49 protein-coding genes, 2 tRNA genes and 2 pseudogenes (1 of these 53 running past the window's edge) are annotated in these 57671 nt (G+C 67.1%); 34 read left to right on the forward strand and 19 right to left on the reverse strand.

Going from position 1 to position 57671, the window contains the following annotated elements; all coding sequences use genetic code 11:
* A pseudogene (locus tag AC1DZV_RS15325) lies at positions 1–1758 on the forward strand (hypothetical protein); the annotation flags it as partial.
* Between the two features lie 204 nt (positions 1759–1962).
* Here AC1DZV_RS15325 and AC1DZV_RS15330 read toward each other — a convergent pair.
* From AC1DZV_RS15330 to AC1DZV_RS15340, 3 genes are all read right to left on the reverse strand, one after another.
* Entirely contained in the window at positions 1963–6528 is a 4566-nt protein-coding gene (locus tag AC1DZV_RS15330) for an ExeM/NucH family extracellular endonuclease (RefSeq protein ID WP_476949808.1), read from the reverse strand.
* A 374-nt stretch (positions 6529–6902) separates the two neighbouring features.
* Positions 6903–7706, reverse strand: coding sequence for a VOC family protein (locus tag AC1DZV_RS15335; RefSeq protein WP_230009777.1), 804 nt, complete (start codon positions 7704–7706; stop codon positions 6903–6905).
* Positions 7707–7831: 125 nt separating this feature from the next.
* Complete coding sequence (locus tag AC1DZV_RS15340) at positions 7832–9091, reverse strand: MFS transporter (RefSeq protein ID WP_476949807.1); 1260 nt, start codon at positions 9089–9091, stop codon at positions 7832–7834.
* 231 nt (positions 9092–9322) lie between these two features.
* Here AC1DZV_RS15340 and AC1DZV_RS15345 point away from each other — a divergent pair, with 231 nt between their 5' ends.
* Positions 9323–10210, forward strand: coding sequence for a helix-turn-helix transcriptional regulator (locus AC1DZV_RS15345; protein WP_476949806.1), 888 nt, complete (start codon positions 9323–9325; stop codon positions 10208–10210).
* A gap of 232 nt (positions 10211–10442) precedes the next feature.
* On the opposite strand, the gene AC1DZV_RS15350 is transcribed toward AC1DZV_RS15345, so the two are convergent.
* A tRNA-Ser gene (locus tag AC1DZV_RS15350) sits at positions 10443–10530 on the reverse strand.
* 163 nt (positions 10531–10693) lie between these two features.
* Here AC1DZV_RS15350 and AC1DZV_RS15355 point away from each other — a divergent pair.
* From AC1DZV_RS15355 to AC1DZV_RS15385, 7 genes are all read left to right on the forward strand, one after another.
* Positions 10694–11677, forward strand: a complete 984-nt coding sequence (locus AC1DZV_RS15355; RefSeq protein WP_476954040.1) for an NAD(P)H-quinone oxidoreductase — start codon at positions 10694–10696, stop codon at positions 11675–11677.
* A gap of 178 nt (positions 11678–11855) precedes the next feature.
* Entirely contained in the window at positions 11856–12392 is a 537-nt protein-coding gene (locus tag AC1DZV_RS15360; RefSeq protein WP_476949804.1) for a PadR family transcriptional regulator, read from the forward strand.
* 134 nt (positions 12393–12526) lie between these two features.
* Positions 12527–14866 carry a carbon starvation CstA family protein gene (locus tag AC1DZV_RS15365; protein WP_476949803.1) on the forward strand — a complete coding sequence of 780 codons (2340 nt, stop codon included), beginning with the start codon at positions 12527–12529 and terminating at the stop codon, positions 14864–14866.
* 13 nt (positions 14867–14879) lie between these two features.
* Entirely contained in the window at positions 14880–15071 is a 192-nt protein-coding gene (locus AC1DZV_RS15370; protein ID WP_476949802.1) for a YbdD/YjiX family protein, read from the forward strand.
* 160 nt (positions 15072–15231) lie between these two features.
* Positions 15232–15909 (forward strand): bacterial proteasome activator family protein, encoded by a 678-nt coding sequence (locus tag AC1DZV_RS15375; RefSeq protein WP_476949801.1) that lies wholly within the window; start codon positions 15232–15234, stop codon positions 15907–15909.
* A 7-nt stretch (positions 15910–15916) separates the two neighbouring features.
* Positions 15917–16384: a hypothetical protein gene (locus AC1DZV_RS15380; protein WP_476949989.1), complete on the forward strand. Its 468-nt coding sequence runs from the start codon at positions 15917–15919 to the stop codon at positions 16382–16384.
* 153 nt (positions 16385–16537) lie between these two features.
* Positions 16538–17383 (forward strand): aldo/keto reductase, encoded by an 846-nt coding sequence (locus AC1DZV_RS15385; RefSeq protein ID WP_476949800.1) that lies wholly within the window; start codon positions 16538–16540, stop codon positions 17381–17383.
* A 219-nt stretch (positions 17384–17602) separates the two neighbouring features.
* Here AC1DZV_RS15385 and AC1DZV_RS15390 read toward each other — a convergent pair whose 3' ends face one another.
* Positions 17603–17860 (reverse strand): hypothetical protein, encoded by a 258-nt coding sequence (locus AC1DZV_RS15390; protein ID WP_279294440.1) that lies wholly within the window; start codon positions 17858–17860, stop codon positions 17603–17605.
* 36 nt (positions 17861–17896) lie between these two features.
* Positions 17897–18934 carry a hypothetical protein gene (locus AC1DZV_RS15395; protein ID WP_476949799.1) on the reverse strand — a complete coding sequence of 346 codons (1038 nt, stop codon included), beginning with the start codon at positions 18932–18934 and terminating at the stop codon, positions 17897–17899.
* 86 nt (positions 18935–19020) lie between these two features.
* On the opposite strand from AC1DZV_RS15395, the gene AC1DZV_RS15400 reads away from it, so the two are divergent.
* Entirely contained in the window at positions 19021–19494 is a 474-nt protein-coding gene (locus AC1DZV_RS15400; protein ID WP_243181844.1) for a DUF2231 domain-containing protein, read from the forward strand.
* Here AC1DZV_RS15400 and AC1DZV_RS15405 read toward each other — a convergent pair.
* Positions 19491–20807 (reverse strand): MFS transporter, encoded by a 1317-nt coding sequence (locus AC1DZV_RS15405; RefSeq protein ID WP_476949798.1) that lies wholly within the window; start codon positions 20805–20807, stop codon positions 19491–19493. The two genes, AC1DZV_RS15400 and AC1DZV_RS15405, sit on opposite strands and share 4 nt — an antisense overlap.
* 214 nt (positions 20808–21021) lie before the next feature.
* Here AC1DZV_RS15405 and AC1DZV_RS15410 point away from each other — a divergent pair, with 214 nt between their 5' ends.
* The 7 genes from AC1DZV_RS15410 to AC1DZV_RS15440 all read left to right on the forward strand — a co-directional run bounded on the left by AC1DZV_RS15410 (position 21022) and on the right by AC1DZV_RS15440 (position 25274).
* Positions 21022–21468: a cellulase family glycosylhydrolase gene (locus tag AC1DZV_RS15410; RefSeq protein ID WP_476949797.1), complete on the forward strand. Its 447-nt coding sequence runs from the start codon at positions 21022–21024 to the stop codon at positions 21466–21468.
* Positions 21434–22321, forward strand: coding sequence for a cellulase family glycosylhydrolase (locus tag AC1DZV_RS15415; protein WP_476954041.1), 888 nt, complete (start codon positions 21434–21436; stop codon positions 22319–22321). The genes AC1DZV_RS15410 and AC1DZV_RS15415 overlap by 35 nt, the downstream gene beginning before the upstream one ends.
* Positions 22322–22567: 246 nt before the next feature.
* Entirely contained in the window at positions 22568–22936 is a 369-nt protein-coding gene (locus AC1DZV_RS15420; RefSeq protein WP_476949795.1) for a hypothetical protein, read from the forward strand.
* A 285-nt stretch (positions 22937–23221) separates the two neighbouring features.
* On the forward strand, positions 23222–23962 hold the full coding sequence (locus AC1DZV_RS15425; protein ID WP_476931289.1) for an HNH endonuclease family protein: 741 nt from the start codon (positions 23222–23224) through the stop codon (positions 23960–23962).
* A 232-nt stretch (positions 23963–24194) separates the two neighbouring features.
* Positions 24195–24371: a hypothetical protein gene (locus AC1DZV_RS15430; RefSeq protein ID WP_476954042.1), complete on the forward strand. Its 177-nt coding sequence runs from the start codon at positions 24195–24197 to the stop codon at positions 24369–24371.
* A 41-nt stretch (positions 24372–24412) separates the two neighbouring features.
* On the forward strand, positions 24413–24976 hold the full coding sequence (locus AC1DZV_RS15435) for a DUF805 domain-containing protein (RefSeq protein WP_476949793.1): 564 nt from the start codon (positions 24413–24415) through the stop codon (positions 24974–24976).
* A gap of 130 nt (positions 24977–25106) precedes the next feature.
* Positions 25107–25274 (forward strand): hypothetical protein, encoded by a 168-nt coding sequence (locus AC1DZV_RS15440; RefSeq protein WP_476949792.1) that lies wholly within the window; start codon positions 25107–25109, stop codon positions 25272–25274.
* Between the two features lie 87 nt (positions 25275–25361).
* Here AC1DZV_RS15440 and AC1DZV_RS15445 read toward each other — a convergent pair whose 3' ends face one another.
* Both AC1DZV_RS15445 and AC1DZV_RS15450 read right to left on the reverse strand, forming a co-directional pair.
* A complete protein-coding gene (locus tag AC1DZV_RS15445) occupies positions 25362–27713 on the reverse strand; it encodes a PxKF domain-containing protein (protein ID WP_476954043.1) in 2352 nt (783 codons plus the stop codon).
* A gap of 169 nt (positions 27714–27882) precedes the next feature.
* A complete protein-coding gene (locus tag AC1DZV_RS15450; protein ID WP_476949790.1) occupies positions 27883–28335 on the reverse strand; it encodes a hypothetical protein in 453 nt (150 codons plus the stop codon).
* A 489-nt stretch (positions 28336–28824) separates the two neighbouring features.
* Here AC1DZV_RS15450 and AC1DZV_RS15455 point away from each other — a divergent pair, with 489 nt between their 5' ends.
* A complete protein-coding gene (locus AC1DZV_RS15455; protein WP_476949789.1) occupies positions 28825–28977 on the forward strand; it encodes a hypothetical protein in 153 nt (50 codons plus the stop codon).
* A 96-nt stretch (positions 28978–29073) separates the two neighbouring features.
* Here AC1DZV_RS15455 and AC1DZV_RS15460 read toward each other — a convergent pair whose 3' ends face one another.
* The 5 genes from AC1DZV_RS15460 to tmk all read right to left on the reverse strand — a co-directional run bounded on the left by AC1DZV_RS15460 (position 29074) and on the right by tmk (position 33669).
* Complete coding sequence (locus AC1DZV_RS15460; RefSeq protein ID WP_476949788.1) at positions 29074–29967, reverse strand: helix-turn-helix transcriptional regulator; 894 nt, start codon at positions 29965–29967, stop codon at positions 29074–29076.
* 75 nt (positions 29968–30042) lie between these two features.
* Positions 30043–30115 (reverse strand) — tRNA-Thr (locus AC1DZV_RS15465).
* 114 nt (positions 30116–30229) lie between these two features.
* The gene (locus AC1DZV_RS15470) at positions 30230–31813 is read right to left on the reverse strand and encodes an alpha/beta hydrolase (RefSeq protein ID WP_476949787.1); all 1584 of its coding nucleotides are present in this window, start codon (positions 31811–31813) and stop codon (positions 30230–30232) included.
* Between the two features lie 60 nt (positions 31814–31873).
* The gene (locus tag AC1DZV_RS15475) at positions 31874–33016 is read right to left on the reverse strand and encodes a DNA polymerase III subunit delta' (RefSeq protein WP_476954044.1); all 1143 of its coding nucleotides are present in this window, start codon (positions 33014–33016) and stop codon (positions 31874–31876) included.
* On the reverse strand, positions 33013–33669 hold the full coding sequence (tmk, locus tag AC1DZV_RS15480; RefSeq protein ID WP_028276354.1) for a dTMP kinase: 657 nt from the start codon (positions 33667–33669) through the stop codon (positions 33013–33015). Before tmk ends, AC1DZV_RS15475 begins: the two co-directional genes overlap by 4 nt.
* A 134-nt stretch (positions 33670–33803) precedes the next feature.
* On the opposite strand from tmk, the gene AC1DZV_RS15485 reads away from it, so the two are divergent.
* Both AC1DZV_RS15485 and AC1DZV_RS15490 read left to right on the forward strand, forming a co-directional pair.
* Complete coding sequence (locus tag AC1DZV_RS15485) at positions 33804–35000, forward strand: trans-sulfuration enzyme family protein (RefSeq protein ID WP_476949786.1); 1197 nt, start codon at positions 33804–33806, stop codon at positions 34998–35000.
* 9 nt (positions 35001–35009) lie between these two features.
* Entirely contained in the window at positions 35010–35369 is a 360-nt protein-coding gene (locus tag AC1DZV_RS15490; RefSeq protein ID WP_028276353.1) for a DUF2516 family protein, read from the forward strand.
* 13 nt (positions 35370–35382) lie between these two features.
* On the opposite strand, the gene AC1DZV_RS15495 is transcribed toward AC1DZV_RS15490, so the two are convergent.
* Positions 35383–36231 carry a class I SAM-dependent methyltransferase gene (locus tag AC1DZV_RS15495; RefSeq protein ID WP_476949785.1) on the reverse strand — a complete coding sequence of 283 codons (849 nt, stop codon included), beginning with the start codon at positions 36229–36231 and terminating at the stop codon, positions 35383–35385.
* Positions 36232–36409: 178 nt separating this feature from the next.
* On the opposite strand from AC1DZV_RS15495, the gene AC1DZV_RS15500 reads away from it, so the two are divergent.
* Positions 36410–37156, forward strand: coding sequence for a phosphoglyceromutase (locus tag AC1DZV_RS15500; RefSeq protein ID WP_476949784.1), 747 nt, complete (start codon positions 36410–36412; stop codon positions 37154–37156).
* A 166-nt stretch (positions 37157–37322) separates the two neighbouring features.
* Here AC1DZV_RS15500 and phoU read toward each other — a convergent pair whose 3' ends face one another.
* Positions 37323–37985 carry a phosphate signaling complex protein PhoU gene (gene phoU / locus AC1DZV_RS15505; RefSeq protein ID WP_079552056.1) on the reverse strand — a complete coding sequence of 221 codons (663 nt, stop codon included), beginning with the start codon at positions 37983–37985 and terminating at the stop codon, positions 37323–37325.
* A 207-nt stretch (positions 37986–38192) separates the two neighbouring features.
* Between phoU and AC1DZV_RS15510 the strand changes: the two genes are divergently transcribed.
* Both AC1DZV_RS15510 and AC1DZV_RS15515 read left to right on the forward strand, forming a co-directional pair.
* On the forward strand, positions 38193–39425 hold the full coding sequence (locus tag AC1DZV_RS15510) for a sensor histidine kinase (protein WP_223915308.1): 1233 nt from the start codon (positions 38193–38195) through the stop codon (positions 39423–39425).
* Complete coding sequence (locus tag AC1DZV_RS15515) at positions 39422–40102, forward strand: response regulator transcription factor (RefSeq protein WP_028276348.1); 681 nt, start codon at positions 39422–39424, stop codon at positions 40100–40102. The genes AC1DZV_RS15510 and AC1DZV_RS15515 overlap by 4 nt, the downstream gene beginning before the upstream one ends.
* Before the next feature lie 150 nt (positions 40103–40252).
* Here AC1DZV_RS15515 and AC1DZV_RS15520 read toward each other — a convergent pair whose 3' ends face one another.
* Positions 40253–40822 carry a hypothetical protein gene (locus tag AC1DZV_RS15520; RefSeq protein ID WP_459385949.1) on the reverse strand — a complete coding sequence of 190 codons (570 nt, stop codon included), beginning with the start codon at positions 40820–40822 and terminating at the stop codon, positions 40253–40255.
* Between the two features lie 326 nt (positions 40823–41148).
* Between AC1DZV_RS15520 and AC1DZV_RS15525 the strand changes: the two genes are divergently transcribed.
* From AC1DZV_RS15525 to rlmB, 6 genes are all read left to right on the forward strand, one after another.
* Entirely contained in the window at positions 41149–41631 is a 483-nt protein-coding gene (locus AC1DZV_RS15525; RefSeq protein WP_026266570.1) for a CarD family transcriptional regulator, read from the forward strand.
* Positions 41632–41827: 196 nt separating this feature from the next.
* Positions 41828–42694: an IspD/TarI family cytidylyltransferase gene (locus AC1DZV_RS15530; RefSeq protein ID WP_476949783.1), complete on the forward strand. Its 867-nt coding sequence runs from the start codon at positions 41828–41830 to the stop codon at positions 42692–42694.
* Positions 42691–43209: a 2-C-methyl-D-erythritol 2,4-cyclodiphosphate synthase gene (ispF, locus tag AC1DZV_RS15535; RefSeq protein WP_476949782.1), complete on the forward strand. Its 519-nt coding sequence runs from the start codon at positions 42691–42693 to the stop codon at positions 43207–43209. Before AC1DZV_RS15530 ends, ispF begins: the two co-directional genes overlap by 4 nt.
* Before the next feature lie 148 nt (positions 43210–43357).
* Positions 43358–43717, forward strand: a complete 360-nt coding sequence (locus AC1DZV_RS15540; RefSeq protein ID WP_079552067.1) for a hypothetical protein — start codon at positions 43358–43360, stop codon at positions 43715–43717.
* A 116-nt stretch (positions 43718–43833) separates the two neighbouring features.
* Positions 43834–45282, forward strand: a complete 1449-nt coding sequence (cysS, locus tag AC1DZV_RS15545) for a cysteine--tRNA ligase (protein ID WP_476949781.1) — start codon at positions 43834–43836, stop codon at positions 45280–45282.
* A 134-nt stretch (positions 45283–45416) separates the two neighbouring features.
* Positions 45417–46418, forward strand: coding sequence for a 23S rRNA (guanosine(2251)-2'-O)-methyltransferase RlmB (gene rlmB, locus AC1DZV_RS15550; RefSeq protein WP_476949780.1), 1002 nt, complete (start codon positions 45417–45419; stop codon positions 46416–46418).
* Between the two features lie 321 nt (positions 46419–46739).
* Here the strand turns inward: rlmB and AC1DZV_RS15555 are convergent, their stop codons facing one another.
* The gene (locus AC1DZV_RS15555; protein ID WP_476949779.1) at positions 46740–47543 is read right to left on the reverse strand and encodes a carbon-nitrogen hydrolase family protein; all 804 of its coding nucleotides are present in this window, start codon (positions 47541–47543) and stop codon (positions 46740–46742) included.
* A 115-nt stretch (positions 47544–47658) separates the two neighbouring features.
* On the opposite strand from AC1DZV_RS15555, the gene glgX reads away from it, so the two are divergent.
* Positions 47659–49773, forward strand: coding sequence for a glycogen debranching protein GlgX (gene glgX / locus AC1DZV_RS15560; RefSeq protein WP_476949778.1), 2115 nt, complete (start codon positions 47659–47661; stop codon positions 49771–49773).
* A 22-nt stretch (positions 49774–49795) separates the two neighbouring features.
* Positions 49796–50152, forward strand: coding sequence for a barstar family protein (locus tag AC1DZV_RS15565; protein ID WP_079552073.1), 357 nt, complete (start codon positions 49796–49798; stop codon positions 50150–50152).
* 44 nt (positions 50153–50196) lie between these two features.
* Here the strand turns inward: AC1DZV_RS15565 and glgP are convergent, their stop codons facing one another.
* The gene (glgP, locus tag AC1DZV_RS15570) at positions 50197–52815 is read right to left on the reverse strand and encodes an alpha-glucan family phosphorylase (RefSeq protein ID WP_476949777.1); all 2619 of its coding nucleotides are present in this window, start codon (positions 52813–52815) and stop codon (positions 50197–50199) included.
* 151 nt (positions 52816–52966) lie between these two features.
* Here glgP and AC1DZV_RS15575 point away from each other — a divergent pair, with 151 nt between their 5' ends.
* The 3 genes and pseudogenes from AC1DZV_RS15575 to AC1DZV_RS15585 all read left to right on the forward strand — a co-directional run.
* Entirely contained in the window at positions 52967–55039 is a 2073-nt protein-coding gene (locus AC1DZV_RS15575) for an alpha-1,4-glucan--maltose-1-phosphate maltosyltransferase (protein ID WP_476949776.1), read from the forward strand.
* Between the two features lie 5 nt (positions 55040–55044).
* Positions 55045–56841, forward strand: a complete 1797-nt coding sequence (gene treS / locus AC1DZV_RS15580) for a maltose alpha-D-glucosyltransferase (RefSeq protein ID WP_476949775.1) — start codon at positions 55045–55047, stop codon at positions 56839–56841.
* A 1-nt stretch (position 56842) separates the two neighbouring features.
* A pseudogene (locus AC1DZV_RS15585) lies at positions 56843–57671 on the forward strand (1,4-alpha-glucan branching enzyme); it runs 2884 nt beyond the window's last position.

The raw sequence follows: 57671 nt of genomic DNA on the forward strand, positions 1-57671 counted from the left end.
GGGCCGGCCGGCCCGGAGGACGCTGCGGTGCGGTTCGACGTCGTGCTCGACGACGGCACCATACTTACCGTCGACTCCGTGGTGCTGGCCGTGGGCCACCTCGACGCGCGGTTGAACCCTGAACAGCGGGAGCTGCTTTCCGCGGCGGAGGAACTTGGTCTCCTGTACGTGCCGCCGGCGGCGCCCGCCGACGTCGACTGGTCCCGGGTGCCGGGAGGCAAACCTGTCCTGGTGCGCGGCATGGGCCTGAACTTCTTTGACGTGATGGGACAGCTGACGGAAGGGCGCGGCGGCCGGTTCGTTGCCGGGGAGGGCACCGCTGAACTGAGGTATCTGCCGTCCGGCCGCGAACCGCTCATCATCGCCGCCTCACGCCGCGGCACCCCCTACCGGGCGAAGGCGACACTCGCCGGCTACTACCCCGGAACGGTCCGGCTGCGCTACTGCACTGAGGGCGCGATCGCGAAGTTCGCCGACTCCGGAATCCGGCCCTCCTTTGACTACGACCTCTGGCCGCTCCTGCACCGGGACGCGGTCTGGGCCTACTACTCCACGCTCGCGCGCTCGCAGCCCGATGCCATCCTGACCGGCCCGGCCGAGTTCCTGCGCGCCCTGGACGAGTCTTTGCGGCCGCACGCCCACTCGACCGCCAAGTGGGAGCACACCGCGGAATCGGTGATTGCCGTCCATGTCCGGGCATCCCACCGCCTGGACCTGCTCGGCCTCGCGGCGCCCCTGGCCGGGCGCTCGTTTGACTCCAGAGCCGAACTGGACGCCGCCGTCGTCGACTACCTGCTCGACGACGCCCGGCGCTCGGCCCTTGGCGAGGACGATCCGGTGAAGATGGCGATCGGCGCGCTGCACCACGGCCGGGCGGTGCTCAAGACCGCTGTGGCCGACAGCGGCATCACGGACGAATCCTGGGTCGCGGGCCTCCGGGGCTGGTTCGAATCATTCGTGGAAGGCCTGGCGAGCGGCCCGCCGGCGCTGCGCTCCGCGCAGCTCGCGGCGCTGGCCCGGGCGGGAATCGTGCGTTTCGTGGGCCCTGACCCCAAGTTCGGCGTGGACCGTCGGGCCCGGATGTTCACCGCGGCGTCGCCGTGGGTGGGCGGCGGACTGGATGAAAGCGCCGACGGCGCGGCGGAAGGTGCCGCGATGGAGCCTGCCGGCGTCGGTGGTGCTGCCGCGGGCGGTGCTGGGGTCCGCGGTTTTGTGGGCAGTGCCGGCGTGATCGGTGCTGCTGCCGCGGGCGGTGCTGGGGTCCGCGGTTTTGTGGGCAGTGCCGGCGTGATCGGTGCTGCTTCTGGGACGGCGCAGCCCGGTGCGGTAAGGGACAGGACGGAGAACGCTGTGTCCGGTTCCGGGGCGGCCGCCGTGTCCGGTTCAGGGGCGGGGGCCGTGTCCGCGGTGGCGATGATCGAGGCGCTGGCCCCGGCCAACCGGGTGGCTGTTAACTCTTCGCCCTTGTTGGAGCAGTTGCTCGCCGAGGGGCTGGTGCGGCCGCGCCTCATGATGAGCGTGGAGGGGATCCCGGTGCAGACTTCCGGGTTGGACGTCGTCCCGCATCCGTACCGGCCGCTGGGTGCCAACGGGTCCGTGACGCCGGGGCTTTACGTGCTCGGGCTTCAGCTCTCCGCCACGCAATGGGGCACGGCCATCGCCGCCGAGGCCCGGCCGAAGTCGGGACCGGTCTACCGCAGCGGCCAGCGCACCCTGCGCGACGCCGACGAGATCGCCCGCGACATCCTGGCCCCCTAGCCACTAGCCACTAGCCCCTTGCACGCACCCGCCCGCCGCTCAGGAGCCGCTCAAAAGTGGGCATGTCCCCCGGCGCGCCTGCCTCCAAGAATGGGCATGCCCTCCCCTGGGGCCGGGCAGTGGACAGTTGGTGCTTATGTCCAGTGCTGCGGGCCAGGGGAGGGCATGTGCCGTGGTGGGGGACCTGAAATCCGGGCTAAGGCATCAGCCCTTGAGGCACTTCCGGTAGGCGGCCATGGCTGTCCCGTAGTTCACCTGGCCCACGAGATCCCCGGGCCTGGCCGGCTTGGCCGGCGGCGTGCACTTCGGCGGGACGGGGACGCTGGCCGCGACCTTCACCGCCGTTTTCACCACAGTGCCGGATTCGACGGCGGTAAGCACCAGGGTGCCCGTGCCGGCGGCGGCTCCGGCCGGAACCTTCACGTCCACCTGAGCGGCGCCGGCGGTCACCGGTACCGTGCCCAGGGCCGTCACGGTGCCGGCAGCGTCCGTGAACTCGGCGCGCAGCGAGGCATTCACCGGGCTGCCCAGCGAGGTGAGGTCCAGCTTCGAAACCGCCAGTGTGATGGATTCGCCGTCCTTGACCTCGGCCGCCGTCGTGTTCACGACCGCCACGGAGCGGCGGGCGAAGTCCGGCGAGACCGGGTTGTGGGCCTGCAGGTACTTGATCCAGGCATCGCGGTCCACGAGCCCGGAGTCCTTGGTGCCCGCGCCTTCCTTGAAGATGCGGAAGTTGTCGCCGCCGGTGGCCAGGAAGTTGAACGTCCCGATCCGGTAGGACTTCGCCGGGTCGATCAGTGCACCGTTGACCCGGATCGAGGTGATCCGGTCACCGGCGGCGCGGGCGGCGTCGTAGGTGTAGTTCACGTTTTTGGACAGGCCCAGCTGCTGGTAGGCGCGGCTGGGAACCGTGCCGTCAGGGTTGGTCTGCCACTGCTGCTCCAGCAGGGTCTTGAACTGCGCACCGGTCAGGGACGTGGTCCACAGATTGTTCACGAACGGCAGCACCGCGTTGGCCTCGGCGTACGTGATGGTGCCGTCGGGCGCGTAGTACAGCTCGTTGCGCAGGCCGCCAGGGTTGACGACGCCGATTTCGGCGGCGCCCAGTTCCGGCGCCTTCAGCGCATCGACAAGGGAGTCCGCCACCAGGTTGCCGAGGGTGGACTCGCTGGCACGGTCATCGCGGACAGCCGGGGAACCGGCGAACGCCGTCGTGATATCCGCCGTGACCTTGCCGACAGGCTGGTTGCCGACCACCGCGGCTTCGGCCAGGGCCTTGTCCACGATGGCCTTGACGGCCGCGACGCGCGGGTACTGCGCCACAAGATCGGCTGCCGGCTGCGCGGCGCTGGTGGTGCGCTGGACGTTGCCGGCCTTGTACCCGGTCACCGACATGGTCTTGGTGTCGATGGTCAGCTGGATCTGGCCGATGAACTCGCCGTAGTTTCCGGTCTGGACGATCGGGCGGGTCTTGCCCGTGGGCTGGCCCGCCGCATCCAGGACCGGGGCGTCCCAGGCGTACTGCTTGTGGGTGTGGCCGTTGAAGATCGCCGCCACATCCGGGGTGACCTTCTGGACCATCTTGGCGAAGGGGCCACCGGCGGCGATTTCCTGCTCCAAAGTGGCGCCCTCGGGCGCGCCGGACCCGGCGCCGTCGTGGTTCTCCACGATGATGATGTCTGCGAGCTTGTCCGCCTTGATCTTCGCCGCGACCCGGTTGATCGCGTCGACGGGGTCACCGAATTCAAGGTCCGCGATGCCTGACGGCGTGACCAGGGACGGCACTTCCTGCGTTACCGTGCCGATCACGGCGACCTTCACGCCGTTCATGTCCAGGACCGTGAATTCCGGCAGGACCGGGGTGGTGGTGCCCTTTGCGTAGACGTTGGCGCCCAGGTACGGGAACTTGGCGTTGTTCCCGCCGGCGGTGACGCGGTCGCGCAGGTCAGCCCAGCCGCCGTCGAACTCGTGGTTGCCCACCGCGGAGGTGCGCAGCTCCAGGGCGTTCAGCACGTCGATGGTCGGCTGGTCCTTGGCGATCGCCGAGGCGAACAGCGAGGCGCCGATGTTGTCGCCGGCCGAAATGAACGCCGTGGCGCCCGGGGCGGCGGCGGCGCGCAGCTTCTCGATGGTCCCGGCGAAGAACACGGTGTTGGAATCGATGCGGCCATGGAAGTCGTTGATGCCCAGGAAGTTCAGCTCCACGCTGGCCGGGGTGACGGGCAAGTTCAGGCCCACCACCACGGGATCGTGGTCGCTCGCCCGGAACTGGTCCGGAGCGTAGTAGTCGGTGACGTTGTTGTTGTAGCGGCTGTACTCCAGCGCCACGGATTCCACGGAGTTGATGTTCCAGATGTCCGCGCCGGTGACGGCGGCGTTGGCCGCCGGGGAGGCGAGGATGTGGTCCAGCGAGCCCACGAGGCCGCCGAACAGGTAGGAGTGCTTGGCGGAACCGTCGGCGTTCTTGGCCTTCTCATCCTGGTTGACGTACCCGGCGCCCGTGAGGACGTTGATCGGATCCTCCTTGGCGTAGGAGTTGAAGTCACCGATCAGGAAGACCTTGTCGGTGCCCTTGGACTTCTGCAGTTCGTCGGCGAATGCCAGCAGGGACTTGGCCTGGGCGGTGCGGGCCAGGTTCGAGGCGCCCTGGCCCTTGTCGGTGTCCTCCGGTGTCGCGGCGGAGCCCTTGGACTTGAAGTGGTTGGCGATCGCGATGAACTTCTTGTCATCGGCGGCGCCGACCGGCTTGAAGACCTGGGCCATCGGCTTGCGGGCGCTGGCGAACGCGACCGTGTCGTTGTGGATGTTGGATTCGCCGATCGGTTCGGCGGCGGCCAACTTGTAGATGAACGCGGTGCGGATCATGTCCTCGTCCGCCAGCGGGGGTGCGTTGGCCGGCGTGCGGACATAGTCCCAGATCCCCGGCGTGGCGATGTTCAGCGCATCCACCAGCTTGGCGAGCGCGTCGTCCCGGGTCTTGCCGAACTGGGCCGAGTTCTCGACCTCCATGAGCGTGACGACGTCGGCCCCGGACTTGGAGATCGCCGCTACGATCTTGTCCTGCTGCCGCTTGAAGTTCTCCGCGTTCGCCGCGCCGCGGACGTCGCAGCCGCCCTTGACCGTTATGGGGTTGCCGTCCCGGTCCGGGTAGAACGTACAGCCGGAGATCTGGTCGCCGGTGGTGGGGAAGTAGTTCAGCACGTTGAAGGAGGCAAGCTTGAGATTGCCTCCCACGGCGGCCGGGGTCCCGGCCCGGGTGGCGCCGAAGCTGGCCGGCTGCACGGTGTCCGCGTTGGCGGCCGTCAGCTGGGTCAGGGGCTGGAACTTCCAGGCGCTGTTCGCGTAGCTGAGCACCACGTTGGTTTTGAACGTCACCGGCGCGCCGACCCGGACGGGATCGGCCGTGGTCAGGTACGGGAGCACCTGGGCCTTGGTGGCGGCGTCCTTGAGGAAGTTCGTGGTGGCGCCGTCGTCGAGCTTGATGCCGCGGGCGGCGTTCGCCGCGGCCGTGGCGGTGTACTCCGGAGAACCGAAGGACGCGACGGCGGTGGGCTGCTCCAGCGCGGTGGTGCCGCCGGCCAGGCCGATCTCGCCGTACTGGTTCAGCGAGAAGTTGTCCGCCACGGTGACGGGGCCCTGTGGGGTGAGCAGCATGCCTTCGAGGGATTCACGGAAGGCCTCGTCGGCGGGGAGCGCGAAGCCGGTGGCCTTGACCTCGGGGGCGGCCTCGGTGAGCTTCTTCAGATCGGCCGCCGCGGCGACGTTCAACTGCGTCATGCCGAAGAATTCGCTGACAGCGCCGGTGAGTTCGACGTAGTCGCCGATCCTGACGGAGTCGACCGTGGACGGGGAGTAGACGAACACCGCGTCCGACGCCGCGTGGTTGGCCGGGGTGAGATCGCCGCCCGTGCCGGGGGTCTGGACGTAGTAGCCGGCGGATCCGCCGGTGGGGAACGTCGCGGTGACCCGGCCCCGCGTAGTGACCGAGGATCCTGCCAGCGGGCTTGCGGCGCCGGTGCCCTGGATTTCGGCAATGGTCTTGGCGGCCGGGGGAGTGCCCGGGTCCACGGGCGGATCCACGGGCGGGTCCACGGGGCCGGCAGCGCCACTGGCCGCCGTCGGCGTGATGGCGGCGTTCAGTGCGAAGTCGGCGGCGTTGTTGTTGGTGTCCCCGCCGTTGCTGCGGTTCATGCTCTTGACGTCGGTGTTTCCCGACGGCGCCGTGGCCGCCTGGGCCTCGAAGGTGTTGGAGGTGCCGTAGCCGAGGAGGTCCGCGACGTTGGCCGGTTCGATGACCGAGCCTGTCGGCAGCGGGTTGAGTGCTGTGGCCTGTCTGGCCAGCACGATCGTGCCGCCGCCACCGGCCGGGTTGAAGCCGGTGGCGGTGGCGTCCGCGGCGGGCAGGTCGGCGCCGGCCGTGCCGTTGCTGCCGCCCTTGAGCAGGTAGTAGCCCTTGGCGGGAATGCTGCCAGCCAGGGCTGCCACCGAGCTCGGCGCACCGGTGCCCGGGGCTGAGCGGTACTGGAGGCTCCAGCCCTCCAGTGAGACCGGCGCGTCGGAGCCGTTGTACAGCTCGACAAACTTGTTCTTGAAGGCCGCGCCGGCGCTGCCGCCGCTGAGATAGGCCTCGTTGATGACCACCGGCGAGGTTCCGGTTGCTGCCGGCAAGGGTTCGGTGGCGTTAGCCGGCACGGCCGCCGCCAGTGGAGCTGCAATCAGCGCCGCCGACAGTGCTGAGCCCAGCGCTGTTTTCCAGGGTGTTAGTTTCATCCGCTCTAACTCTCACTAGGGTGCCCCGGGTAAAGGGCAGGGTGCAGTGCGTCCGCAGGGTGCAGCGGACAGTGGCCGGCCAGAACTCCTGGTCAAGTCGTGCCGGGCCCATCCAAACAGGGGTGAATGAACAACGTATGGACTAAACGTGCATTCGGCGGGACGCCCCCCAGCGGGACGCGCCGCAGCCTTCCCGGAGCGGCTCGAAAGCCCCGGGCAATGGTGACTGGTGATACGGGTGAGCGGTGTCCGGGTGCCTCCACCGGACGCTCCACAGCAGAATACCGGCCAGTAGCCCTCGGGGAAGGCTCTGGCCGGTATTTCCTACAACAATTTTTGTAATTAGGTGGGAAAAGCTCTGGCGTCCTGGCCTATTAGGCGTCCGTGGCGGACTGCCCGCCCTGTCCGGTGTCAGCCACGATCTTGAACATCGCGCCCGTGGGGTCGGTCAGTGTGGCGAGCCTGCCGAACGGGGTGTTGTCCGGCCCGTCGATGACCTTGGCGCCGAGGGATACTGCCGTCTCGATGGAGGCGTCGGCGTCTTCCACGGCGAAGTAAACCTGCCAGTTGGACGGGACCTCGGCGGGAAGGTAGGCAGACGCGTCCATGATCCCGGCCTTGGCCGCCGGGCCCGCGCCCAGGGTGGTGTAGCGGAACTCCGGGGTGTCGCTCATGACGTCGGTGTCCCAGCCGAACACGTCCTGGTAGAACTTGACGGCGGCGGCGTAGTCCTTGGCGTGGAGCTCGTGCCACGCCGGGGCACCGGGCTCGGCCGCCAGTTCATAGCCCTTCATCTCAGCCGGCTGCCACACGCCGACCGACGCACCCGTGGCGTCGGCGATCATCGCCATGCTGCCCTGTTCGGGGACGTCCATGGGCGGCATGTAGACCTGGCCGCCGTGTTCCGTTGCAGCCTTGACGGTGGCGGCGGCGTCCTCCGAGCGCAGGTACGTGGACCACATGTCCGGCCAGGCGGCCTGATCCTCCTGCTTCTGCATCAGGCCGGCGACGGACTTGCCGTCCTTCCACGCGGTGATGTAGCCGCCATATTTTGCTTCGTCGCCGGTCTGGTACGTCCAACCGAACAGCGCACCGTAGAACGACTTGGCCTTCTCGGCATCGGATGTCATGAGGTCGATCCAACATGGTGCGCCGTTGGAGTGCTCGGGTGTGGGCATGGAAGCTCCTGCTCTCTGTGGCGGCCGTTGACGTGCGGCCGCCGGACTCTGGTTTGTGTGGAGATGGGGTGGTGGAGACACAGAGAGACTATGACGGGGCACGGACAGTTTCAATGCATAGCCAGTCAGAGCCGGCGCGGGAATGCCGAGCGTCGGCCGTACAGGGTGAGCAGCAGGGCGGTGATGCCGAGGGCGATCATGACGACCGGGAGCGCCAGCCCGTCGAATGGGGTCAGGAGGAGCGCGCCGAGAATGCCCGCGCCGAAGATAGCCAGGTTGAAGGCGACCGGGAGGAATGCATTGGCGACGTCGGCGTTGTCGCCTCCGGCGGTGGTGAGTGGTCCCTGGACTTGGGCTGATGCGCCGCCGAAGGTGAGGCCCCAGAGCGCGGCGGCGATCAGGATGGCGACTACCGATGCATGTCCGATCAGCAGAATGAGTCCGGAAGCGACGAACACGGTGACGCTGAGGTGAAGGAGGGGCCTCGGGTGGCGGTCCAGCAGCGCACCGGTGACGGCGACCCCGACAACGGACGCAATGCCGTAGACCAGCAGGACCAGGCTGGCGGAGAGGCCGGTGCCGGTGGCCCGGAGGTAGGGGGCGATGTAGGTGTAGATGGTGCTGTGGGCGAGCATCCAGGCGACGATGACGGCCAGGATGACTGCGACGCCGGGGATTTTGAACACCCGGCCCAGGGGGAGCCGTGACGCTCGCGGTTGGCCGGCGGCGTCGGGGACGCATCCGAGGATCAGCGCAGCCACGATGACCCCCAGGGCGGACAGGGCACCGAATGACCAGCGCCAATCGAAAGCTGTTCCGATCCAGGCGCCGAGTGGGGTGCCGAACGCGAATCCGAGGGGCGCCCCGGTGGACACGATGGCCAAGGACAACCCTGCGTGCCGGGGCGGGCTGATGCGGCGCCCGTAGGCGGCGAGCATTCCCCAGATGATTCCCGAGAACGCGCCCGCAAAGAATCGTGACACGAGTGACAACGTCACATCGGGGGAGACTGCGGTGACCGTGGTGGCAAGCACGAGGCCGGCGATACCGCCGAGCAGGAGCGGCTTTCGTCGCATGCCACGCGTCAGCATGATCGCGGGGATGGTGACGATGACCGTTCCGAGGGCGTACGCGCTGACCAGCAGACCCACCGTACCTTCGCCGGTGTGGAGGCCGGCGGCAATGACAGGAAGCAGGCCGGCGGGCATCGTCTCGGTGGCGACGAGGATAAATCCCATGGCGGCCAGGACCACCAGTGCGGTCAGGGGCAGTCTTTGCTGTGCGCTGTTTTCTTGTGCGCTGTTTTCTTGTTCGCTGCCCTCTGGTGTGCCGTCGACAAATGCAATAGCTTCCTGTGCCGGTGTCCGGGTGGGGGCGGTCGTCATGCGGTTCCTTCCGTGCGTGGCGGTAATGCCTCAGCGTTGGGGTTGGTCAAGCGTGGCTGCGTAGCCACAGGAAGCGGCGCCTCGCCCGACGTCGTCAACCGTTCCGCAGGCCCGAAGCACCGCTCAACCCTCCGGCCAGTCAATCCCGATTTCCGCGGGCGGGGGAGTCCCCGGTGAGACGTGTACCGGGAGGGAACCCCTTGTTCGGCCGCAGCGATTTACCCTTGATGCATGGATAACCGGGGTGAAGTGCGTGAGTTCCTGATGTCGCGCCGTGCACGACTTACGCCGGAAGAAGCGGGCCTTGCGGCAGGCTCGAACCGACGGGTGGCCGGATTGAGGCGCAGCGAGGTTGCGGTCCTCGCCGACGTCAGCGTGGAGTATTACGCCAAGCTGGAGCGCGGTTCGATCGCCGGTGCGTCCTCGTCCGTGCTCGAATCCATCTCCCGTGCCCTCCGGCTCGATGACACCGAGCGTGCCCACTTGTTCGATCTGGCCCGCGCCGCAGACGGCATCCCGACCTCGGGACGGTCGCGCAAGCGCGCGACCGTCCCGGCCGGGGCGCGTCTGAGCCTGCAGTGGGCGCTGGAAGCGATCACCGAGGGCGTCGCATTCGTTCGCGACCCGTACCAGAACCTGCTCGCGACGAACGCGTTGGGCCGGGCGTTCTACTCTCCGGTGATCGGAGACGGTGGCCGAACCCCGAACTTGGCGCGGTTCCAGTTCCTCGACCCCGCCTCGCGCGACTTCTACCCGGATTGGGACTTGTTCGGTGAAATGTGCGTCGGCATCATGCGCGCTGAAGCCGGCCGCGACCCCCACGACCGGACCATGCAGGACCTGGTCGGCGAACTGTCGACCCGCAGTGAGACGTTTCGGACTCTGTGGGGCGCCCATAACGTGCGGACCCACGGGTCCGGCACGAAACGCTTTCACCACCCCGTGGCCGGCGAACTCACGCTGGCCTACGAGGAACTAGCCATCACCGCGGAGCCAGGCCTGGTCCTCATGGTCTACACCGCCGAGCCGGGCTCGCCCTCAGCGGAACGGCTGCACCTCCTCGCCAGCTGGAGTGCCAGCGAAGACGCCACGATCGAACGGCGCCGGGCAACCAGCTGACGGGCACCCTCAGTATCAGGTACAGGGCCGGAAGTTATTGTCAGGTCTGCAAGACGGTGCAGAACCGTTACCTTGGGCTGCCAGTTGGCCGCCAACACGGCCAACATTCACAGCTGACGTTTCTTGGGCCGGTCGGGAGTTTCACTCCGGGGCGGAGACGAGTAAGGCCGGCCGGAACGATCTTTCGATCGCCCCGAGCCGGCCTTTGAACCGCGCATGATCTGCGCTCCCGCGGAAGGTAAGAGATTCGAACTCTTGGTACGGGGTCACCGCACACTGGTTTTCAAGACCAGCTCCATCGGCCGCTCGGACAACCTTCCCTAACGAGTAGTCTTTCATAGGCAGTCGGCTGCAACAAAAACCAAAAACACGGTGCGCTTGCGGACGCGTGCAGCTCCCCGCCATATTCTGGGGAGTGATGTTGATCGGACCTGGCGATCGCGGCGAACGTGCGCGGAGCCAGTTAGGAATCGGGAGTGCTCCATGAAGGCTGTCTATATCTCAGAGCCCGGCGGACCCGAGGTCCTGGAAGTCCGTGAGGTTCAGGCCCCGGTGGCCGGCCCCGGCGAGGTGCTGATCGACGTCGTGGCCGCGGGCCTTAACCGTGCCGATGTCCAGCAGCGCAAGGGCTTCTACCCGCCGCCCCCGGGCGCCTCCGAGGTCCCCGGGCTGGAGGTCTCCGGCCGGATCGCAGGGTTCGGTCCGGGCGTGACCAAGGCGTTTTCCGTGGGGGACAAAGTGGTGGCGCTGCTCGCCGGCGGCGGCTACGCCCAGCAGGTGGCCGTGCCCGCGGGGCAGGTCCTGAGGGTCCCCGACGGCGTGGATCTGGTCACGGCGGCATCGCTGCCCGAAGTCGCGGCGACGGTCTATTCCAACCTGATCATGACGGCGCAGCTGCAGCCGGGCGAAACTGTCCTCATCCACGGAGCCACAGGCGGTATCGGCACCATGGCCATCCAGCTGGCCAAGGCCGTTGGCGCCCGCGTGGCCACGACGGCCGGGAACGCCGAAAAAGTCGGCACAGCCAAGGCCTTCCTCGGGGCGGACATCGCCATCAACTACGCGGAGGAAAACTTCCCGGCGAGCCTGCGCGCGCAAAACGGCGGCAAAGGCGCGGACGTCATCCTCGACGTCGTCGGGGCCAAATACCTCGAGCAGAACATCGATGCGCTCGCCGACTACGGACGCCTCGTGGTGATCGGGCTGCAGGGCGGCGCGAAGGCGGAACTGAACCTTGGCCAGCTGCTGCAGAAACGGGCCGCCATCATCGCCACCGCGCTGCGTCCCCGCCCGGTGGAGGAAAAGACCGTGATCATGAACGCCGTCCGCGACGCCGTGTGGCCGATGCTGACCGACGGCAGGATCCGGCCGCTCGTGGCCAAGAGCTTCCCGCTGGACCAGGTCGCCGCCGCGCACACCTACTTCGACTCCGGCGACCACGTGGGCAAGGTCCTGCTGGTCATGTAGCGGGGCGCCGGATCCGGCCTGAAACCGCAGGTCCGGGCAGACATATTCCGTGCGGGGCATGCGCTGTTTTGCGGCAAGGACACCAAAGACGATAGCGTGGTTCCATACGCGGTATACACGCGTCTTGGGGCGCGTGTATGCTGTGTGATTTCGTGACTTAGCGATTCCGGGGGGCGCCATGTCGATCCGTCACAGTCTCCTCGCCCTCTTGCAGGACCGCCCGCGCTACGGGTACCAGCTCAGGACCGAATTCGAGGACCGCACCGGGTCCTCCTGGCCGCTGAACATCGGACAGGTCTACACCACCCTGGACCGGCTGGAACGCGACGGGCTGGTCCGCAACGACGGCGGCGACGGCGACGGGCACGTCATTTACAGCATCACCACGGCCGGCCGGACCGAAGTCGGCGCCTGGTTCACGGCCCCGGTATCCCGCGCGAATCCGCCCCGGAATGAACTGGCCATCAAGCTCGCCCTAGGCCTCACGATTCCCGGGACAGACGTCGGCGCCATCATCCAGGCCCAGCGGACGGTCTCCATCCGCGCGCTGCAGGACTACACCAAGTCCCGCCGCGACACGGCCGCGCTTCAGCGACCGGCCGATACCGCCCGGCTCCTGGTGCTGGATTCCCTCATCTTCCAGACCGAAGCCGAGGTGCGCTGGCTGGACCTCTGCGAGGCCCGCCTCATGCAGCTCAGCAACCTCCCGGCGTAGCCGGGCCGACCGCTCGTCGCGCAATCCACACCGCCGGGCGCAGGGCCCCGGCCGGGACCCGCCCGCATTGGTAGGGTGCCGGAGGGCAGTTCTGTACCGGTGGACTGCCCAGCTGGGTTTCTCAAGGAGGAGACATGGGCACAATGCCAGATGGCACACAACGCGAAAGCACAAACAACCTCACGCAGGGCAGCGCGCGTGGCACCGCGCAACTCGACGACGGGGTCGTTCCGGACCCGTCCCTCCCGCCGACGTCGGTGGATGAGTCGGTTCGCGACGCCGCGGACCGCGCCTGGACGCCCGCCAAGATCGCGCTGTGGGCGGCCATTGCGCTGCTGGGCGGGATCGCCTGGTTCATGCTCGCCATCATCCGCGGCGAGACCGTCAATGCCATCTGGTTTGTGTTCGCCTCCGTCTGCACCTACCTGATCGGCTACCGCTTCTACTCCAAGGTCATTGAGCGTTACCTGACCAAGCCCAACGACCGCCGTGCCACCCCGGCCGAATACAAGGCCGACGGCAAGGACTACGTCCGGACGGACCGCAACGTCCTCTTCGGCCACCACTTCGCGGCCATCGCCGGCGCCGGCCCACTGGTGGGCCCGGTCATCGCGGCCCAGATGGGCTACCTGCCCGGCACGATCTGGATCATCATCGGCGTCGTCCTTGCCGGCGCCGTCCAGGACTACCTCGTCCTGTTCTTCTCCATGCGCCGCGGGGGCCGGTCCCTGGGCCAGATGGCCCGCGAGGAACTCGGCGTCATCGGCGGGACGGCCGCCCTCATCGCAACCCTGCTCATCATGGTGATCATCGTCGCCATCCTCGCCCTGGTGGTTGTCAACGCCCTCGGCGAGAGCCCCTGGGGCGTCTTCTCGGTGGGCATGACCATCCCGATCGCCCTCTTCATGGGCGTGTACCTGCGCTTCATCCGGCCGGGCAAGGTCATGGAGGTGTCCCTGATCGGTTTCGTGCTGCTCATGGCCGCCATCATCGGCGGCGGCGCCGTGGCGGGCACCGAATGGGGTGCCGCGTTCTTCCACCTGGACAAGGTCACCATCGCCTGGGGCCTCATCATCTACGGCTTCATCGCAGCCATCCTGCCCGTCTGGCTCCTCCTGGCCCCCCGCGACTACCTCTCCACGTTCATGAAGATCGGCGTGATTGTGATGCTGGCGCTGGCCATCATCGTGGTCCGCCCCGAAATCACCGTGCCGGCCTTCAGCGAATTCGCCGGCCGGGACAACGGTCCGGTGTTCTCCGGCGCCCTCTTCCCGTTCCTGTTCGTCACGATCGCCTGCGGCGCGCTGTCCGGGTTCCACGCGCTGATCGCCTCCGGCACCACACCGAAGCTGATCGAGAAGGAGCGCCAGACGCGCCTGATCGGCTACGGCGGCATGCTCATGGAATCCTTCGTGGCCATCATGGCCCTGGTGGCCGCAATCTCCATTGACCGCGGCATCTACTTCGCCATGAACGCCCCCGCGGCGCTGACCGGCGGGACCGTCGAGACCGCGGCCGCGTGGGTCAACAGCCTGGGCCTGTCCGGCGTCAACATCACGGCCGGTGATCTCGCGCAGACGGCCAAGGACGTGGGGGAGCAAAGCATCGTGTCGCGTTCGGGCGGCGCGCCCACCCTCGCCGTCGGCCTTGCCCACATCATGCAGCAGTTCATCGGCGGCACGGCGATGATGGCGTTCTGGTACCACTTCGCCATCATGTTTGAGGCGCTCTTCATCCTCACGGCCGTCGACGCCGGCACCCGCGTTGCCCGCTTCATGCTCCAGGACTCGATCGGCAACTTCGTCCCGAAGTTCAAGGAACACTCCTGGCGCCCGGGCGCCTGGCTCTGCACCGCCATCATGGTGGCCGCCTGGGGCGCGGTCCTGCTGATGGGCGTCACCGACCCGCTGGGCGGCATCAACACCCTGTTCCCGCTGTTCGGGATCGCCAACCAGCTGCTCGCGGCCATCGCACTCTCGGTCTGCCTGGCCATTACCGCCAAGCGCACCGTCCCGAAGTTCCTGTGGATCGTGGCGGCGCCGCTGGCGTTGGCCGCCGTCGTGACCATCACGGCGAGCTTCTACAAGATCTTCTCGCCCGTTCCGGCAGTGGGCTACTTCGCCAACAACGCAGCCTTCGCCAAGGCTCTGGCGGACGGCAAGACCTCCTTTGGGACCGCAAAGACCCAGGCCGCCATGGAGGCCGTGGTCCGCAACACGATGATCCAGGGATGGCTCTCGATCATCTTCGTGGTGCTGAGCATCGTCGTCATCATCACGGCAGTGATGGCAAGCATCAAGGCCCTGCGGAACACGGCCGCGGGGCTGCCCAACGCCGAGCACGAAGACCCCGCACAGGCTTCCCGAGTCTTCGCCCCGGCAGGGTTTGTCCCCACGGCGGCGGAGCGTGACCTCGTGGCCGAGTGGAACCAGCTCCCGGCCGGGGACCGGCTCGAAAAGTCCGGGCACCACTGATGCGGGGCCGGGCGTGAACGCGGTCCTCGCGGGGTTCCGCGGGTTTGCCGGGTACCTCGGCGGTGTGCTGGGCGCCGATGCCTACAAGAAGTACCTGGAGCACCATGAGGCCTCCGGGCACACCAGCCGTCCCCTCACCGAGCGGGAGTTCTGGCGTGACCGGACCGACCGGCAGGACACCAGTCCGCAGGGGCGGTGCTGCTGAGCGGTGTTGTTGAGCCGGTGTTGCTAAGCGGGTGCTGCTGAAAGGCTGGCCCGGCCGGGCCGGGGGAGGGGCGGCGTGGGGCACAACGGTGTCCGACGCCGCCCCTCCGCTTCCGGCGGACGCCGGGTCCGGGCGGCCCGGCGCGTGAGAGTATGAAGCCATGAGCGATCAGCACGACACTCAGCCCCGTGCCCAAACTGCCGACGACGTGCCCGTCGAAGGCACACCCGTGGATGACGCCCTGCCCGGGACGCCGCTGGCGCCACCGGCTGCAGTGCCGCCTGGCCGCGCCGGTGGATCCGGTGCCGGGCCCAGGCCGCCCCGGGGCAGCGAACTTCAGGACCTCGTGGACCAGCCCGCGAAGGTCATGCGGATCGGCACGATGGTCAAGCAGTTGCTGGACGAGGTGAAGACCGCGCCCCTGGACGACGCGGCCCGCGTCCGGCTGGCTGAAATCCACGACCGTTCGATCAAGGAACTCGAGGACGGACTTGCCCCGGAGCTCGTTGAGGAGCTCGAACGGCTCAACCTTCCCTTTCCAGAGAACGCCACCCCCTCCGACGCGGAACTGAGGATAGCCCAGGCCCAGCTGGTCGGCTGGCTCGAGGGACTCTTCCACGGCATCCAGACGGCCATCGCGGCGCAGCACGCCGCCAGGGAGCACGCCTACGCCCAAATGCAGCTGCGCCAGCTGCCGCCCGGAACCGTGATTGCACCGGGCGTCATCATCGGGGAAAACGGCGAACCGGTCCGCGCCGCCGCGCCGCGTCACGGCGCTGACTCCTCCGAGCCGTCCGAACCCGCGGACCCGGACCATGGCCCGGGCCAGTACCTTTAGCGCGACCTTGGGCTTCTTCAGCGCAGCACGGCAAGGCCGGAGGGACGACGCAGAACTTGGCAAGGGGCTCTGGCGGCGCGCCCACGACCGGTTCAACCGCGGACTTGACCGCTACCACCAGGTCCTTGAGGGGGTCGAAGACGAGGCCCTGTACGGCGAGCTCGTCGAGATCGCCAATCAGCTCTCCGCGCTCGCGCCCCGGGTCCGGCAGGTTTGCGTGGAGGCCCAGCGGCGCTTTCCCAGCAATGGATTGGACATCCCGGGGCCGCTGGCGGGGGTCCACCGCGCCCTGTCGACGGCGGGCAACTCCCTGGCCATGACGGCTGAGGCGGCCGCGATGCTCCGGCTCGCCGTGGGGCCGGTCCCGGCGGGTGCCGCGTCGGTGCGGCGGCGCGCCGATTCCGTGCTGGAACAGGTTCACGACGCCGAGCGGCGGCTTGTGGAAGCCGACGGCGGCGGGCCGACGCCAGCCTGAGCCGCTGCGCGAATTGGTCTTTGCACAGGCCCGCCCCGGCATGGCCGGCGTTCCCGATATTTCCCGGGTATTCCCGGGTATTCCCGGTTACGCGCCTAGCTTAGCGGCGCCCTCTCGCTGGCCGGAGGGCGCCGACGTTGGCAGGATACTTATATGACTTTTTCACCGGAACTGACTTTCAATGACGGCAACACCATCCCCCAACTTGGCTACGGCGTGTGGCAGGTTGAAGATGACGTGGCCGAAAAGGTGGTTGTCCAGGCGTTCGAGGCCGGCTTCCGCCACATCGACACGGCAAAGATCTACGGCAACGAAGCAGGCGTAGGCCGCGCCATCGAGCGTTCCGGCCTCAAGCCCGAGGAAATTTTCATCACCACCAAGCTGTGGAACGCCGACCAGGGCTACGAGTCCACCCTGAAGGCGTTCGAGGAATCCATGGAGCGGCTCGGCCTCGAGACCCTGGACCTGTACCTGATCCACTGGATGCAGCCCAAGCAGAACAAATACGTTGACACCTGGAAGGCCCTCATCGAGCTCCAGAAGCAGGGCAGAGTCAAGACCATCGGCGTCTCCAACTTCACCAAGGAGGGCCTGCAGCGCCTGATCGATGAGACCGGCGTTGTTCCGGCCATCAACCAGGTCGAACTGCACCCGTTCTTCAGCCAGGCCGACCTGCGCGAGTTCAACGCGTCCAAGGGCATCCTCACTCAGGCATGGTCGCCGCTGGGCCAGGGCGGCGAGCTCCTCGAGAGCCCCGTCATTGCCCAGATTGCCGCCAAGCACGGCGCCACCCCGGCCCAGGTTGTCATCGCCTGGCACTTGGCCATCGGCAACGTGGTCATCCCGAAGTCGGTGACCGAGTCCCGGATCCGCGAGAACTACGCGGCCCTGGACGTCAGCCTCGACGAGACCGACATCCAGGCCATCAACGGGCTGGATCGTTCCGCCGAAGATGCCGGCCGGATCGGACCGGATCCGGCCGTCTCCGACTTCGCCTAAGCACCTCCCATGACGCCGGCAGCCAGCCGGCGATCACACAGGGCCTTCACCCGGCACGGGGTGGAGGCCCTTCGGGCGTCCGGCACCTTCCCGCCGTCCGGCCCGTTCCGGCCGTCCGCGACCGGCACCTTCCCGCCGTCCGCGACCGTGACCGGCCAATCCCACGCGCTCGGAGAAAGACGGCCCGGACACAGGCTCCGGTCCCGAAAGTCTCCGGAGTCAGGCGGCGGCCCGGCGCTCTTTCGCCGGGATTGCATCGACCACGGCCCAGCCGTCTTCGCCCGCAACGCAGCGGCTGGCGAAGCGGTCTGCGGAGGCAGCGTCATCGAAGCTCTCGGTGCGGATCCGGCCGCAGTCGGTGTCCAGGTAGGTGACCACGAAATGCAGTGCGCCATCCTGTGCGTCGTTGAAATCCGCCTCAAAATCTGACTCGATATCATGGCGGAAACCCTGCTGGAAATTCTGGTTGTTCTCCATGATTCCAGTGTGCGACTGACCACCGACACTAAGACTTCACTCTTCCGGCGTGTTGCCGAGCCGCAGCACCCGTTCCCGCGCCAGGACTTCCTTGCGACGCTGCCGGTCGGCGGCCCGTGCCGTCTGCTGCGCCAGAGCCGACGCCAGCTCGTGATCCTTCCGGGCCGTTTTGAGCCCGGCTTCTGCCGCGTCCAGACGCCGCCTGAGCTCGCGCACCTCGTCGGCCAGTCGGCTGGTTTCCGCCGTCGCCTCCGCCAGCTCCGCGGCCGCGCGGCCTGCCTCCTCGTCGGCTTCCGCGGCGGCCACTTCGGCCGCCTCCAGGGCGGTCCGCGCCCGTTCCACCGCCGACGGCGTGGGCGTCATCCGTGCCGTCCCGACGGTCCGGAGGCGGGGCTGTTCCGTTGTCGGCTTTCCACCGGCAGTTCCGCCGCGCTGTGCGGTCCGGTCCGCCGGTTCTGTCCCGCCGGCGGCGGTCGCTGGTTCTGACCGGTGGACGCTGGCCGTTCCAGGCGCGGCTCCAGTGCCGGGCACCGACGCCGCATGGCTCCCCTCGACAGCCACTGCGCCGGCGAGGTCGACGACGTCGACCCCGTCCGCCGAGAGCGCCCGGAGGAGACAGCCGCTTTGCACGGCGGCGGCGGCCCCGGGATCGGCGGTGGCGGCCCGCAGGGTCTGTTCCACTTCCGTCGCGACGGCGGCGCTGATGGCCCGTCCGTGCCGGGCCGCCAAGGCCTGCGCCGCCTTCACCGTGCTGGCGAGGAGCTGGCGCCGCTGCTGGGCGAGGCGACGGAGGTCCGCTGCATCCAAGGCATCCTGTGCGGCCTGCATCGACGTCCCCAGTGCAGCCAGCTCCCGCAGGATTTCGGGGCTGTGCGCCGCCAGCATGTTCACCGCCCACGCCGCGACCGACGGCTTGGGCAGGGCACGGACTGCGGCCGCCAGGGCACGCTGCTCGGCGGCGGTGACACCCGCGGAACTGACGTCTTTGGCCGCCGCCGTTCTAGCAGCCACGAACTCCCCGTAGGGCAATGCATAGAGCGGCCCGGCAATGCCCGCTAGTTCCCGCGATCCCATGCAAGAATCATAGGAGTCTGGCCCCGCCGCGAGTTCGCTGCCCCGTCATCAGACCCGGTGCCGTCACGTTCTGGAGGAGATTTCAATTGATCGAAATTGGTGGGCTCCCGGCCCATGTCCTGCTCGTCCACGCCGTAGTGGTATTAGCGCCCATTGCAGGTCTTGGCGCCATCGTTTATGCCGTGGCACGGCGCTGGTGGGGCTACCTGGCGTGGCCCCTGGGCGTGTTGTCACTGGGGCTGGTGCCAGTAACACTCCTGACCGCGCAGGCAGGCGAGCAGCTGGAGAAAGTCCGTCCGGCGTCGGCGGTGGTCCACGAGCACGCCCAGGAAGGTGACGTACTCAAAGTGCTTTCCGTGATCTTTTTCGTCCTGGTCGCGGCAATGTTGATGGTCACCTACGAGCCCTTTGGCCGGCGCCTGGCGTTCCTTGGCGGCCTTCGGAGCAACCGGATTGTCCGGGGAGCCGTCCTGATTGCCGGCGCCCTCGCGGGGGCCTTCTTCATTTACCAGAGCATCATCACGGGACATTCCGGCGCGGCCTCGGTCTGGGCGCGCTAAGTCAGCCCATCCGCGGGCCCTTGGCCAGGTGATGCGTGCCGGGCCCGGTGCAGCGTGACGAGCAGCAGGACAAGGGCCGTTGCCTGCAGTGCGGCCACGGCAGCGATGAGCGCCGGCCGTGCGCCGTAAAGTGACCCGTACAGGGCGCCGCCGGCCAAGGCGCCGGCGCCCTCGAACGCCGCGAACACCCCGTACGCCGTGCCCTGCCGGGGTTGGGGCACCAGATCGGCAACCAGCGCCTTGACCGTGGAGTCCTGGATGCCCGTGGCGGCCCCCCAGACCAGGACGCCGGCGAGCACGAGCCCGGCGCTCGGCGCCAGGGCCAGCACGGGCACCCCCATAATCAGCACGGGCAGCGCCAGAAGTACGGCCGCCCCGGCGCGGTCGTAAAGGACGCCACTGGCGAGGGCCCCGACGGCGGCGGCCCCCATGGCGCCGGCGTACAACAGCGGAACCACCGAAACGGGGACGGCCACGTCGGCCGTCAGGTGATAGGAGATGACGCCGAAGGCGACCAGTCCGGCGCTCCAGAAGAACCCGGCCAACGCGAACAAGATGAAGACGCTGGAGAGCGCCGACGGCGGCCGCCCGGCGGGCTTCCCACGGGGCGGCTCCGGCAAGCCGGAGGGGTCGGCCACGGGCCTGTCCGCGCCGGGATCCCGGACGCGGCGACGCAGCCAAACGAGAATCACCAGCGCCGCCGCCGCCGGAATGATGAGCACCGCAAAGGCTGCCGGCAGTGAGCCGGTGGCAACCAGCACCGCAGAGACGAGCAGCGGGCCCAGGAGCGCCCCGGCCAGATCGAGGGACTTGTGGACGGCGAAGCCGCGGCCCCGGCCAACCGGCCCGGCGACGGCGGCGAGCAGCACGGTCTTCGCCGGGCTGCGGACGGCTTTGCCGACCCTGTCCCCGATGATGAGCGCGGCCGCCAGGGCCATCCCGGCGGTCCCGGCGAACGGCGTCAACGCCAGCAGCGGGACGCACACCGCCGTCAGCACATAGCCGGCCATCGTGAAAGTCCAGTACTTCCCGGTGCGGTCCGCCCAGGGGCCGAACACCAGCCGGAGTCCCTGGGACGCGGCTTCCGCGGCGCCGGTCACGAGGCCGACGAACAGCGCGGACGCACCGAGCTGGGCCAGCAGGGGACCGCCCAGCGGGCGGGCGCCGTCGGACACCATGTCCGCGGCGAGGCTGACCAGGCCGAAGCCGACAACCGGGCCCCACAGCCGGTGCCGCCAATTCCCGGTTTGGCTTCCGGACCGCGACGGCGGGTATTGCCGGCCGGCTGGCATCCTGCGCCCGGGCCGTTCCATTTCCTAAGGCTGACGGACCGCCCGGAAAAAGACAATACGCAGGTCAGGGGCCCGTGGCCGCGTTGAGGTGCAGAAGAAAATATTGGCCAAAGGGGTTCTTTCTGGGCGGCAGCTTGGTACTTTTCGAGAGCCGATCCGTATTGTGCGGGCCGGGGGGACCCAAATGACGGACTGAAAGGCAACACACCCATGAGCTCGGACGGGACCCACCGCTGTGGCTGCCGGGCTGGCCCTCACCGGCGTCGCCGCGGCCTCGCTTACCCTGGCCTCTGCCGCCACAACGCCGCCGCCCACCGGCTGGCTGCACACCTCTGGCGGGAGGATCCTGGACTCGAACAACGCCCCGTATACGATTAAGGCCGCGTCCTGGTTCGGCATGGAAACCACCGACTGCATGCCGCACGGGCTCTGCGGAACCCTGACCACCGACGAGGCCCTGGCCAACATCAAATCGATGGGATTCAACACCGTCCGCCTGCCGTTCTCCAACGAGTGCCTGGCAGCGGCATCCATCAAGGGCAACCTGAACTACTGGGCCAACCGCGCCTACGCGCTGGAGGGCAAGACGCCCCTGGTCCTGATGGACACGGTGATCGCCCGCGCGAAGGCCAACGGCCAACGCCGTCTTGGCCTCCAACCCCAACCTGCTGATCATCGTTGAGGGCATCGAGAACCAGGGCAACGGCACTTCCACTTGGTGGGGCGGGGGCCTGGCCGACGTCAAGAACAGGCCGGTGACCCTGGCCACGCCCAACCGCGTGGTCTATTCCCCGCACGACTACCCGGCGTCGCTGTTTGCGCGGAAGTGGTTTAGCGACCCCAGCTACCCCAACAACCTGCCGGCCGTGTGGGATGCCAACTGGGGTTACATCCAGAAGCAGGGCATCGCCCCGGTTCTGCTCGGGGAGTTCGGGACCGCGCTGCAAACCATGTCGGACAAGCAGTGGATGGAGAAGATCGTCTCCTACCTCGGGACCAATTCCATGAGCTTCGCGTATGGGGCGTTCAACCCGAACAGCGGCATCACCGGAGGCCTTGTCCAGGCGGACTGGCGCACCCCGGAGGCCGCCAAACTGGCCGCGCTCGCGCCCATCCTGAACGGCACGCCGACGCCGACCGTCACCGCGACGCCGACGGTATCGCCGACCGCCACGCCGTCGCCCACGGCGACGCCGACCGCCACGCCGACGCCCTCGCCGTCTCCCACCCCTACATCCGGCGCGCCGATCAGCGCGGTCTGGAAACTCGGCAGTTCGTGGACCGGCGGCTACGTGGCCAATATCGAGGTCACCGGCCTCCGGGCGGCGGCCGGTTGGAGCGTGAGCTGGCCCGACCCGAACGTCACCCGGGTGGCCAACTCCTGGGGCATCAGCTGCACGCTGCTCCCCAAGGTGTCGGTGACCTGCAGCGGTTCGGACTGGGCCACCAAAATCGCCGCCGGCCAGAAACTGTCCGTGGGCCTGCAGGTGGATTCCCTGAAGGCTCCCGTCAACCCGGTGCTCACCTTGAGGTAGCCGGCCGCAAGGGCGCGGGCGTCCTTCGATCAGGCGCCTGTTAGGGGGCAGCCGACTGCAAATGGAGCATGCGGAACCCGGGACCAGGATCCGGACCCCGCCGGGGTCAATGAAGAACCTCCGGATAGCGTTGATTCCGGGGGTTCTTCTCAGGCTTCGTGCGACCGGGCTCCCGGGAGTCAGAGCGGCTCCCGACGAGGACAACACCGGAGTAGCCTGACAGCAGAAGCGAGAAAGGCATGGACCATGCGCATTCTTCAGACATCCACCGACGCCCTCAACGTCACACGGATCGACAGGATAGCCTATCTCAACGCTGAAGAGCGGACATTTCTGACCACAACAACCGGCCGGCCGGACTTTGCCACCCCCGGTCAAGGGGAAGTCATCGCCGACATGGGGCGGGCCGTTCCCGTCACCTTGGCCTATATCGATGACCAGCTCGAAGGGAGCCTCATCGTCGCGCGACTCACGGATCTGATGGCAAACTACGACTGGCCTGTCATCAGATTCGCCGACGTTCGAGAGGAGGCCCGGAAAGAGGTCGCCGAAATCCGGTACAGGGAATCCGAGTACGCCGCCGAGCCGGACCGTACCGACCCGCACGAAGACTAATCCGGGCAGCAGCCGCAGTCGCAGGCGCTTGTGGGTTGACCCGAGCCGCGGGCGAAGATGTCATCACGGGACCGGCCTGACTTCAAGAGTGAATTTGTCCGGTTCGCTTTGGGGGCTTACTACCTCTATGAATTAGTCATAGTCACCGTCAGTCCCCGTCCCGATGCAGACGCCAAGTCCGTCATCCGCGCACGGGGCGGCAGATAGCGACGTGAGCGACTCCATGCTCCGGCCTGCGCGGGCGCGGAACGGGGTGCGGGTAATCTGGTCATTTTCGCCGCACTCATGATTGGCATGAACATCTCCCGCTCCGCCGCCACCAAATCCCTGACCGTCCTTGCCGGCCTGCTTCTCGCAGGCTCTCTCGCCGGCTGTGACGCCGCAGCCCACGTTGGCGCCAAAGTCGCAGACGCCGTGCACAGCGCGGCCGCGTCTCAGGCTCCCGGCACCGGCACCGCGCACCCGGGCGAGGCCGCCGCGGCCGTAGCCCAGCTGGCGTCCATCCCGGTGAAGGGCAAGGCCCCAAAGACCGGGTACAGCCGCGGGCAGTTCGGTCCCGCCTGGTCCGATGTGGACCACAACGGCTGCGACACGCGCAACGACATGCTCCGCCGTGACCTCACCGACGTGACGACCAAACCCGGGACCAGGGATTGCGTCATCGCCTCCGGCAAGCTTGCCGACAAATACACCGGCAAGACCATCACCTTCACCCGCGGTGAGAACTCGGCGGACGTCCAGATCGACCACATTATTCCCCTGTCGCTGGCCTGGCAGACCGGCGCCCAGCAGATCAGCGCCGGCCAGCGCCTCCAGCTCGCCAACGATCCGCTGAACCTGATGTCCGCCGACGGCCCCGCGAACCAGCAGAAGTCAGACTCCTCGGCCGATGCTTGGCTGCCAGCCAACAAGGCGTTCCGGTGCGAATACGTCGCCCGCCAGACTGCTGTGAAGGCCAAGTACAAGCTGTGGATGACCCGTCCCGAGCACGACGCCATCGCCGGGATTCTCGCCACCTGCAAATAGCGGCACCGCATCCCTGAGGGGTACCTTCGTCTGCGCCGCCTAAACCGCCCAAACCGCGCCCAAACGTCCGTCTCGTCGAGTAGGTTCCGTCCCTGAGGACGGCTCGCCAAGGTTTCGGCCTTTCTGCTCCCTGACCTGCGGAAACATTCCGGGATGCCATAGTGCCCACGGGACGAAAACGCCGGTAGCATGACAGCCGGGGCCCGCTGGGGTGCCTGGTATTGGGGGAATCATGGCACAACCGCGCCGGCTACTCGGCAGCAGTCCAAGCTTCGTCATCGCGGGCCGTCACCGCCTCGAGGTCCACAACGCGCAACGCCGCGGAGCCGAGCGTGCCCAGGCCTATGTCCAGCCCCCGCCGAGCCAGGCGCCACACTTCAGCGATTCCGCCGCGGCCGACGTCCCCTGACCCTCCCGGATCCACCCGCCACACCAGTGAAGGAGCATCACATGTCAGATCCTCATCATCCTCAGCAAGGCACCGGCCGGCAGATGTGGCCCAGCGAGCAGCCCCGGCAGAACCCGGGGTGGGCGCCGAACCCGTACGCCGCTGCGGGGTACCCGGCCCAAGGATCCGGGCCCGTGCCACTCTGGGCACCGCTCTACGGCGCTTCCCTGCCAGAGGCCGCGTCGCGGTTCTTCAAGAAGTACGGGACGTTCTCCGGCCGCGCCAGCCGGAGCGAATACTGGTGGTGGGTGCTCGTCTCCGGCCTCGTCTCGATCGTCTTGAACGTCATCATGCTTGCCGGTGGGGCGGCCGGCGCAAAACTGGGCCCCAATGGCGCCAGCGTCCCCGGCCCCGCCTATATGATCGGGCTGATCCTGGCAGCCGTCTGGTTCCTGGCAGTCATTGTCCCGTCCTTGGCCCTGACGGTCCGTCGCCTCCACGACTCGAACTTCAGCGGCTGGATGTACCTCATCATCCTCATCCCGTTTATCGGGGGCATCATTCTCCTCGTCTTCACGCTGCTGGAATCAAAACCCGAGGGCCAGCGGTTCGACGTCCCCGCATAAGCATCCGGTCGCACCCACTGACCCCGCACGAACCAGAAGAAGGCCCTGCCGCCCCTGTGGGCTGCGGGCCTTCTCCTTGGTCGGGGTTCCCGGCCGGGGGCATGTTGGGGCCGCCTCACCCGCCACAGGTGTGCCCTGGCAAAAGAGCGGCTCCTCAGCCGACGCGTGGCTGCCGTCGAACAAGGCGTTCCGGTGCGAATACGTCGCCCGCCAGACGGCCGTGAAGGCCAAGTACAAGCTCTGGATGACCCAGCCTGAGCACGACGCCATCGCCGGCATCCTCGCCACCTGCAAGTAGGAGCCCAAGCCGTGGCCTGCTGAGTCCCCAGATGATAAAAGAAGCGCCCCGCACGAGATGTACGGGGCGCTTCTTTGTGACGGGTCGTCAGCTGCGGAACTTGAACGACGCCGTGTGCGTGCTGCCGTCGTCCAGTTTCAGCTGGAACGTCCGGCAGGTGCCAGCCCAGGCTTTGTCGGTCTTCCAGACATAGGTGTAAATGTCGTCGCCGGCGCTGTAGGAGAGGCTGCTGGCGCCCGCCGTCGATGTGGTTTCCACTTCGCTGAGCGCTGCGCCGGTGTCACATGTGACCTTCGCCGACGTCGGGGAGCCAGCGGGGAGAATCCCAAGCCCGTGGTCGCCGGCGATGCTGAACTTCATCGGCACCGCCCGGCCGGCCTGCATGGCATTCACGGCAGGTGCAGGATCGACCGGTGCCATGAACCCACTGAAGTTGTAGCTCGAGCTCGCCGCCAGGAGGGTGACCGATCCCGTGTCTCCCATCGCCTGGTCCGAAGTGAATCCGACGACGCCGATTTCGGCGGTCTTCGCCCGGGAGACGTCGGTGATCGTTGCAGTCCGTTTCGCAGCGTCGACGACCCCTGCCGGGATGCCATCCACGCTGAGGCCCCAGACGCCCACCCGGGGGTCGCTGGATTCCCAGGTCACCTGGATGGTGCTCGTGGTGCCGGTCGTGGAGGTTGCCACGGTCTTCACGTTCAGCGGTGCAGCGGGGAGGTTGTCGCGGGGCCCGGATCCGACGTGGACGGCGGCCGAGGCGTTGGCGACAAGCCCGCCGGCATCTGTCATGCGGACCTGCATTACTCCGTCCGACTTGGCCTGGTAGGTGTGCTTGGCCACCGGCGTCGTGGTTGATTCCTCGTAGGTGCCGTCACCGTTGTAATCCCAGTCGTACTTCGCGATCGAGGAATGCGGCGAGTAGGAGGCTGAGGCGTCAAAGGTGAACTCCTGGCCGGTCGGGCCCCAGTATTCAGGGTGCTCGAGGAGTGCCACGGGGCGTTCCTGCAGCCGGGTCAGCGCGGTGGTGAGAGCTGCTTTGGTGTCGCCGCCGTCGACGATGACCTGGCCCGTTGTGGCCTGGGCCAGCGCGGTGTAGAAGCTGCTGAAGTAGGAGGGGACGACCGGGTAGACGTTCACCGGGTCGATCTCCAGGGCGCGCTTGGCGACCGAGGCGAGGGTGCTTCCGTCCACCAGGTCAGGATCGTGGTAGTCGGCGTCGGTCAGAACCACGGCCGCCTTGGTTGCGCCGTCCCGCCACGTGAGCCCGTTGAAGGCCGTCATGAGTGCGTGCAGGGCCGCCTCTGGCCGGTCCCCGCCGCCGTCAGCGGACAAGGTGGAGAGCTTGGTGCTGAACTCGGTGGTGTCTTCCTGGAAGCCGCTGAGGATTTGTGCCGTGACCGAGTCCCCGGCGTCTTTGTATTCAACGAGGGCGACCCGGCCGCGGTTGGCCTTGATGGTGTCGGCCATGTCCGCTGCGAAGGCCTTAGTCGCCTCGATCCGGCCGTACATGGAGCCCGTCGTATCGATCAGGAAGACCACGTCCAGGCCGGAGGTTCCGGCACCCGGGAGGGTGACTGTGTCGTCGACTGTTCCGGCGGGGAACAGTGGCTTGAGGCGCTTGGTGATTTCGACCGCGGCACGGTCAATGCTGTGGCCGGGGTCATCGTAGGTCCCGTGGCCGGCGGTGTCCCACGGGTAGGGGCTTGAGCCGCACACGAAGTCGTGGGTGGCGCAGGATAGCCCGGTGCTGGAAGTGAAGCCTGCCGGGAGGTAGGGGACGCGGGCGCCCAGGGAGCCGCGGCCGACGCCGCAGTCCGGAACATCGAACCGCCACTCGGACCGCTGCGGGAGTCCCGGGCACGCCGGCGGGACGAGGCCGTCCCCTTCCGGGAGCCAGAGCCGGGGGTCGCCGAACAGCGCCTGGTAGACGACATGCTTCTTCACGTCGTCGCTGAGCTTTAGGTTGTACGCCTCGCCGGCGACCTGTGCACCCTGGGAGAAGCCGCCCATGACGAAGTAGGACGAAGGGCATTTCGCTGAGCGGGCGTTGAGGTAGGACGCCATTTCCTCCACGCCGTTGTCGACGCTGGTGCCGTACCAGAGGGCTCCGCCGCCGGACGCGGCCGCTCCGGCACTGTTCAGCCTGGCCTGCCAGGTCTCCACGCCAACGGGGACCGCGGCGTACTGGTACCCGTTGACGAGCTGGGTTCCGAGCTCATAGTGGTTCGTGGTCAGGGTGTCGTTAATTCGGTCATCGATCTGGCTCTGGAAGCGTGTCACCTGATCTTCACCGAGGATCTGGCCCGAACCGCGGGCGAAGACCGTTTCGACGTTCGCGCAGTCACGGATCAAGGCGTCGGCGACGACAGTGTCGGCAGCCGTCGCCGGCGGCGTGAGCATGAAGGCGGACAAGGCAGCGGTTAGGACGGCCGCGGTCATGCGTAACGGAGATTTTGGACGCACAGCAATTACCCCCAAGTGGTTACTGAACTGGAAAAATGCCGCCCCAGCGGCGGCTCAAGGCCACGGATGCGGCCCGAATGGTCTCAGGGTACCTGCGGGTTTATCTACTGACTAGAGAAACCAGTGGCCGAGTTTTCCTGAGGCGTCAGCTGTGCGGTTCGACCAGGAGGACCACGAAGTTCGTCAAGTCGTCTTTGTCCGGGCTGGTCACATTGAACTTGTAGTCGTACTCCCCGTCGGTTCCCGAGGTGCTGCAGACCGTCGTTGTCCCGCCGACGTTAGGCCTCCGGGTGCAGGTGCCCTCGATGGTCATGGGGACACCGGCTGTGGAGCTCACGGCCTTCAAATCATCGATGGTGAGTTTTTTGCCGGCATCCCAGCGTTTGGCGATGCTCGGGCACGGGTTGGTTGACATGCAGAGGAACATCTCCCGACGAACGACGTTGTCCTCCACCTTCCAATCCGCGGGAATTGCGAACCGCTCGGCCCGGGAGACCATGTCGGCGGTGACCTTGTCTTCCGCGGACCGGACAAAAAAGAATGCGACGGCGCCAATGACCAGCACCGCCGCAAGGATGATCCATGTTCGACGCTTCACTGTGCTCCCCCAAAACGGTCAGTGACAACACGCTGGACCCCGGGACGCCCGGGAGGTGTGTGACTGCATCGTATCCTCAACCAGAATCTTTGTCTGCGGAAATGTCAGTGCCCACCTCTATCATCTGCATCGACTGGAACCCCACCAGTTGCCGGCGGTGGAAAGGGTGCGACATGAGCGAGTACAGCTATCCTGAGTCGACCTTCCCACCGCCGGCCACAGCTGGCATCTGACATCCAAGAAGCTAACTGGCAAGTTGCCACGGTGGGAGTGGCGACTTTCGTTGACGGATGGTTGATCGCCCGGCTCGCCGCTACCTCCAGGACACGCCTGCGAGCTCCACGAGACTGCCAGTGCCCGGGAGCGCCATGGAGCGAGGACGCCGCCAACAGTGGAGGCGGCCATCCATGAACTGATGGATCTCGCTTGGAATGGTGTCTACGACGGCGGGGCTTGCTCGGCGATGGGCTGGAAGTGGGGGATTACACCGTGATCCTTCCCTGGGTGGAGGACCTGACCCGGTACGCGGTGGTTCACTCCCGGCCGGTGGACGCCATCGCCTTACACCACGACTTCCGGGCCGCCAACGACCCGAAGAGCTTCTTCAGCGTTCCCCGCTACGGCTTCCGCGTCCTTGTTTGAGGTCCTCTTGTCCCCAAGAATTTGCGTCGGGCTTCGGCGACCCCTTCGGGAGAGTGCAGCTCAGCCCATGTCTCCCTGCGGTCCGTCTGGAGCTCCTCAGGAACAGTTGGCCGCTGATAATGAGTTCGGACCACCGGCTCGGCGGCCGGCTGCCGCTGTTTCTGGGGCTTTCCCCGGCGAGGATCTGCAGCGGGAGTGGGCTCTGCTTTCCCGGGTAGGACCGTCTTTTTCAGTAGCGGTGCGCCGATCAGGGACCACTTTTCGGGCCTGACGCAGGAGATGAACATCTGCCGGAGTAGAGGAGTACTGCTGGCCAGGCCTGTCTGACGCGGCATTCCACAGCAGCATGGGAAATTCGCAATTCCAGCACTGGCTGAGGGTTGCGGAAATATTCTGTTCGGGATGATCGTGGAAATTGACAGGTGTCGGTGTCAAGAGACCCAGTTCGTGTGCCGTTTGCACTGCCATCAGGCGGTCGCATACATCCAGCTTTCGGTAGATGTGCTCCAAGTGCTTTCCCACGGTGCGTGGGGAAATGCTCAGTCGTCTGGCCAGACCTTCCGCGGTCAGCCCCTGGCTCAGGAGGGTCAGGATCGTCATTTCTCGAGACGTCAGATCGTGGGCGGAGCCGTCGAGGTTCGCCGCGCTATTCGACTGGGCAATCCCAAAGTGGAGGGCAATCCCCGTCAGAATTGGTTGCAACAGCCTGGCCAGAGCAAGCTCTTGGTCGGTGAAGTCACGGTCAGGTCGGTGGATAAGGAAGGCGTTGTGGTCGCCGCCGCGTATGTCCAGCGGTATGGACAGGTGATGAACAATTCCCCACGGACGGGCCAATTCCTCCCAAGCGCGTTTTTGGCTGCTGCTGGCCAGAGCATCAGGAACCCGCCCGTAGGACTGGGGTCCCGTCTGGCCGGAAAACGCATACCAACGCAGCAGCGGTTGTTGTCTGAAGTCATAGCCGCCAGGTGGTTCGTTGGGTGCCCTGGCCACATACGGCCATCCCGCCGCCATCAACAAAAAACCCCGTATCCCCGTTGAGTCAACGGTGATACGGGGTTCTTCCCGAGCTTCCTGCCAGAATCGAACTGGCGACCTTCTCATTACGAGTGAGACGCTCTACCAACTGAGCTAAGGAAGCAACCACATGAATGCCCGGCGAACCGGGCGGATCATGCAAGAGACAACTGTAATAGAGTCCCGGCGTCCGGGTCAAAATGAGCGACCGAAGCCAGTATGCGGCCCTGTCGCGGACCTAGCAGACGGTGTTGTCCGCCGGGGCCTTTCCGTCCACCAGGTAGTCATCGACAGCGTTGCCGATGCAGCTGTTGGAACGGCCATACGCCGTGTGGCCCTCACCCTTCCAGGTCAGCAGCGAGGCGTTCCCAAGCTGCTTGCGCAGGGAACTGGCCCATTGCACGGGCGTAGCCGGGTCGCCGGTGGTTCCAACTACGACAATCGGGGCCGAGCCCTTGTAATCGACCGGGGCAGGGGTCCGGACGTTCTTGTACGGCCAGTCCTTGCAGTTGCTGCCGCCATAGGCGAAGTAGTAGCCAAACGTGGGCGACAGCTGGCGCAGCTTCTGGTCCTCGGCCCGCATGGACGCGGTGTCGGACACCATCGGGTAGTCCAGGCAGTTGATGGCGTTGAAGGCGAAGGTGCTGTTTGACGTGTAGGTGCCGCTGGGATCGCGGTCGGCGCCGAAGTCGGCCAGCTGCAACATGCCCGTGCCGTCGCCGGCCAGGGCGGTGGCGAGCGCCCGGGTGAGGATCGGCCAGTTGTCATTGTTGTAGAGCGGGATGATGAGGCCGCTGACAAACGTGGAGCCCGAGACCTTCCGTCCGTCCTTCGCCGGCAGCGGGTTCGCCTCGGCCGCGCTGATGGCGTTGCGGATCTGCTGGACACCTTCCTCGGTGCTTCCCGCGAGGGGGCATCCGGACGTCTGCTGGCACTTGGCGACATAGGCGTGGAGGGCCTTTTCGAAGGCCACGGCCTGGTCGCGGGTCAGTTCCTCGTTGCTCAGCGACGGGTCCATGGCGCCGTCGAGGACCAACCGGCCCACATTGTCCGGAAACAGCGACGCATAGGTGGAGCCCAGCAGGGTCCCGTAGGAGTAACCGAGGTAGTTCAGCTTTGAGTCGTTGGCCACCCCGCGCAGGATGTCGAGGTCCTTCGCGGCGCTGACGGTGTCGATGTGGGCCAGCACCGGCCCGGTTTTCTCCACGCACTTGGCAGCGATGGCCTTGTTGTCGGCCAAGGCCTCGTCCAGTCCGGCGTCGGTGTCCAGGGCGTAGGTCTTGGCGCGGGACGCGTCGCGTTCCTTGTCCGTGAGGCACGTGACCGGGGCGGAGCGCTCCACGCCGCGGGGGTCGAAGCCCACGATGTCGTAGGCGGACCGGACTTTGTCCGAAATGTGGGTGTTAGCCGCATCCCTGACGAAGTCGTACCCCGAGCCGCCCGGGCCGCCCGGATTGACCATCAGGGTGCCCTTCTTGTCGCCTGTCGTGGCGAGCTTGATGGCGGCAAGCTCGATGCGTTCGCCGTCGGGCTTGCTGTAGTCCAGCGGAACCTTGATCTTGGCGCACTGGAAGTTGCCTTCACACGGTTTCCAGTCGACCTGCTGGGAGTAGTAGCTGCGCAGTTCGGCCGGCGCGGCCGCCACGATTGACGGGTCCGCCTGCCCCGCTGCCCCCGATGCCGGCGCACTGGACCCGTTGCCGCCCCCGCCGCCGAAAAGGGTGCACGAGGCCAGCGTGAGGGCCAGGGCCACGGCGCCGACGGCCCGCATGCCGATCGTCAGGGATCGGGATCTTGCGGACTGGGGTCGAGCAGGCTTCATGCGGTTCTCCTTGGAGGCTAGGAACGAAAGCGAAGATGATCGTTGGAGCGGCCGGAACCGTCAAATAAGGCTGGAAGCCATGGACTCGATCGTCAGCAGCGGGGCCACGTTGGTGGTGGTGATCCGCGTGCGGGCCTTGTTGATGGCGTCCATTCGGGCAAGGGTCACTTCGGCGGTGGAACGGGAGGCGAAATCTTCGAGTTCGCTTCTGAGTTCAACGTTGACGAGTTCCACTGCGTTCCCCATCTGGATGATCAGGACATCCCGGTAAAAGGACAACAGGTCCGTCAGGGTGCGGTCAAGGGAATCGGTGACGGAACGCTTGGCGCGTCGCTTCTGGTCGTCCTCGAGCTGCTTGACCTGGCTCCGCATGGCTGGCGGCAGCGTGCCGCTTTCGGGCGCCCCGAGGGTGGCCAGAAGCGCGGTCTTCTCGGCGGCGTCGCGCTCGTCGTTGGAGCTGTTGGCTTCCTCGGTGGCGATCTTGACCAGTTTCTCGGCCATCATGACCGCCGCCGTGACGCCGCGAAGGGACAGCGGAAACCGCACCGTCTCGAGCCGGCGCTCCCGGGCCTCCGGGTCCCGGGCCAGGCGGCGGGCGATCCCGACGTGGCTCTGCGCCGCGCGGGCGGCCCGCTCGGCGACCGCCGGGTCCACGCCGTCGCGCKTGACCMGCAGGGCAGCGACGGCGGCGGCCGGCGGAAGCCGCAGTGCCACCGGCCGGCAGCGGGAGCGGATGGTCACCAGGACATCGGCGGGGGAGGGGGCGCAGAGCATCCAGACGGTGCGGGGCGTGGGTTCCTCGATGGCCTTGAGCAGCACGTTGGTGGTCCGCTCGGCCATCCGGTCCGCGTCCTCCACCACGATGATCCGCCACCGGCCCGACGAGGGCCGGTTCCCGGCGGTGGACACGAGCTCACGCGCCTCGTCGATGGTGATGGTGACCTTCTCCGTCCGCACGAACGAGACGTCGGAATGGGTTTCGCCGAGGATGGTCAGGCACGCCGGGCATTCGCCGCAGCCGCGCAGGCTGACGTCCTCCTGGTCGCAGTTCAGGGCCGCGGCGAACGCCTTCGCGGCGTTGGAACGGCCGGAGCCGGGCGGTCCGGTGAAAAGCCACGCGTGCGTGAGCCCTTCGTTCTGGGCCGCCTGGCGCAACTGGGCCACGACGGCGTCCTGGCCCTGGAGGTCGTCCCAGACCGTCATGCTGTGCTGCTTTGGGTGACGGCCAGCAGGGATTCGACGCGCTCGAGGATCCGGGCGGCGAGTTCGGCGACGGGCAGCCGGGCGGGCAGCACCAGATACGCCTCCGGCCGGGCCGAGGCGAGGTCCAGGAAGGCCGCCCGGATCTTGGCATGGAATTCGTCGGCCTCGGACTCGAGGCGGTCTTCGGCAGCCTCGCCGGCGGTGCGCCGCTGCCGGCCAACGGCGGGCTCGACGTCGAGGAGTACCGTCAGGTCCGGCTGCAGGTCCGATGTGGCCCAGGCATTGATGTCCCGGACCGCCTGCGTTCCGAGGCCTCGGCCGGCGCCCTGGTACGCGACCGAGGAATCGATGTACCGGTCCGTGAGGACGATCTCGCCGCGTTCCAGGGCGGGGCGGATGACCTGGCTCGCGTGCGCCGCCCGGGACGCCGCGAAAATCAGGGCCTCGGTATGGGCATCGATGTGGCCGTGGCCGTGATCCAGCACGAGGGACCGAAGCTTCTCACCGATCGCCGTGCCGCCCGGTTCCCGGGTCCGCAGCACGGTAAAACCATCCGATTCCAGGGCTTTGGCGAGTTCAGCCGCCTGCGTGGACTTGCCGGCGCCGTCTCCGCCCTCGAAGGCAATAAACAGTCCGGGCAACAGGCCGGTCAACTTTCGGCCGGACGCTCCGGGGCTCTGGGTAGTCACCGTTCAAGAGTACCGACAATCACCGACACTCTAGTCTGCGCAAAGTCTGCGGCGTAACGGCTTGGGTACCCTGCCGGGCGCCCACGTACCCTGTCCTCATGAGTCTTACTGAAGAACAGGCCGCCTCGCTTTCGCCGGATTCCCTGGTCGTCGCGGCAGGGCGCCCGCCGCGCACCCGAGACGAACCGGTCAACCCGCCGCTGGTGCTGTCCTCGACCTACTTCGGTACGGGACCGCTGGGCGACGGCGACCGCGGCTACGGCCGGTATTCCAACCCCACGTGGGACCCCTTTGAAGAGGCGCTGGGCCAGTTGGAGGGCGCGGAACTGCCGGGCCTGCTCTACGCCTCGGGACTCGCCGCCGTGAGTTCGGCCCTGTCCCTGGTGCCCGCCCAGGGCGTGCTTGTCATGCCGTCGCACAGCTACGCGGGATCGGTCACCATGGCCACCGAACTGGCGGCCAAAGGGTTCCTCGAGCTGCGGACGGTGGACATCGCGGACACCGACGCTGTACTTGCGGCGCTTGCCCCGGCCGGCGGGCGCGCCGCCAGCATGCTCTGGCTGGAGAGCCCCACGAACCCCATGCTCGGCGTCGCGGACATGCGGGCCCTGACCGCCGCGGCGCATGAGGCCGGCGCCATCGTCGTCACGGACAACACCTTTTCCACGCCCCTGGTGCAGCAGCCCCTGAGCCTGGGCTCCGACGTCGTGCTGCATTCGGTGACCAAGTACCTCTCCGGCCACTCCGACGTCGTACTCGGTGCCCTGGTGACGTCCGACGCCGGTCTCCGCGCCGCCCTGCTGCACCACCGCACCATCCACGGCGGAATCGCCGGACCATTCGAGGCGTGGCTGGCGCTGCGCGGGCTCCGCACCCTGGCGCTGCGGATCGAGCGTTCGCAGGCGTCGGCCCAAATCCTGGCCGAGCGGCTCGACGGTCATCCGAAGGTGGCCGGCGTCCGCTTCCCCGGGCTGGCCTCGGACCCCGGCCACACGCGGGCCAAGGAACAGATGAAGGGTTTCGGTTCCGTCCTGTGCATCGAGGTGGCACCGGTGGGTGGGCAAGGCAGCGGCCTCAGCGGCGCGGACGCCGCGGACCGCATGATCCGCGCCCTGCAGCTTTGGCTCCCCGCGACCTCCCTGGGTGGGGTGGAATCCCTGATCGAACGCCGGCGCCGGCACGCCGCCGAGCCGGAGAGCGTGCCGGACAACCTGGTCCGGATGAGCGTGGGCATTGAGAACGTGGAAGACCTTTGGGCCGATTTGGAGCAGGCATTGGGCACTCTGGACGGCTAGGCTGGGGGAGTGGACGGACGCATACTCATTTACTTTGTCGAATCCGGGGTTTACCTGGTCCTGGCTGTCGTGGCCTTTGTCCTTGAGGCATGGGCGTTTTTCGATTGCCTCCGGCACAAGGCCAACGCGTTCGAGGCCGTATCGAAGCGAACCAAGACCTTCTGGCTGGCCCTGACCGGCGGCGCGTTCGCCGTGGGACTGTTTTCCCTGCTCTCGCAGCTGGGCAGCGGTGGCGGCGCCAGTTCGCTAGGCATTTTCGGCCTTGCGGCGGTGACGGCTGCGTCCGTGTACCTCGCCGACGTCCGCCCCGCCGTCAAGGACGCCGGCCGCGGCCGCGGCAGCAACATGGGCCCCTACGGCCCCTGGTGACCACCGGGGGCACCTAAGCTCCCGGGGCCACGGCTTCCCAGCCGACCGTCACTTCGCCCAGCCGCCAGCGGGACGGGCCGTCCTGGATCGGCCAACCGGCGTCGAGCAGTGCGCGGCACATCGCCCCGAAGCGCTGCCGGTTTCCGAAGGCCGCCAGCGGCGCCGCTTCCAGCCAGGCTTGGTCCATCGCCTGCAGGTAGGCGTGGATCTTCTCGCCGGGCACATTGCGGTGGATCAGGGCCTTCGGGAGCCTTTCGGCAACGTCGGAGGGCAGCACGAAGGCACCGAACCGCATGGACAGGCTCAGGCTCAGCGGCCGCTCGACGTCCAGCGCCACCCAGGCGGCGCGCCGCCCGATCTCATCGCACGTGCCGTCGATGAACAGCCCGCCCGGGGCCAGCCGGTCCTGCACCAGCCGCCAGATGCCCGCCACGTCGGCCTCCTCGTACTGCCGCAGCACGTTGAAGGCGCGGACCAGCACGGGCTCTCCGGTCATGGGCAGTTCGAAGCCGCCCAGCTGGAACCTTAGGCCGGGCCGTTCAAGGGCTTGGGCCTGCCGGACGCGCTCCGGTTCGATTTCGATCCCCACCATTTGTACGTCCCCGCGGACCGCGGCAAGGCGTTCGAAGAGTTCGACGGCGGTGGCCGGTGAGGCGCCGTACCCAAGGTCGACGGTGAGAGGATGGGCCGCGGCCCGCAGCCGCCATGCCTGCGGCCCGGTCAGCCAGCGGTCCACGCGGCGCATCCGGTTGGGGTTCGTGGTTCCGCGGGTCACGTTACCCACGGGCCTGCCGCCGCGCGCGCTGCCCCTCGTTCCGCCCTTGTTCCGGGGGGCCAGCACCCGTTCAGCCTTCTGCACCACCGCCCAAGCCTATCCTCCAACGCGGGGTCACCTCACTTCCGTGGTGGCCGCTGGATGGACCGGCAGCGACCCCGCGTTGCCCTGAAGCGGGCGGTGAAGCAGGAAGTGAGGCACGCTCTGAAACGCGCGCTGTGTAACGCTCGGCACCGCCGCCAACCGCTCGGCTAGGATGAAAACCATGACTTACAAGCTGATTCTGCTGCGCCACGGCCACAGCGACTGGAATGCCAAGAACCTGTTCACCGGCTGGGTGGACGTTGACCTCAATGACCAGGGCCGTGCCGAGGCGGTGCGCGGCGGCGAGCTGCTCGTGGAGAACAACATCCTCCCCGACATCCTCTACACCTCGCGGTTGAAGCGGGCCATCAACACGGCAAACATGGCCCTGGAAAAAGCCGACCGCGGCTGGATCGACGTCAAGCGCGACTGGCGGCTCAACGAGCGCCACTACGGCGCGCTGCAGGGCAAGGACAAGGCCCAGACCCTCGCCGAATTCGGTGAGGAGCAGTTCATGCTGTGGCGCCGGTCCTACGACACCCCGCCGCCGCCCCTGGCTGACGATTCCGAGTTCTCCCAGGTGGGGGACCCGCGCTACGCGGACCTCGGCGACGCCATCCCGCGCACCGAATGCCTCAAGGATGTCCTGATCCGGCTCATGCCGTACTGGGAATCAGACATCAAGGAAGACCTCAGGGCCGGTAAGACCGTCCTGGTCACCGCCCACGGCAACTCGCTCCGTGCACTCGTCAAGCACCTTGACGGGATCAGCGACGAGGACATCGCCAGCCTGAACATCCCCACCGGCATCCCGCTGGTCTACGAACTGGATGACGACTTCAAGCCGCTGAACCCGGGCGGCACCTACCTCGATCCCGAGGCCGCCGCCGAGGCCATCAAGGCAGTCGCCAACCAGGGCAAGAAGTAACCGGCCCCCGCCCGGCCAAGCACTAAGCAAGGCACAGAGCACAAACGACGGCGTCCGGCCMCCCCCAAGGTGACCGGACGCCGTCGTTCGTATCAGCGCGGTGCTATCAGCGCCGTTGTACCGGCGCCGTTGTACCTGCGGTTGAGTCAGCCGCAGTCGGCCGGAGTCAGTTGTGCTCGATCGTGCTCGGCTGCCACGCGCCCGTCACCAGGTACGTGACCTTCTGGGCCACGGAGACGCCGTGATCCGCGAAGCGCTCGAAGTAGCGGCTGGCCAGGGCAACGTCCACCGTGGTGGCCGGCGACTCCTGCCAGTCGCTGCGGGCGATCGCCTGGAAAACGCTCAGGTGAAGGTCGTTGACGGCGCCATTGGCCTTCATGATCTCCCGGGCCACGCCGAGGTCGCGGGTTGCCAGCAGCTCCGTGAGCTTCTGGGCGATCAGCAGGTCCTGTTCCGCGAAAGCCTTGAAGGTCTCCCGCAGCTGGTCCGGGACCACTGACGCCGGATAGCGCAGACGCGCCAGCTGGGCCAGGTGCCGGGCGAGGTCGCCCATGCGTTCGAGCGAGGCGCTCATCCGGAGCGAACCAACCAGCATGCGCAGATCGCTCGCCACCGGGCCCTGGAGGGCGAGGATGTCGATGGCCCGCTCGTCGAGGCTGTTCTGCAGGAAGTCGATGCGGGCATCGGCGGCAATCACGTCCTCGGCGAGGTCGATATCGGCGCCCTGGAAAGCTGTCGTGGCCTTGTCGATGGCCTCTGTGACCAGCGCTGAGATCTCGACGAGCTGTTCCCTTACCTGGGCGAGCTCCTCCTGAAAAACCTTACGCACGTGTGCGTCCTTTCCTCGGAAATATTGCCTGCAATCGAAGTGGCGGGCCTATTTCGGTTCACCTACCGGCGCTCCAACTGTCAACTCTTTCAGTGTCCGGTGAACTGTTACGCCCCAATAGGTGAACGTTAGCTGAACCGCTGCCCGAATCGCAGGAGATTTCGGTTTCGGTCACGTGGCAGAGCATAAGCTGGAGCCGTGGATCCAATGCTCATCGGCGTGATCGCCGGCCTGATCGGCCTCTCGTTTGGCATGTTCGGCGTACTCGCGTTCCGGGTCAGTGAGCAGCAGCGGCATATTGTCGACGTCGACGTCGATGACCCTTCGCTGCCCGAGGGGGCCGCGGAAGTGCTCGCCGTCCTCGGCCGCGCGTTCGTGGTGGTGGATGCGATCGACGGCGTGGTCCGCGCCAGCCCGGCCGCCTACGCCTACGGCCTGGTCCGCGGGCACACGGTGGTCCACCAGCAGCTGCTGGAACTGACGGCCAAGGTGCGGCGGGACGGCGTCATCCTCGAACAGCAGCTGGAACTGCCGCGCGGCCCGCTCGGCCAGGGCACGATAGTTGTCCAGGTCCGGGCCGCCGTCATCACGGAGGAATATGTCCTCCTGCTGGCCGATGACCGGACTGAATTCACCCGCACCGAGGAAGTCCGCAACGACTTCGTCGCGAACGTCTCCCACGAACTGAAGACACCGGTCGGGGCGATCTCGCTCCTGGCTGAGGCACTCGAGTCGTCCGCTGACGACCCCGAGGCGGTGAAGCGGTTCGCCAAGCGCATGCACAAGGAGTCGACACGGCTTGCGGCGCTTGTCCAGGACATCATTGAACTCTCCCGGCTCCAGGGCGCCAACGTCGCGCAGCAGGGCCGCCCGGTGGACATCAACCTTGTGGTCAGCGAGGCCGTGGACCGCTCCGTGCTGCCGGCCGAGAGCAAGAACATCCAGCTGGTGGTCGGCGGGCACGCCGATGCCCTGGTCTACGGCGACCAGGACCTGCTCGTGACCGCCCTGCGCAACCTGATCGATAACGCCATCCGCTACTCGCCGGAGAACACCAAGGTGGGCGTGGGCATCCGGGCCAAGGACGGTCTCGTGGCGGTCTCGGTGACGGACCAGGGCGATGGGCTCAGCGCCGAGGACCAGGAGCGCGTCTTTGAGCGCTTCTACCGTGTGGATGCTGCCCGCTCGCGGCAGACCGGCGGCACCGGGCTTGGCCTGAGCATCGTCAAGCACGTCATTTCCAACCACGGCGGCGAGGTGACCCTGTGGTCCCGGCTCGGCCAGGGTTCTACGTTCACCATTCGACTTCCCGAGATAGAAGGGCAGGACGACGGGGACGCCCCCGAGGCGGGCAAGCCCGCTGCCCAAACTTCCAGTCGGGACCCCAGACCGCAACGACGTGACGCCGCAGGCGTCCATGAGCAAGGAGCTACCGCTTGAGCAGGATTCTGATTGTCGAGGACGAGGAGTCCTTCAGCGACCCCCTGTCCTACCTGTTGGGTAAAGAAGGCTTCGAAGTGGAGGTGGTGGACAACGGACTGGACGCCATCACCGAATTCGACCGCAACGGTGCCGACCTCGTGCTCCTGGACCTGCAGCTGCCTGGCCAGTCCGGCACGGAGGTCTGCCGCCAACTCCGGCAGCGCTCCGGGGTGCCCGTGATCATGCTGACGGCCAAGGACTCGGAAATCGATAAGGTGGTGGGGCTCGAGCTGGGTGCCGACGACTATGTCACCAAGCCCTACTCCTCGCGGGAACTCGTGGCCCGGGTCCGGGCAGTCCTGCGGCGCCAGAGCGAGCCGGAGGAACTTGTCTCCACCACGGTGCAGGCCGGTCCCGTTCGGATGGACATTGAACGCCACGTGGTCAGCGTCGGGGGTGAGCAGGTCGCCTTGCCGCTCAAGGAGTTCGAGCTGCTGGAAATGCTGCTGCGGAACTCCGGCCGGGTCCTGACCCGCGGGCAGCTGATCGACAGGGTCTGGGGCTCCGACTACGTGGGGGACACCAAGACCCTCGACGTCCACGTCAAGCGGCTGCGCAGCAAGATCGAGCCGGATGCGTCCGCGCCGCGGTACCTGATCACCGTCCGGGGGCTGGGCTACAAGTTCGAGCCCTAAAGGTCGGACGAGGCAGCCCGGCGGCCGCTACTGCCCTGACGCCGGGCTGCCGGGCCGCTGGAAGTCCGGCGCAGTTGAACATCAGCGGACACGCAAAAGGAGGGGCACCTACAGGTGCCCCTCCTTTTGCAATAGGTCCAGCCGTTGAAGCTAGTGGCCGGCCGTGCTGCTCGGCGTCGGCGTGGCCGTCTCGGTCGGCGTAGCCGTCTCCGTCGACGTGGCCGTGCCGGACTCGGTGGGCGCCGGCGTCGGCAGGTACGACTTGTAGTCGACGATCGTGCCGTCCATGACCGGAACCGTGAACTTGGCTTCCTTGTTGGTGCCGTTCTCGGAGATGGTGACCTCGAGGACGGCGCCCGGCTTGGCGCCGGCCGGGGTCAGGATCGCGGCGTCGGTGGAGTCGTTGAGCATGGTGTAGGAGTTCTTCTTGACCGGAACCTGGGTCTGCGAGCCCTCCGCACCCTTGATGGTCAGCACCACGTCGTTGGATGAGGTGTTGTACACGGCGCCGATCACACGGCCCGGCTTGTCCTCGCCATCGGAGACGATGATGAAGTTGCGCAGCTGCAGCGCACCGAGATCCGTCCGGGTTCCGTCCGAGGCCGCGTACTGCTCCGTGGTCTGCTGGGCGTTGATGTAGCCGCAGCCGGTCAGGGACAACAGGCCGATGCCAAGTGCAGCCGTTGCCATTGCCAGCTTGCCGCGCTGGCCCCGGTTCATCGCAGTGAAACGCACGTCACGCACTCCTTGAGAGTCTTGAAACATTATTCAGCCATAGCCTAGCCGCAATCGGCCGCAAACAAGGATTCGGCGACTACACACAAGCGCGGTCAAGTGTGCTCCTCCGGCGACGGGACCCGGCTCGGCGGGGGACGGAAACCTCTTGGCAGTTAGGGCCGCAGGCACTATTATCCGCATTCGTCAAGGGGTTTGAGGGGGCGGATTGAGGCCATTTTCCCCGGATTCATGCGGTTCCAGGCACCTTTTGATGCCAGTTGTATGCCTTAATCGTGATAAACTGGTCTGCGGGAAAGGGGAATGTCCACATGGTTTTTGAGGTCGGCGAGACAGTAGTTTACCCTCACCACGGTGCAGCCAAAATTGAAGAAATCAAGATGCGCACCGTCAAGGGCGAAGAGAAGATGTATCTCAAGCTCAAGGTGGCTCAGGGTGATCTGACCATTGAAGTTCCAGCAGAAAACGTTGACCTGGTAGGGGTTCGGGACGTAGTGGGCAAGGAAGGCTTGGAGCACGTGTTCGATGTGCTGCGGGCCGAGTTCACTGAAGAACCCACCAACTGGTCGCGTCGCTACAAGGCAAACCTGGAAAAGCTTGCTTCCGGTGACGTCATCAAGGTAGCCGAGGTCGTCCGTGACCTCTGGCGCCGTGATCACGACCGGGGTCTCTCCGCGGGAGAGAAGCGCATGCTGGCCAAGGCCCGTCAGATCCTGATTTCGGAACTGGCACTGGCTGAGAAGACTGATGAAGAGAAGGCTGCAAGCGTTCTCGACGAGGTCCTGGCTTCCTAGCACAAGGCCGGCCCAACAGGGCCGGCGCAGATTAAGAATCGAACCCCGGTGGCGTCAGCCGCCGGGGCTTCTTTTTGCCCTTTTCAGCGGCCGCCCCCTCCGTTGCGCTATCAGTTGAGGTCCCTTTGAGCGCTCCAGGGCAGCCACAACCAGGGCAACGGGATGGTCCGAGGCGCGGGGACGTAGTCTTGTGCCCATGGATACTGCACCGACGAATACGTCACAGGCGAATACGTCACAGCCCGGTCCCGCCACGGCGGTCATAGTTGTAGCCGCCGGCTCCGGCCAGCGCCTGGGCTACGGCATGCCGAAAGCAAAAGTGCCTCTCGGCGGGGACACCATCCTCACCCACGCCCTTCGCGGTGTGGCGGCTGCCGGGATCGCACAGCAGATCTGCATTGCGCTCCCCCCGGGCGACACTGAGTTGCGGGCGCTGTGCGAGGCCTTCACGCAGGAGCTTGCGGCCGGACACTCCGGCGCGGCGTCGGGGCAAGCCGGAGCAGCGTCGGGCAACGGCGTCGGGGTTCCCCTTGTGACGGTCGTCGACGGCGGTGCGAACCGCGCCGATTCCGTCCGCGCCGCGATGGCGGCCCTCCTGCCCGATACGGAATCAGTGCTGGTCCATGACGCCGCCCGGGCACTGACGCCTGAAGCCGTCTTTCACCGCGTGGCAGCGGCGCTCGGCGCCGGCGCCTCGGCCGTCATTCCCGTGATACCGGTCGTCGACACCGTCAAGACCGTTGAACCGACCACCGGCGACGGCGCCGCGGTGGCCCCCGAGCTGGTCACCGGGACGGCGCCCCGGGAGTCGCTCCGCGCCGTGCAGACACCGCAGGGATTCGCCCTGAGCACCCTCAAGCGCGCCCACGAAGCTGCCTCCGGGTTCGACGCCGTCCAGGCCGCCCTCGTCACGGACGACGCGATGCTTGTGGAGCTCATCGGGGTCCCTGTCCACGCGGTACGCGGCGCCAGCCAGTCCCTGAAGATCACCACGCCCCTGGACCTGATCCTGGCAGAAGGCCTTCTCGAAGGACCCCTGGGCTTGCGCTGGGTGGAGGGATGAGCATGTCCACCAACCCGCCAGTCATTCCCCCGGTCATTCCCCGGACCGGGATCGGCATCGATGTCCATGCCTTTGCCGCCGAGGACGAGCCGCAGCCGCTGTGGCTCGGCGGCCTCTTCTGGGAGGGAGAGCGGGGTCTGTCCGGCCACTCAGACGGCGACCCCGTGGCCCATGCCGCCGCCGACGCACTTTTCTCGGCCTGCGGGATCGGGGATCTGGGCACGCACTTCGGTACGGACCGGCCCGAATATGCCGGAGCATCCGGCGTGACCCTGCTGGCCGAGGCCGCCCGGATTGTTCGCGCCCACGGATTCGAAATCGGCAACATCGCCGTTCAGTTCGTGGCGAACCGGCCAAAGTTCGGCCCGCGGCGGGAGGAATCCCAGCAGGTCCTCAGCGCCGCTGCCGCGGCGCCGGTGAGCGTCACGGCCACCACGAGCGACGGGCTCGGGTTCACCGGCCGCGGCGAGGGGATCTCAGCCGTGGCAACAGCGCTCGTGTATCCGGCAGGCTAAGCACCGCAGGCTAATCACCGCCGGTTGGGCGCCGCTGGTTAAGCACCGCAGGTTGGGCGCCGCTGGTTAAGCACCGCGGGCCCCGGTCCCCTACGCTTGAGGGAAGACCCAAGCGAGACACCCGTTCCGAACTGCCAGGAGACCTGCCGTGAAGAAGCTGCTGACCGCCGTCGTACTCGTGGCAGGGACCATGCTGAGCGGCTGTGCCGCCTCCACGACAACGCCCCAAACGCCCAGCGCCACTCCGAAGCTCAGTGTCGAGGAAAGCTGTAAGTTCCTCAACACCGACACCTTCGTGCCCTCCGGGAGCGCGAAGGAGCAGGCAGGGCAGATTGGCCAGCACTACCAGGAGGTTGCGGACAAGGTAGCGCCGGAGGTGGGCGCCCCGATCCAGCAGATGGCCGAGATCATGAAGCAGGTTGCGGCGAGCCCTACGGGAACCAAGACGGATCAACAGACGGCCCAGCTCACGGAGCAGATCAACAAGATCGGCCAATACTGCAAGTAGGCCACTGCACCGGCCGTCTCCGGCGGCTGGCCTGCCGGCCTGCGCCGTGCCGGTCTGCGCCGTGCCGGCAAAGCCGCGGGTCAGGGCCCCGGAACCCCATCGGCTAATCTGGAGCGGTGACCCTGCGCTTTTACGACACTGCATCCGCCGAAGTCCGCGACTTCGTCCCCCTGGTACCTGGCAAGGTGAGCCTGTACTACTGCGGAGCCACCGTCCAGGGCATGCCACACGTCGGCCACATCCGCTCGGCCATCGCGTTCGACCAGCTAACCCGCTGGTTGCAGTACCGCGGTTTCCGGGTGACGGCAGTCCGCAACGTCACCGACATCGACGACAAGATCCTTGCCAAGTCGGCCGCCTCCTTCGGCGCCGACTTTGACGACGAGCCCGGAGCCCTCCGCAACGAGGAATGGTGGGCCCTGGCCTACCGCTACGAGCAGGAATTCCTCAAGGCCTATGACACCCTGGGCGTCTCCCGCCCCACCTATGAGCCCCGCGCTACCGGCCACATCCCGGAAATGCACGCCCTCATCCAGCAGCTGATCGACCGCGGCCACGCCTACCCGGCCCTGGACGACTCCGGCGACGTCTACTTCGACGTGCGTTCCTGGTCCAAGTACGGCTCGCTGACGCGGCAGAAACTCGACGACATGCAAGGCGCCCCGGACGCGGACCCCCGCGGCAAGAAGGACCCCCGCGACTTCGCGCTGTGGAAAGGCTACAAGGACGGTGAGCCGACGACGGCGAGCTGGTCTTCCCCGTGGGGCGCCGGCCGCCCGGGCTGGCACCTCGAATGCTCCGCGATGGTCACCAAATACCTCGGCACCGAGTTCGACATCCACGGCGGCGGCCTGGACCTGCGCTTCCCGCACCACGAAAACGAAATGGCGCAGTCACAGGCGGCAGGCCACGGCTTCGCCAACTTCTGGATGCACAACGGGATGGTCACCTACGCCGGCGAGAAAATGTCCAAGTCCATCGGCAACACCGTCAGCCCGACGGAAATGCTCGAGATCGCTCCGCCGCGCGTTGTCCGGTACTACCTCGGGCAGGCGCAGTACCGCTCGGTCCTGGACTACCAGCCGACGTCCCTGCAGGAAGCCGCTGCCGCCGTCGAACGGATTGACGGCTTCCTCAGCCGCGCAAGCAGGGTCCTGCCCGACCCGGGACCGGACGCGTCCGCTGGTTCTGTTCCGGAAGCTTTTGGGGTGGCCATGGACGATGACCTCAACGTCCCGCAGGCACTGGCGGTGCTCCACGAGACCGTCCGGGCCGGCAACACGGCTCTCACCGACGGCGACCTCGACGCCGCGGGTCAGGCGCTGGCCGGCGTCACCGCCATGCTGGACGTCCTCGGCCTCAACGCCACCGCAACGCCGGCGGCCGACGAGCAAGCCAACACCGCCCTTGGCGTCCTGGTCGAGGCTCAGCTGGAGGCGCGCGCCCACGCCCGGGCCGCCAAGGACTGGGCCGCTTCGGACGCGATCCGGGACACCCTGGCGGCTGCCGGCGTCGTCGTCGAGGACGGCCCGGACGGGGCGAGCTGGAGCCTGAAGCGCGGCTGAGCCCCGTTGCCGGCAGCCGGTGAAGGGGGCCGCCGTCGTACCTTCCGGGCCACCCCGAAATCGTGGATTTTACTCGAGTCAGTAGACTGGAGGTCAGACTTATCAACGAATCGCGTATTTAAAGGGTGAAACTCATGGCCAACAACGGTCGCCGCTCGGTCAAATTGAAGAAGGGCCCCTCCGTCGGTACCGGCGGTCACGGCCGCAAGGCACTTGAGGGCAAGGGCCCCACGCCGAAGGCGGAGGACCGCCCCTACCACAAGGCATACAAGAACAAGCAGCTCGCCGAACGCTCCGAGGCCAAGCGCGCCAGCGGAAGCCGCACTACCAGCGCCGCCGCCCGCACCGGCCGCTCCGGTCCCAAGGGCCGCGCCACCGAAGAGGTCGTCACCGGGCGCAACTCGGTGGTCGAAGCCCTGCGCGCCGGCATCCCGGCCAAGGCCCTGCACGTCGCCGTCCGCATCGAAATGGACGACCGCGTCAAGGAATCCCTGAAGCTGGCCGCCGAACGCGGCATCCCGCTGATGGAAACCGGCAAGCCCGAGCTCGACCGGATGACCGACGACGCCATCCACCAGGGCCTCGTGCTGCAGATCCCGCCGTACGAATACCAGGACGCGTACGAGCTCGCCGAAGAAACCCTCGAGGCCTGGAAGAAGGGCCACGTAGCCAACGCCCCGCTCTTCGTCGCACTCGACGGCATCACCGATCCCCGAAACCTCGGCGCGATCATCCGCTCCGTCTCGGCTTTCAGCGGCCACGGCGTCGTCGTCCCGGAGCGCCGCTCCGTGGGCGTCACCGCCTCGGCCTGGAAGACCAGCGCCGGTGCAGCCGTCCGCGTCCCCGTCGCCCGCGCGGCCAACCTGAACAACACGCTCAAGGCGTTCAAGAACATGGGGATCTACGTCCTGGGTCTCGACGGCGACGGCGACGTCTCGCTGCCCGAGCTCACTCTGGCCACCGAACCGGTGTGCATCGTCGTCGGGTCCGAGGGCAAGGGCCTGAGCCGCCTGGTCCGCGAAAACTGCGACCAGATCGTCTCCATCCCGATCGACTCCGCCATGGAATCCCTCAACGCCTCCATGGCCGTCGGCATCTCCCTCTACGAAATCTCCCGCCAGCGCGCCGCAAAGTAGTCCTGCGTTCGGGGCCGGCTTCGCCGGAACCGAAGTTTTGCCGTCGCTTAGACACCTCCCGTCGACGCTTTCGGCCGCGGGCGGCCTTCACCGTCTCTGGTCGGCGATGCGCTCCTTAGCAAAACTCCGGTCCCGTCTCCGACGCTCCCTCACCTTTGGTCGTAAAACGTCAAACGCTCCCTCACCTTTCGCGGTAAACGGCTAAGCGCTCCCTCACTTCTTGTGGGGGAGCGCTTCGGTTAAACGTGCGAAACGTGGTGGAGCGTTTCCGTTTAACGTGCCTTAACGTGCCAAAAGTGAGGGAACTTGGCCGATAGTGACTTAGAACTTGTGGCGGTTGGCCAGGACCGGGAGTTTGGTGCGGGCTTCCTGGACGACGGCGGTGTCCAGGTCGGCGAACAGCAGTCCGGGGGCGCCGTCGAGCTCTTCGAGGACGTCGCCCATGGGGGAGACCACCACGGAGTGCCCGACGCCGGTGGGGGCGGAACCCTTGGCCGGGTGACCCACGCTGGCGGGGTCGCCCTGGCCGCAGGCGAGGATCAGGGTGGTGGAGTCCAGGGCGCGGGCGCGGGCCAGGAGCTTCCACTGCTCGGCCTTGCCGGGGCCCGAGCCCCAGGAGGCGCACACAATGTTGACGTCGGCGCCGAGGTCCGCGTTTTCCGTGAACAGGTCCGGGAATCGGACGTCGTAGCACGTGGCGAGGCCGAACGTCACGCCGTCGAGCTCGAAGGTGACGGGGGCGGTGCCGGCGTCAACCGTGTCCGACTCGGCGAAACCGAAGGCATCGAACAGATGGATTTTGTCGTAGCTGGCCTCGAGGCCGCGCCCGGTGACCAGCAGGGTGTTGCGCACCTTGGCGCCGTTGCCGGCGGTGCCGGGAGTGAACATGCCGGCGACGATCACCAGGCCGAGCTCTGCGGCGAGGTCACGGACGCGGGATGCCCACGGGCCGTCCAGCGGCTCGGCGATATCGAGGAGCGAATTGCCGAAGGCCCGCATGGTTGCTTCCGGGAACACCACGAGGTCCGCGCCGCCGGCCTTGGCCTGGCGCGCGTAGGCGTCCACGAGGTCCAGGTTTGCGGCCACGTCACGGCCGGTAATGATTTGGGCTAGTGCAACGCGCACAATTACCTCCAACTCGGCGCTCCATTACAGTATGCAGTGCGGCGGTCCGTACACTGCAAAACGTCATGAAAACGAAAACGGGGGCCATTTGTCTGGCCCGGCTAAGCTTTAAGCAATGGTTATGTCTTACATAGATACCGCTTCCACCGTAGACGCTTCGCGGGCGTTTCCGCTGGGGATCAGCGTTCCACATACCGGGTCGCCGGCAGTGGACGATCCCCGGGGCGCGTTCGCCAACGTGGCCGTCTACGCGCCCGGCGTAACCACGCTGGAGATCGAATATCAGGCGCCCGGGGGAACCTGGCAGGTGAAGACCCTGCCCAACGTCACCGACGGCGTCCACCACGGAATTGTTGAGGGCATTCCCGCCGGCTCGCGCTATGGCTTCCGGTCCTCCCCGGAACACGAGGCCCTCCCGCTGTCCATGCCCGCCACGGATTTCGATGCCGCCGGCGAGCAGCCGCTGCTGATGGACCCCTACGGCCGGGCCGTCGACGAACGCGATGAGCTGATCACCAGCGTCCGGGTCGGTAACGACTTTGACTGGGGTCTGGACCGCAGCCCGCGGGTCCCGTGGCGCAACACGATCGTTTACGAGGCCCACGTCCGCGGCCAGACGAAGCTGCACCCGGATATTCCGGAGGACCTGCAGGGGACGTACGCCGGGATGGCCCACCCGGCCATGATCGAGCACCTGATCTCGCTGGGCGTCACGGCCGTCCAGCTCCTGCCCGTGCATTTCCACGTGGACGAGCCGCACCTGCAGCAGCTCGGGCTGACGAACTACTGGGGCTACAACACGGCGGCGTTCTTCGCCCCGCATCCCGGCTACGCCACCGAGGCCGCCCAGGCCGCCGGCGCCCACGCGGTCCAGGACGAGTTCAAGGGCATGGTCAAGCTGCTGCATGCCGCCGGGCTCGAAGTCATCCTCGACGTCGTGTACAACCACACCGCCGAGGGCGGCACGGACGGTCCCACCCTGAGCTTCCGCGGCCTGGGCGAGATGCAGTACTACCGCAACGACGGCCACGGCAGGTACGTGGACACCACGGGCTGCGGCAACAGCCTGAACTTTGGCGAACCCCGCGTGGTGCAGCTGGTGCTGGATTCCCTGCGCTACTGGGTGAGCGAGTTCCACATCGACGGGTTCCGCTTCGACCTCGCCGTCACGCTGTGCCGCAACAGCTCCAACGAATTCGATCCGCGGCACCCCTTCCTCGTCGCCGTCGGAGCCGATCCGGTCCTGTCCGGCGTCAAGCTGATTTCCGAACCCTGGGACGTGGGCTACGGCGGCTGGCAGACCGGCCGGTTTCCCGCCGGGTGGGTGGACTGGAACGATCATTTCCGCGACGCCGTCCGCAGCTTCTGGCTCGCCGACCGCGCCGCGATCGACGGCGGTGGCAGCGGCGGCCCGGTGGCCCGCCTCGCGGACGCCCTCTCCGGTTCCGCCCGGCTGTTCGAGTCCTCGGGCCGGTCCCGGCTTGCCTCGCTGAACCTGATCACGGCCCACGATGGCTTCACCCTGGCCGACCTGACGGCCTACGACCGCAAGCACAACGAGGCCAACGGCGAGCAGAACCGGGACGGCCACGGCGATAACCGCAGCTACAACCACGGCTTCGAGGGCCCCACTGAAGACGGCGACATCCTCGCCCGGCGCGCCCAAAGCAGGCGGAACCTGATGGCCTGCCTAATGATTTCCCAGGGCGTACCCATGATCACCGCCGGGGACGAGATCTGCCGGACCCAGCAGGGGAACAACAACGCCTACTGCCAGGACAATGCACTGACCTGGATCGACTGGACCAGCACCACGGAATCCCATGCGATGCTGCGCACCACCAAGCGCGTCATCCGGCTGCGCAAGGAGTTTCTGGCCAGCCAGCCGCATGATTACCCGGCGCGTGACAACCAGTCCTACTTCCACTGGTTCGATGTGGACGGCCAGCCTATGTCCGCCGACACGTGGCATGACCCCGGCCACCGTGTGATCCAGCTCCTGCTCGGATCCGACGACGGGCACGTCGACGGCCTCGTGGTGGTCAACGGCGGCGCCGACGACGTCAAGGTCACCTTGCCTCGGCTGAGCAATGAGGACGGCACCGGGCACCGGCTCTTCGAACTCCGCGTGACGACGTCCGAACTCCATGACCGGCGTCAGGGGGCCCGCGTCGCCTCCGGTGAGCGCGACCTCGTCCAAGCCAACACGATCAATATCTACCGCACCTAAACAATTCGAAATTAAGGCCCCCATGAAGATTTACTCGGCAGAGACCTGGACCATCGAAGAACTCACGGCGCAAATCGGCGACGCCGGCCGGCGCGCCCTGGTGGTCCCCGCCGCCGACACCAAGCAGGCGGTCCTGGACACGTTCGGCGAGCTCCTGGACGTCCCGGAGGACTACGGCACGGACCTGGATGCCCTGCACGATTCGCTGCACGACGTCGCGGATGCCGTGACGGACGACGGCGAGGCGCCCGTCACGTTCATCTGGCAGGTGCCCGCCGCGCTCCGCGCGGACCGCTCCTTCGGCGTCATCTGCGAAACGCTGCAGGACGCCGAAGGCTACGCCGGCAAGAGCCTGGACGTCATCGCCGTCTGCCTCTAAAAGAGCTAGCACGCCACGCGGTGACGGTCAGGCCGCGGTGACAGTCAGGCGTTGACGATCAGGCCCAGCTCCGCTTTTGAGGCCAGGCCGTCGTTCTTGGGGAGCACACGCACGGTGTAGCCGAAGGACCCCGAACGGTCAATCACCAGCGTGCCGCTGAAGAGGTGCCGGCCCTTGCCGAGGTCTTCGGCGGCCTTGAGCTCCGCGACCGTGATGTCCGTCAGCTCATCGGTGTCCTCTGCCCGGCCGTAGGCCACCTCAACATAGACGTCGTCCGGTGAAAGCTCACGCAGCGCCACGTACGCATTTACCTGCAGCAGATCGCCGATCTGCGGGTCCTCGGAGACCCCCACCGAGTCGACGTGTTCAACCTGGATGTGCGGCCATGCGGCCCGGACCCGTGAGCTCCATGCCGCCAGGGCCTTGGCCTGGGCGTAGTTGTCCGCCACGGCATGGCGCCCTGCGATCGCGGCGGGCCGGTACAGGACGTTGACGTAGTCCCGGAGCATCCGTTCCGCGGAAACCGCCGGGCCCAGGTGGGACATGGTGTGCTTGATCATCGAAACCCAGTGCGTAGGAACGGCCTGCAGGCCGGGCTGGGACGGTCCGGCAGCGCCCGCGGCGTCGGACACGGTCAGCCCGTAGAACCGCGGCGCCACCTGCTTTTCGAGCAACTCGTACAGTGCCGCCGCCTCGATGTCGTCGCGTTCCTCCGGGGAGGCGTCGTTGTTGGCGGTCGGGATCGCCCAGCCGTTCTCGCCGTCGTACATCTCATCCCACCAGCCGTCCATGACCGAGAGGTTCAGCGAACCGTTCAGGGCAGCCTTCATGCCGGAGGTACCGCAGGCCTCCAGCGGGCGCAGCGGGTTGTTCAGCCACACATCGCAGCCGGGGAACAGGGTCCGGGCCATGGCGATGTCGTAGTTGGGCAGGAACGCGATCCGGTGCCGCACGGCGGGGTCGTCGGTGAACCGGACGAGGTCCTGGATCATCTTCTTGCCGGCGTCGTCCGCCGGGTGGGACTTCCCGGCGATGACCAGCTGAATGGGGTGCGTCTTGTGCAGCAGCAGCGCCTTAAGCCGTTCCGGGTCGCGCAGCATCAGGGTCAGCCGCTTGTAGGTCGGCACGCGGCGGGCAAAGCCGATGGTCAGGACGTCCGGATCCAGGACGGAGTCCGTCCACGCCAGCTCGGCGTCGGCCGCGCCGCGCTTCTTCCACGCGGCCCGGAGCCGGCGCCGGACATCCTCCACCAGGGACACCCGCATCTCGCGCCGCAACGCCCAGAGGTCCTCGTCGGTGACGTTGTAGGCCAGGTCCCACCGGCCCTGCGCCTCCGCCTCGGCACCGAACTGGTCCCGCGCCAGCGCGGCGATGCGGGGGTCCACCCAGGTGGGGACGTGCACGCCGTTGGTGACGGAGGTGATGGGGATTTCGGAGTGATCGAAGCCCGGCCAGAGGGCGGAGAACATCCCGCGCGAGACCACGCCGTGCAGTTTGGCCACACCGTTGGCCCGCTGGGCCAGCCGCAGCCCCATCACGGCCATGTTGAACACGAACGGGTTGCCGTCGGCGAAGTCCTCGCGGCCCAGGTCCAGGATCTTGGCCACCGGGACGTCCGGGGCGAGGCCGGCTTCGAAGAAGTGCTGAATCTGGGAGATTTCGAAGCGGTCGATTCCCGCCGGCACCGGCGTGTGGGTGGTGAACACCGTGGACGCGCGCCCGGCGGCCAGGGCCTCCTCCCAGCTCAGCGGCGCCGCGCCGGACATCAATTCCTGGATCCGCTCGACGCCGAGGAACCCGGCGTGGCCCTCGTTGGTGTGGAAGACCTCCGGCGCGGGGACGCCCGTGAGCCGCTGGAACTCCCGCAGCGCCTTGACCCCGCCCATGCCCAGCAGCAGCTCCTGCTGCAGCCGGTGGTCTCCGCCGCCGCCGTACAGGCGGTCGGTGATGCCGCGGGCGGCCTCGTCGTTGCCCGGAACGTTGGAATCCAGCAGCAGCAGCGGCACACGTCCGACGTCGGCCCGCCACACGTGCGCCAGCAGGCGCCGGCCCTGGGGAAGCGGCAGGGAGATCTGGACCGGTTTGCCGTTGCCGTCCGGGGAGGCCTCGCGCAGGAGCGTCAGGGGCAGCCCGTCGGGGTCGAGGACCGGGTACGTTTCCTGCTGCCAGGCGTCCCGGGAGAGCGACTGCTTAAAGTAGCCGGCCTGGTACAGGAGGCCGACGCCGATCAGCGGCACGCCAAGGTCCGAGGCCGCTTTCAGGTGGTCCCCGGCCAGGATGCCAAGGCCGCCGGAGTACTGGGGCAGGACCTCGGTGATGCCGAACTCCGGCGAGAAGTAGGCGATGCATGCCGGCGCGCCGTCGCCCAGGCTCTGGTACCAGCGCGGCTGTTCCAGGTACCGGTCGAGGTCATCGGCCGCGGCGTGGACGCGCCGCACCACGTCCTGGTCCGCGGCGAGGCGCTGCAGCTCTTCCCGGCTCACCAGGCCCAGAAAAGTCACGGGGTCGTGGGCGCTCTCCGCCCAGATCCCGGGGTTGAGCCCCTCGAAAAGCTCCCGGGTGGGCCGGTGCCAGGACCACCGGAGATTGGTGGCGAGCCGGGCCAGCGGCCGGATCGACTCCGGGAGTACGGTTCGGACGGTAAATCTGCGGATTGCCTTCACCTGCGAAACACTAACGGACAAGTCGGTGCCCCGGAACTGCTTTAAGATTCTTTCCCGTAAATGACGGATATCACTCCGACCAGAACCGGAAACCTCCGGAAAACGTTCGAGGCCTTAGCATTCTGGCCGTTTTGTAGATAACGTCGAGGCTGTGACGAATAACTCGCGAACCAGCGCCGTGTCCAAGCAAAAGCCCAAGGCCCTGATCACGGATGGCCTTCGATTTGGCCGCTTTCCGATCACCGCCGTGCAACCTTCGGTGGAGGGCGGAAAGTTTCCCGCCAAAGCCGTCGAGGGCCAAACCATTGTCGTGGGAGCCACCGCGTTCCGGGAGGGACACGACCAGCTCGGGGTCAGCGCGGTCCTGCTCGACCCCCGCGGCAAAGAGCGGCAGCGGGTCCGTCTCGCCCCGCCGCGCGGACCCCGCGGAATGGGCACGGACCGCTGGGAAGGCCTCCTGACCCCGCCCGCCACTGGCAACTGGTCCTTCGTCATCGAGGCCTGGCACGACCGCTACGGCACATGGCACCACAACGCCGAGGTCAAGGTGGAGGCCGGCATCGACGTCGAGCTCATGCTGTCCGAAGGTGCCGCCCTGCTGGCCGAAGCCTCCGAAGACGCCTCCCGCCCCTCCGGTGACCGCAGAACGCTGCGGATGGCCGTCGTCGTCCTCTCAGACACGTCCCGGACACCCGAGGAACGCCTCGCCGCCGGCTTCGGCGCCGACGTCGCCGCCGTCGTCGAACGCCAGCCCATCCGCGAACTTGTGACGGTTTCCGAGCCTTACCCGCTGCTGGTGGAGCGAAAGCTTGCCGGAGCCGGCGCCTGGTACGAATTCTTCCCCCGCTCCGAAGGTGCCGTGCGCAACCACGACACGGGTGAATGGACCTCCGGCAACTTCCGCACGGCTGCGCAACGCCTCGACGCCGTCGCCGCCATGGGCTTTGACATCATCTACATGCCGCCGATCCACCCGATCGGCGTCCAGCACCGCAAGGGGCCGAACAACACCCTGATCGCCGGACCGCACGATCCCGGTTCGCCGTGGGCCATCGGATCCCACGAGGGCGGCCACGACGCCATCCACCCGGATCTGGGCACCTTCGAGGACTTCGACGCCTTCGTAGCGCGGGCCGGTGAGTTGGGACTCGAGGTGGCCCTGGACCTTGCCCTGCAGGCCGCGCCGGACCACCCGTGGGTGCAAAGCCACCCGGAATGGTTCACCACGCGCGTCGACGGCACTATTGCCTACGCGGAGAATCCGCCAAAGAAATACCAGGACATTTTCCCGCTGAATTTCGACAACGACCCCGCAGGGCTGTCCAACGAAATTCTAAGGATTGTGATGCTCTGGGTCAGCCACGGCGTCAAAGTGTTCCGGGTGGACAATCCGCATACCAAACCCGTCTGGTTCTGGGAATGGCTGATCGGCAAGGTCAATAAGAAGCACCCCGACGTCGTCTTCCTCGCCGAGGCGTTCACCCGCCCGGCCATGATGCACGCGCTTGGCCGGGCCGGCTTCCAGCAGTCCTACACCTACTTCACCTGGCGGAACACCAAGGAAGAACTGGAGACATACTTCCAGGAGGTCAGCCACGAGTCGGCGGCCTACTTCCGGCCGAACTTTTTCGTCAACACCCCGGACATCCTCACCGAGTACCTGCAGTTCGGCGGCCCGGCGGCCTTCAAGATCCGTGCCGCCCTGGCCGCGACGGCAAGCCCCATCTGGGGCGTGTACGCCGGCTTTGAGCTCTACGAACACGTGGCCCGTCCCGGCGCCGAGGAGTACATCGACAACGAGAAGTTTGAGTACAAGGCCCGCGACTGGGACACGGCGGCAGAATCGGGGCGCACCCTGGCCCCATACCTGACCCGGCTCAACGGGATCCGGCGCGCACACCCGGCCTTGGGGGATCTGCAGAACCTGACGGTGCACCAGAGCTCGGACAGCTCCACCGTGGTGTACTCCAAGCACAAGACCCTCGCGGACGGGACCAAGGACACCCTGATCATCGTCGTCAACGTGGACCCGCACGGCACCCGGGAGAGCACGGTGTCCCTGGACCTGCCGGCGCTGGAACTGGACCCGGAGAACTTCACGCACAACGGCCGTTTCATGGTTGATGACCTGCTGACCGGCGAGAGTTGGGAATGGGGGGAGTACAACTACGTCCGCCTGGACCCGCACGCCGAGCCCGTTCACATTCTTAGCATCCGGAGGTAGTGCCAGTGAGTTTTAGCCCGCAGAACCCGAGCCAGCACTTCAGCCCGAGGGGGAGCTTTGAATTGAATGCCCCGGGCCTCCAGCACGATCCCCTCTGGTACCGCAAGGCGGTCTTTTACGAGGTGCTCGTGCGGGGCTTCGCCGACGGCAACGGAGACGGCTCGGGCGACTTCCACGGCCTGATCGAGAAACTGGACTACCTGCAGTGGCTCGGGGTGGACTGCCTGTGGCTCCCGCCGTTCTTCCAGTCACCGCTGCGCGACGGCGGCTACGACATCTCGGACTACAACTCCGTGCTGGACGAGTTCGGCACCATCAGCGACTTCAAACGGCTCGTGGCCGAGGCCCATGCCCGGGGCGTCCGGGTCATCATCGACCTTCCGCTGAACCACACCTCCGACCAGCACCCGTGGTTCCAGGAGTCGCGGAAAGACCCCGACGGTCCGTTCGGCGACTTCTACGTCTGGAGCGACACAGACGAGAAGTACGAAGACGCCCGCATTATCTTCGTGGACACGGAGGAATCCAACTGGACCTTCGATCCCATCCGCCGGCAGTTCTTCTGGCACCGGTTCTTCAGCCACCAGCCCGACCTGAACTTCGAGAACCCCAAGGTCATTGACGCGCTCTTCGACGTCGTGCGGTTCTGGCTGGACCAGGGCATCGACGGCTTCCGGGCCGACGCCATCCCGTACCTGTTCGAGGAGGAGGGCACTAACTGCGAGAACCTGCCGCAGACCCACGAATTCCTCCGCCAGCTCCGCCGGATGGTCGATGAAAGCTACCCGGGCCGCGTGATCATTGCCGAGGCCAACCAGCCGCCCGCCGAAGTGGTGGAGTACTTCGGCACCGAAGAGGAACCGGAATGCCACATGGCGTTCCACTTCCCGATCATGCCGCGGCTGTACTACGCGCTGCGGGACCAGAAGGCGGCCCCCATCATCGAGACGATGAAGGACACGCCGGACATTCCCGAAGGCGCCCAGTGGGGCACGTTCCTGCGCAACCACGACGAACTGACGCTGGAAATGGTCACTTCAGACGAACGCGCCGCGATGCTCGGCTGGTACGCGCCGGATCCACGCATGCGCGCCAACATCGGCATCCGGCGCCGGCTGGCCCCGCTGCTGGATAACTCCCGCTCCGAGATCGAGCTCATCAACGCCCTGCTGCTGTCCCTGCCCGGCAGCCCGTTCCTGTACTACGGGGACGAGATCGGCATGGGGGACAACATCTGGCTCGAGGACCGTGACGCGGTCCGCACCCCGATGCAATGGAACCCGGACCGGAACGCCGGGTTCTCCCACGCCGACCCCGGCAAGCTGTACCTGCCGGTGATCCAGTCGCTGGTCTACAACTACAGCATGGCGAACGTGGAGGCCGAGGCCGCCCATTCGGGGTCCCTGTTGCGCTGGACCAGGCAGATCCTGAGCGTCCGCAAGAACCACCCCGCCTTCGGACTCGGCGGGTTCAAGCACGTGGAGGCTGACCACGACGTCGTCCTGGCCTATCTGCGTGAACTCCCCGAAGGCAACGCTGCCGGCGCGGACGCCGAGACCATCCTGTGCGCCTTCAACCTCTCCCAGCACCCCGTGGCGACGAAACTGCGCGTGCCCGGCTTCGCCGGAAGGGGCCTCCGGGACGTCTTCGGCGGCCAGGCGTTCCCGGGCATCGGCGAGGACGGAACCCTGACGCTGACCCTGGGCAGCCACGATTTCTTCTGGTTGCGGATCCGTTCCGCCGCCTCCAACCCGGCATCCCCGTTCACACAGGCGATGCCCGTACTGTCCATCGAGGGTTGAGATGACGCGAACAGCCCTTGCCCCGGCCTTGAGCGGACTGCTTGGCGCCTGGCTGCCGCGCCAGCGATGGTTCCCTGTCAAGACCGCCGAGTTCACCTTCGAACCGGCGGGCGGCCTGCGCCTGGAGGCCGGCGCCGGCGGGGCCACGTTCGAGGTGTTGCTGGTCGCGGTGTCCTACCCCACGCCCGGCGGCAGCCGCACCGACGTCGTCCAGGTGCCGCTCAGTTTCCGGCCAGAACCCCTTCCGGGGGCAGAACGCGCGCTGATCGGCGAACTTCCCGGCACCCGCGCTGATGCCGCCCACCAGTGGGTGTACGACGGCGTCCACGACGCCTCCTTCGTCGCCGCCTGGCTGGAGCTCATGCGGCACGGCGCAACGACGCCACCGGCCACCTGGTGGAGTCCGGCTACAGCCTTCCGTTCGCAACAGGCAAGGTCAAGGTCCTGGCGGGCGAGCAATCGAACAGCTCGGTTATCGTCGACGACGAGGACGGCGGCACAGTCGCCATCGTGAAGTTCTTCCGAGTGCTGTCCGAGGGCCAGAATCCCGAGGTTGAAATCGGTGCGGCGCTGACTGCGGGGCACAGCGCGGAGGTCCCGGCAACCCTTGGCTGGGTGGCCGGAGAGTGGGAGGTGCCGGCGGCCGCAGCCGGGGCGGAGCCATCAGGTGCCCACCGTCCTGCCACTGTCCGTCCCGCCTCCGGCGAGCTTGCTGTGGCGCACGAATTCCTCGCCGGCGGACTCGATGCGTGGCGGCTCGCCGTGGACGCGGCCAGCCGGGGGATCGGGTTCGCTGCCGAAGCCCACGCGCTGGGCGCGGCGACAGCCAC

Source organism: Arthrobacter sp. P1_D12 (genome assembly GCF_056406175.1).

Excerpts from the sequence above, each read along its gene's own strand:
- AC1DZV_RS15330 (WP_476949808.1), bottom strand. The coding sequence starts at position 6,528 with ATGAAACTAACACCCTGGAAAACAGCGCTGGGCTCAGCACTGTCGGCG.
- AC1DZV_RS15335 (WP_230009777.1), bottom strand. The coding sequence starts at position 7,706 with ATGCCCACACCCGAGCACTCCAACGGCGCACCATGTTGGATCGACCTC.
- AC1DZV_RS15340 (WP_476949807.1), bottom strand. The coding sequence starts at position 9,091 with ATGACGACCGCCCCCACCCGGACACCGGCACAGGAAGCTATTGCATTT.
- AC1DZV_RS15345 (WP_476949806.1), top strand. The coding sequence starts at position 9,323 with ATGGATAACCGGGGTGAAGTGCGTGAGTTCCTGATGTCGCGCCGTGCA.
- AC1DZV_RS15355 (WP_476954040.1), top strand. The coding sequence starts at position 10,694 with ATGAAGGCTGTCTATATCTCAGAGCCCGGCGGACCCGAGGTCCTGGAA.
- AC1DZV_RS15360 (WP_476949804.1), top strand. The coding sequence starts at position 11,856 with ATGTCGATCCGTCACAGTCTCCTCGCCCTCTTGCAGGACCGCCCGCGC.
- AC1DZV_RS15365 (WP_476949803.1), top strand. The coding sequence starts at position 12,527 with ATGGGCACAATGCCAGATGGCACACAACGCGAAAGCACAAACAACCTC.
- AC1DZV_RS15375 (WP_476949801.1), top strand. The coding sequence starts at position 15,232 with ATGAGCGATCAGCACGACACTCAGCCCCGTGCCCAAACTGCCGACGAC.
- AC1DZV_RS15385 (WP_476949800.1), top strand. The coding sequence starts at position 16,538 with ATGACTTTTTCACCGGAACTGACTTTCAATGACGGCAACACCATCCCC.
- AC1DZV_RS15390 (WP_279294440.1), bottom strand. The coding sequence starts at position 17,860 with ATGGAGAACAACCAGAATTTCCAGCAGGGTTTCCGCCATGATATCGAG.
- AC1DZV_RS15395 (WP_476949799.1), bottom strand. The coding sequence starts at position 18,934 with ATGGGATCGCGGGAACTAGCGGGCATTGCCGGGCCGCTCTATGCATTG.
- AC1DZV_RS15405 (WP_476949798.1), bottom strand. The coding sequence starts at position 20,807 with ATGGAACGGCCCGGGCGCAGGATGCCAGCCGGCCGGCAATACCCGCCG.
- AC1DZV_RS15420 (WP_476949795.1), top strand. The coding sequence starts at position 22,568 with ATGCGCATTCTTCAGACATCCACCGACGCCCTCAACGTCACACGGATC.
- AC1DZV_RS15425 (WP_476931289.1), top strand. The coding sequence starts at position 23,222 with ATGATTGGCATGAACATCTCCCGCTCCGCCGCCACCAAATCCCTGACC.
- AC1DZV_RS15430 (WP_476954042.1), top strand. The coding sequence starts at position 24,195 with ATGGCACAACCGCGCCGGCTACTCGGCAGCAGTCCAAGCTTCGTCATC.
- AC1DZV_RS15435 (WP_476949793.1), top strand. The coding sequence starts at position 24,413 with ATGTCAGATCCTCATCATCCTCAGCAAGGCACCGGCCGGCAGATGTGG.
- AC1DZV_RS15445 (WP_476954043.1), bottom strand. The coding sequence starts at position 27,713 with ATGACCGCGGCCGTCCTAACCGCTGCCTTGTCCGCCTTCATGCTCACG.
- AC1DZV_RS15470 (WP_476949787.1), bottom strand. The coding sequence starts at position 31,813 with ATGAAGCCTGCTCGACCCCAGTCCGCAAGATCCCGATCCCTGACGATC.
- AC1DZV_RS15485 (WP_476949786.1), top strand. The coding sequence starts at position 33,804 with ATGAGTCTTACTGAAGAACAGGCCGCCTCGCTTTCGCCGGATTCCCTG.
- AC1DZV_RS15500 (WP_476949784.1), top strand. The coding sequence starts at position 36,410 with ATGACTTACAAGCTGATTCTGCTGCGCCACGGCCACAGCGACTGGAAT.
- AC1DZV_RS15510 (WP_223915308.1), top strand. The coding sequence starts at position 38,193 with ATGCTCATCGGCGTGATCGCCGGCCTGATCGGCCTCTCGTTTGGCATG.
- AC1DZV_RS15520 (WP_459385949.1), bottom strand. The coding sequence starts at position 40,822 with ATGAACCGGGGCCAGCGCGGCAAGCTGGCAATGGCAACGGCTGCACTT.
- AC1DZV_RS15525 (WP_026266570.1), top strand. The coding sequence starts at position 41,149 with ATGGTTTTTGAGGTCGGCGAGACAGTAGTTTACCCTCACCACGGTGCA.
- AC1DZV_RS15530 (WP_476949783.1), top strand. The coding sequence starts at position 41,828 with ATGGATACTGCACCGACGAATACGTCACAGGCGAATACGTCACAGCCC.
- ispF (WP_476949782.1), top strand. The coding sequence starts at position 42,691 with ATGAGCATGTCCACCAACCCGCCAGTCATTCCCCCGGTCATTCCCCGG.
- rlmB (WP_476949780.1), top strand. The coding sequence starts at position 45,417 with ATGGCCAACAACGGTCGCCGCTCGGTCAAATTGAAGAAGGGCCCCTCC.
- glgX (WP_476949778.1), top strand. The coding sequence starts at position 47,659 with ATGGTTATGTCTTACATAGATACCGCTTCCACCGTAGACGCTTCGCGG.
- AC1DZV_RS15565 (WP_079552073.1), top strand. The coding sequence starts at position 49,796 with ATGAAGATTTACTCGGCAGAGACCTGGACCATCGAAGAACTCACGGCG.